6 protein-coding genes and 1 pseudogene (2 of these 7 cut by a window edge) are annotated in these 57,671 nt (G+C 56.5%); 5 read left to right on the forward strand and 2 right to left on the reverse strand.

The genetic code is table 11. The features are described 5' to 3' along the window. The 4 genes from EL628_RS23240 to EL628_RS23255 form a co-directional block, all read left to right on the forward strand. Positions 1-11,107, forward strand: partial view of a non-ribosomal peptide synthetase gene (locus tag EL628_RS23240; RefSeq protein ID WP_126582400.1) — the 3' portion only. 1,283 nt of this gene lie to the left of the window's left edge; the window shows 11,107 of its 12,390 coding nt (coding positions 1,284-12,390); its start codon lies off the left edge, out of view; it ends in the stop codon at positions 11,105-11,107. A gap of 13 nt (positions 11,108-11,120) precedes the next feature. Continuing rightward, complete coding sequence (locus EL628_RS23245; protein ID WP_161975703.1) at positions 11,121-43,844, forward strand: non-ribosomal peptide synthase/polyketide synthase; 32,724 nt, start codon at positions 11,121-11,123, stop codon at positions 43,842-43,844. Positions 43,845-43,856: 12 nt separating this feature from the next. Then, the gene (locus EL628_RS23250; RefSeq protein ID WP_126582402.1) at positions 43,857-45,065 is read left to right on the forward strand and encodes a macrolide family glycosyltransferase; all 1,209 of its coding nucleotides are present in this window, start codon (positions 43,857-43,859) and stop codon (positions 45,063-45,065) included. Positions 45,066-45,271: 206 nt separating this feature from the next. Continuing rightward, complete coding sequence (locus EL628_RS23255) at positions 45,272-46,474, forward strand: macrolide family glycosyltransferase (RefSeq protein ID WP_126582403.1); 1,203 nt, start codon at positions 45,272-45,274, stop codon at positions 46,472-46,474. Between the two features lie 737 nt (positions 46,475-47,211). Here EL628_RS23255 and EL628_RS23260 read toward each other — a convergent pair. Together EL628_RS23260 and EL628_RS23265 are read right to left on the reverse strand one after the other, a co-directional pair. Further along, positions 47,212-48,642: an ABC transporter permease gene (locus EL628_RS23260; protein WP_126582404.1), complete on the reverse strand. Its 1,431-nt coding sequence runs from the start codon at positions 48,640-48,642 to the stop codon at positions 47,212-47,214. Positions 48,643-48,662: 20 nt separating this feature from the next. Beyond that, on the reverse strand, positions 48,663-49,598 hold the full coding sequence (locus EL628_RS23265) for an ABC transporter ATP-binding protein (RefSeq protein WP_126582405.1): 936 nt from the start codon (positions 49,596-49,598) through the stop codon (positions 48,663-48,665). A gap of 384 nt (positions 49,599-49,982) precedes the next feature. Between EL628_RS23265 and EL628_RS30870 the strand changes: the two are divergent. Further along, positions 49,983-57,671, forward strand: a pseudogene (locus EL628_RS30870) (non-ribosomal peptide synthase/polyketide synthase); its annotated part runs 30,861 nt beyond the window's last position; the annotation flags it as partial.

Below are 57,671 nucleotides of genomic sequence, written 5' to 3' on the forward strand. Positions count from 1 at the left end.
AAAGAGGCTGGTGGACCTTCCTCTCTTTAATGAGCAGGAGCAGCAGTGGCTCCTCCGAGAATGCAATGCAACGGCGACGGAGTATCCACGCGAGGCGCTGGTGAACCTACTCTTTGAAGCGCAGGTTGCCCGAACGCCCGATGCCATTGCGCTGGTCTCTGCGGAGCAACAGTTCAGCTATGAGGAACTGGACCAGCGTGCCAATGGTCTGGCTCATCTGCTCTCCGCTCATGGCATTGGCCCCGAGGTCGCGGTGGGCGTAGAGACCGAGCGCTCTCCGGAGCTGGTGCTGGCGCTGCTTGCCATTCTCAAAGTCGGGGGCTACTATGTCCCTCTGGATGCGCATCTGCCTCTGGATCGCCTGCGCTTCCACTGCCAGACGGCTCGGGTTCAGCTTGTGCTGCTGGCCGGTTCCCATGGTTCCCAGGCGACCTCCCTGACCGAGCTTTCGTTGCCCCATCTGAATCTGGTCCACCTGATGGCCCTGCTAGTTCCGGTCGCGGCTGCCCCCGCGCTCCCCTGGAGCAATGCGCAGCAACTGGCCTATCTCATGTATACCTCGGGCTCCACAGGTGAGCCCAAAGCCGTGGCGGTCCCTCATCAGGCCATTGTCCGGCTGGTCTGTCAGAACCGGTTTGCGCAACTGGATCAGGAACAGATCTTCTTACAGCTGGCTCCGCTGGCCTTTGACGCCTCCACGCTGGAACTGTGGGGGAGCCTGCTGCATGGGGCCCGGCTCGTCCTGGCACCGGCTCAGCCGCCCAGTCTGGAGCTGCTGGCGCCGCTGCTGCAAGAAGAAGCGGTGAGCCTGCTGTGGTTGACGGCAGGACTCTTTCAGCAGATCGTGCAGCAAGAGCCAGCGGTCCTGGCCGGCGTGCGCCAGGTGCTGGCAGGAGGAGATGTGCTGGCTCCTGAGGCGGTGCGAACCCTGCTGCTGCGGCATCCGGGACAGCGGGTGATCAATGGCTATGGTCCAACCGAAAATACGACCTTTACCTGTTGCTACCCGATGGACGATGCCGAGCAGGTGGAGAGTGCGATCCCGATTGGCTCGCCCATCAATAACAGCACCGTCTATGTGCTGGATGCGCATCGGCAGCCGGTGCCACGTGGGGTGGTGGGAGAGCTGTATACGGGAGGCGATGGGCTGGCGCGGGGGTATCTGGGCCGACCGGATCTGACAGCGGAGCGCTTTGTGCCCGATCCATTCAGTGGGCAGGCGGGAGCGCGGCTCTATCGGACGGGGGATCTGGTCTGGTATCGGCCCGATGGACAGCTGGCGTTTGTGGGACGAGGGGATCAGCAGGTGAAGGTGCGAGGGTATCGGATCGAACTGGGAGAGATAGAAGCGGTGCTGGGTCAGCAGGAGGAGATTCGGGAGGCGGTGGTGCTGGCGCGGGAGGATCAGCCAGGCGTGAAGCGATTGGTGGCGTATATTGTGCCTCGGGTTGTGCCTCGGGTCCCCGAAGGATTTGTCTGGGAGCGTGTGAGGAGCAGTCTGAAGGAGCAGTTGCCCGACTACATGGTGCCGGCGCTGCATGTCGTGCTGGAGTCCTTGCCATTGACGATTAATGGGAAGACGGATCGACGAGCCCTGCCCGCGCCGGACTATGAGCATCTGGGAGAGGCGGAGCAGTATCAGGCTCCGGACAATGAGAGCGAGCGGCGGCTGGTGGAGATCTGGCAGCAGGTGCTGGGAGTGGAGCGCGTGGGCGTGCAGGATAACTTCTTTGCGCTGGGTGGCGACTCCATCTTAAGCATTCAGATCGTCTCCAACGCTCGCCAGGCTGGTATTGCGCTGACACCTCGTCAACTCTTTCAGCATCCCACCATTGCAGATCTTGTGATAGCCCTCGCACAAGAGACAGCACAGCCCCATATCGAAGCGGAACAAGGAATGGTAAGCGGCGAGATTCCACTTACCCCTATTCAGCACTGGTTCTTTGAGCAAGAGCAACCGGAACCGCAGCACTGGAATCAAGCAGTATCGCTGGCAACTCCGCCTGAGTGCTCGTCGGAATATCTTCGTCAGACCATCGCTCATCTACTTATGCATCATGATGCCTTGCGGCTCCGCTTCACACAGACTGCTGAAGTATGGCGTCAGGTCAATGCCGCAGTCGATGCCTCTGTACCATTTGAAACCATCGATCTCTCCACACAATCAGTCTCTGAACAGAAAGCAACGATTGAGGTCTTGACAGCAGAGAGACATGCAAGCTTGAGTCTAGAACATGGCCCGCTTCTGCGTGCGATCTACTTCGACCTCGGACGTGACCATGAAGGGCAATTGCTCATCATTATTCATCATCTGGCCGTGGACGGGGTCTCCTGGCGTATCTTACTGGAGGACCTGCGACGTGTGTATAGCCAGTTGAGCCGGGGCGAGATGGTACAACTGCCTGCCAAGACCAGCTCCTGGCGGCAGTGGGCTCATCATCTCTCGCAGTATGCGCAAGAAGAAGAGATTATTCGGCAGTTAGACTACTGGCGAGAACATGTGCAGAGACCAGTTAACCCTCTTCCAGTTGATCATGAAGAGGGAGAGAATACCATCGCTTCTGAGCAGCACGTGCGCGTCTCTTTAACTCAATCAGAGACCCGAGCTCTGCTGCAAGAGGTCCCATCCGTGTATCATACCCAGATCACTGACGTACTGCTTACAGCTCTCATGCAAACACTACAGCGTTGGACAGGTCAGGAGAACCAGCTGATCGCACTGGAAGGGCATGGCCGTGAAGATCTGTTTGAGGATAGCGATCTTTCCCGGACAGTTGGCTGGTTTACCAGTTTATATCCAGTTGTATTGCAGATAGATATGGGTAGCGATGAGGGAACAGCCCTCAAAAACATAAAAGAGCAACTACGCCAGATCCCCCAGCATGGAATCGGATATGGTCTCTTACGCTACCTGTGCCAGGATGATGAACTGCTGGAAGAACTTGAGGAGTGGCCTCAGCCCCATATCAGTTTTAACTATCTGGGCCAATTTGAGCAGAGCTCGATCGGGAACGAACTATTCAGGATGGTGCAAGAAGCGGGAGGACCTGCGCGAAGTTTGCAGGGAAAGCGCGAACATCTGCTAGAAATCAACGGAATCGTGAGCGATGGACAACTTCACCTCACATGGCTCTACAGTGCCAACCGCCACCATCCCGAAACGATCCAGAACCTGGCCCAATTCTACATCGCCGCCTTACGCACCCTCATTGAGCACTGCCAATCGACAGTAGCAGGTGGATACACACCATCAGATTTCTCACTCATACAACTGAGCCAGGAGCAACTTGACCTGATCATCGGTGGGAGACGTGACATCGAGGCCATCTATCCCCTCTCCCCCTTACAGCAAGGCCTCCTCTTTCAGTGCCTGTACGCACCCGAAGAAGGGAACTATATCACTCAGGCGCAATTCACCTTCCAGGGCTTGCTCAACACAGATTATTTTCGCATAGCCTGGGAAAAAGTAGTAGAGCGTTATAGCATTCTGCGCACAGCCTTTCTTCATCATGAGGTGGAAGTGCCTCTACAGAGAGTACAATCGCATGTCAGGCTACCATTCGATGATCATGACTGGCGCATCTATCCTGCGGATGAGCAGGAAAGGCGTCTGAACGCATATTTCCAGCGAGATCGCCAGCAGGGCTTCGCGCTGGATCACGCCCCCTTAATGCGCCTGACGCTGATCCAGATGGAGGACGACCGCTACGAGCTGCTCTGGACGCATCACCACCTCTTGCTGGATGGCTGGAGCCTGCCGCTGGTCCTGCAAGCCGTCGGTCAGGCCTATGAGGCGATCCTGGCAGATCGTCCGCTGCGCTGGCCCGCAGTGCGACCTTATCAGGACTATATCGCCTGGCTGGCCCGCCAGGATCAGCAGGCAGCTGAGCGTTTCTGGCGTCAGTCCCTGAGCTCACTGGAACCTGCGACCCCTTTGATGTTGGGAGAGCACCATCAGCAGGATGAGACCACACCAGATCAAGCCGAACATAGTCTACAGCTCAGCAGTGAACTGACCCACCTCTTGCAGCAGCAAGCTCGTCAGCAGCAACTCACCCTCAACACGCTCTTACTGGGAAGTTGGGGCTGGCTCCTGGCAACCCTGAGTGGGCAGGAGCAGATCGTGTTGGGAACCACGCTGGCCGGTCGCCCGCCCGAGATTGCAGGGATTGAAGAGATGGTAGGACTCTTCATCAACACCTTGCCCCTGCCTCTGCACATCGATGGCAAGCTCACCTTGAGTGCATGGTTGCAACAGGTACAACAGCAGCAGAGCGCCATGCGCCAATACGAGTTCACCCCATTGCAGCAGGTTCAGAACTGGAGCCCATTCCCCGGCGGACAGGCCCTCTTTGAGACACTGTTCGTCTTTGAAAACTACCCCTTGCCCGTCGATGCCGCCTCTCCATCAGCAATGTATATCAGCGCAGCGCGTACACAGGAGCAAACCCCCTATCCTCTCACCTGTATTGTCATGCCGGGCGAGCAGGTACAGGTACGGCTGCTTGCCGATCAGACGCGCTTCTCGCCCGAGACCATCGAGCTCCTGCTCAGCCGCTATCACCGCCTGCTTGAAAGCCTGCCCGATGCATTGGAACGGCCCATCGCCAGCCTGTCGGCCCTCCTGGATGCGGAGCGAACCATTGTGTTGGAGCAATGGAGCCAGCAGAACACGCCAGCCCCTCGCGAGAGCACCGTACCACAGCTCTTTACCGAGCAGGCTGCGCAGCGACCCGATGCCATCGCGCTGGTCTGTGAGCAAGATCAGATCAGCTATGGCGAACTGGAACGGCAAGCCAATCAGCTGGCTCATCGCTTGCAGGCATTGGGAGTCGCGGCTGAAGTGGGCGTTGGACTGCATGTGCCGCGTGGGCTCTCCCAACTGATCGCCCTGCTCGCCATCCTGAAAGCAGGCGGCCATTATGTCCCGCTGGACCCTCAGGCTCCGCTCGAGCGGCTGCGTTTCCAGCTTGGTCAGGCCGCAGTGAACCTGCTACTGACCGATCCTGGTCTCCCCCAACTCGAGGGAGCGTGGCGCAGTTTGGACCTGAGCCAGCTTCTGCACGAGAGCACGCACCTGCCTGAGCAGCCACCTCAGCAACAGGCGCAGGCGCAGACGCTGGCCTATATCCTCTTTACCTCTGGCTCGACGGGCGAGCCCAAAGGCGTGGCGGTGCCGCATCAAGCCATCATCCGACTGATCAGCCAGAACTGGTTTGCGCAACTGGACCATGAGCAGATCGGGCTGCAACTGGCTCCGCTGGCCTTTGATGCCTCCACCTTAGAACTGTGGGGGAGCCTGTTGCATGGAGCCCGGCTCGTCCTCTTAACGGAGCAGCTTCCGGCGCTTGAACGGTTGGCACAGGTGGTGCAGGAGCAGGGGGTGAGCTGGCTCTGGCTGACGGCTGGGCTCTTCCAGCAGGTGGTGGAGTATCAGCCGGAGGCGCTGGCGAGTGTGCGTCAGGTGCTGGCCGGCGGGGATGTGCTGGGTCCAGAGCCGGTGCGAGCGCTTCTACGAGCCCATCCGGGACAGCAAGTGATCAATGGTTATGGCCCGACCGAGAATACGACCTTCACCTGCTGCTATCCCATGCATGATCCTGAGCAGGTGGAGGCACCCATTCCGATTGGGCGGCCCATTCGCTACAGCAGCGTCTATGTGCTGGATCGGTATCGGCAGCCGGTTCCGATGGGAGTGATTGGCGAGCTCTACACGGGCGGTCATGGACTGGCGCGGGGCTATGTGGGCCGGTCGGAACTGACGGCAGAGCGCTTTGTGCCTCATCCGTTCAGTGCGACGGGAGGAGAGCGGCTCTACCGAACGGGGGATCTGGTGCGCTGGCGAGCGGATGGGGTGCTGGAGTATGTGGGACGAGCGGATCAGCAAGTGAAGGTGCGGGGCTATCGCATTGAGCTGGGCGAGATCGAGCAGGCCTTGAGACAGCAGGAGGCTGTTCGGGATGCCATTGTGCTGGCACGTGAAGATGCGCCGGGGATCAAACGGCTGGTTGCTTATCTGGTCCTGGAGGAGCACGCAACGATTGATTGGGACACGATCCAGGTGAGTTTGCAGGAGCGCCTGCCCGAGTATATGGTGCCGGCGCTACATGTCGTGATAGATGCCTTCCCGTTGACGCCCAATGGCAAAGTGGATCGCCGCGCCCTGCCTGCACCGGAGTATGCACATCTGGCGGATGCACAGAGCTATGTCGCACCAGGCGATCAACGAGAGCAGGTACTGGTCGCGATCTGGCAGCAGGTCTTAGGGGTGGAGCAGATTGGCATCCATGACAACTTCTTCTCCCTGGGGGGCGACTCGATTTTGAGCCTGCAAGTGGCGGCCCGCGCACGCCAACAGGGCTTTATCCTGACGCCTCGCCAGCTCTTCCAATCTCCAACCATTGCCGAATTATCGGCCAAACTCTCTGAGCAGGGGATACAGAAAGTGTTGGAGGCCGAGCAAGGTCTGGTGCAGGGCGAAGTGCCATTGACCCCAATTCAGCACTGGTTCTTTGAGCAGAATCAGCCTGACCCTCAGCACTGGAATCAGGCCATGCTCTTGCGGGTCACACAAGAGCTCGATCGAGAAACCCTTCAACGAGCACTGGCTCTAGTGGTGCATCAGCATGACGCCCTGCGCTTAAGCTTTACACAGAGCCCTGAGGGATGGCAGCAACGCCATCATAAGGAGCTTCCTCATCTAGCCATTCCTCTCATAGACCTGTCGAGCGTAGCAGTGCAGTACCGCCCGGCGGTATTAGAGGAGATTGCCAGTCAGATACAAGCGAGCTTAGACCTGACCGAAGGACCACTCCTGCGGGTTGCGCACTTCAATCTAGGCGACGAGCAGGGCCAGAGAATTCTGATAGTCATTCACCACCTGATAGTCGATGCCGTCTCGTGGCGTATTTATTTAGAAGATCTTCAGCATGCCTATCTGCAATTGAGCCAGGGCAAGATCGTACAATTGCCTGCGAAAACAACGTCGTGGCAGCAGTGGGCACAACGCCTGCAAGACTATGCACAAACAGAGGAGATCGGTCATCAACTAGCGTACTGGCAGCAGCAGATGGCGGAGGCTCCTCTTCCTCTGGATTATAGCGATGGAGAGAATACCGTAGCATCGGCGCAGCACGTGCTGGTCTCTTTAAGTCAACACGAGACGCGAGCACTGCTTCAGGAGGTTCCACCTGTATACAATACCCAGATTAACGATGTTCTTCTCACCGCTCTGGCCCAGACGCTACAGAACTGGACAGCACAAGAGCGTCATCTAATCGATGTAGAGGGCCATGGACGTGAAGAGCTCTTTGACGAAGTAGATCTCTCGCGCACAATTGGCTGGTTTACCAGTTTATATCCAGTGGTATTGCACCTGGAAGCCGGAGCAGATCCTGGCCAGGCCCTGAAAACCATTAAGGAGCAATTGCGCCAGGTGCCGCAGCATGGGATCGGCTATGGTATATTGCGCTATCTCCGTCGGAATAACGCAGAGGGAGAGACGCTCAAAAATGCGGCCCAATCGCAGATAAGCTTTAATTATCTTGGACAATTTGACCAGCTTCTCGCCACACATAACCTTTTTGCCTCTGCACCGGAGTCGAGCGGTCTGGCTGTAAGCCCGCGTGGACGACGTGAGCACCTCATCGACATCAATGGGAATGTCAGTGGAGGTCAATTGCAGCTCGTATGGACATATAGTGCAAATAGACATAAAGAAGAGACCATTCGTGCACTTGCTCAGGCATATCTAATAGCCTTACGCACCCTGATCGCCCACTGTCAGCTATCCGACGCAGGTGGCTATACTCCATCAGACTTCCCGCTGGCGAAGCTGAATCAGCCAACATTGGATGCTGTGATAGGAAACAGACGTGCTATCGAAGCGCTCTATCCCCTCTCGCCCTTGCAGCAGGGACTCCTGTTCCAGAGCCTCTATGCACCTGGAGAAGGAGATTATATTACACAGATCAGGTACACACTGCAAGGTCATCTCAATAGTGAAGCTCTCAGGCAAGCATGGCAACACCTTGTGGATCGCTATAGCATCTTGCGTACCGCCTTCGTCTGGGAAGGGCTTGAAGAACCGTTACAAATAGTGCAGCGACAGGTAACGCTACCATTTCAGATGGAAGATTGGCGAGCTTATACCAGGGATGAGCAACAGAGCCGTCTTAGCGCCCTTCTCCAGGATGACCGCAACAAGCAAGGTTTTGTATTGACGCAGGCCCCCCTGATGCGCATGACACTCATTCATCTGGAACAGGACCACTATGAGTTGCTCTGGACCCATCACCATCTCTTGCTCGATGGCTGGAGCTTGCCAATCATTCTACAGAAAGTATTTACCGACTATGAAGCACTGGTGAAGGGCCAATCGCTCCGAAGTGAGCCAGCGCTTCCTTATCAAAACTATATTCGCTGGTTGCAGCAGCAGGATGCGGGGGCAGCAGAGGCCTTCTGGCGGCGCTGGCTTGCTGGCTTCCAGACGCCTACCCAATTACAGTTGGGCCGTTCAGTGGCGGAAGAATCCTCTTCCCAGAAGCGACGTTTTGCACAGGTGCAGTATGAGCTATCTGCCGAGACGACACAGATCCTGCATACCTTCGCTCGTACTCATCAGCTCACCCTTAACACGCTCTTACTGGGTGCCTGGTCGATCGTGCTGGCCCGCTACAGTGGGCAGGATGATCTGGTCTTTGGCACCACACTGTCAGGGCGTCCTCAGTCGCTGGCCGGTGTTGAGCAGATGGTTGGACTTTTCATCAATACACTACCCATGCGTGTCCGTTTAACCATGGATCGTTCTCTCTTACACTGGCTGCAAGAGCTGCAAGAACAGCAAAGCGAGATGCGTCAGTACGAATATAGTTCACTCGTCCAGGTCAATGCCTGGAGCCAGCTCCCTCGAGGTAGCGCCTTATTTGATAGCCTGTTTGTCTTTGAAAATTACCCATGGGGAAGCCACGAGCAAGAGGAACGCACAATTACTATCAGTTCTGTGCAGGCAAACGAGCAGATTCATTATCCATTGAGCTTAATGGTTCTGCCTCAGGAACATCTCTCTCTCAAACTGCTGTATGAGCAATCACGGTTTACCGCAGCAGAAATGGAGCGGCTTTTACAGCATCTGTACGTTCTCCTCCAACATATGGTGGAGAGGCCCGATCAGGTACCTGCATGTCTGGATCTGCTCACCCAGCCTGAGCGGCATCAGTTGCTAGAGACCTGGAACGCGACCTCGGCAGACTATCCAGCGGAGGCATGCCTGCATGATCTGTTCCAGGAGCAGGTGCAGCGGCAGCCCGATGCCATTGCCCTGATCTTTGAGGAGCAGCAGCTCAGCTATGCCGATCTGGATCAACACGCCACACAACTGGCTCACCTGCTTCAACAGCGCGGTGTGGGTCCTGAAGTTCTGGTAGGTCTGTGTCTGCCCCGATCATTGGAGATGCTTGTGGCAGTGCTTGCCGTCCTGAAGGCCGGTGGGGCCTATGTCCCGCTCGATCCTGCCTATCCAGGTGAACGTCTGGCCTTCCAACTTGCAGATGCCCGGGTTCATCTGGTGCTGATCCTGGAGTCGCTGCCCGTGGCCTGGCCTGAGGAGGCTGTGATCTCGCTCACCCAGGTCTGGTCACAGCTCTGTCAACAGTCAGTGATCCCGCCAGTGCGTGCGGTCCAGGCGGATCAGACCGCCTATGTAATCTATACCTCAGGCTCGACGGGACGCCCCAAAGGCGTGGCGATCACGCATCGCAGTGCCGTCAATCTGCTCACCTGGGCCCAGCAGACCTTTGCTGCGGAGGCGCTGGCGCGGGTGCTGGCCTCGACCTCGCTCTGCTTTGACCTCTCGATCTATGAGCTCTTTGTGCCCCTGGCCTCGGGAGGGACCATCATCCTGGTAGATAATGCCCTGACCTATCCCACGCAGGCCGGGCATCAGCAGGTGACCCTGATCAATACGGTACCCTCAGCCATTGCAGAACTGCTGCGAGGAGGGCAGATTCCGGACTCGGTACACACGATCAATCTGGCCGGAGAGGCGCTCTCTGCCAGTCTGGTTGAGCAGCTCTACGCGCAGACGACGGTGAAGCAGATCTACAATCTGTATGGTCCCACCGAAGACACGACCTACTCAACCTGGGCGCACCTGGAGCGGGAGCAGCGCGGAGCGGTCTCGATTGGGCGTCCGCGCTCCAACACGCAGGCGTATGTGCTGGATGGGCACTTGCAACTGGTGCCACTGGGAGTCGTGGGTGAGCTGTATCTGGCGGGGGCCGGGCAGGCGCGTGGGTATCTGGGCCGGCCCGAGCTGACGGCGGAGCGGTTTGTGGCGCATCCGCTGAGTGCTGAGCCGGGAGCGCGACTGTATCGGACGGGGGATCTGGTGCGCTGGCGAGGGGATGGGGAGCTGGAGTATGTGGGGAGAGCGGACCAGCAGGTGAAGGTGCGGGGCTATCGCATCGAGTTGGGAGAGATCGAAGGAGCGCTGAATCATGTGCCACAGGTGCGCGAGGCAGTGGTGCTGGCGCGAGAAGATCAGCCAGGGGTGAAGCGTCTGGTGGCGTATGTGGTGCCAGTGGAGGCCGCCTCGTTCGTCTGGGAAGAGGTGCGTGCAGGGCTACGAGCAAGCCTGCCCGACTATATGGTTCCGGCGCTACATGTGGTCCTGGAAGCCTTCCCCTTAACGCCCAATGGCAAGATTGACCGACGCGCCCTCCCAGCATTTGATGTCAATGCATCAGCTGTGCAGGCCACATATAGTGCGCCCCAGACCGAAGTTGAACAACAGCTCACAAAGATCTGGGAGCGGGTGCTCAGGATCGAACGTGTGGGCATTCATGATAATTTCTTTGCCTTAGGAGGACACTCCCTGCTGGCAACACAGGTTGTCTCCCATATCATCACAGTCTTTGACCTGCATATTCCGCTGGTTCAGATTTTTGAGCGCTCAACTATTGCTGAACTGGCCAAATATATAGAGGAAGAAAAAAAATCCCAGCCGAAGGCCAGCCTTCCAACGTTGGGAACAAATGCTCGCGAGCGCTATCGAAAAAAGGTAGCGAATGTCTCCAAAGTGCCCGGTAATCATAAAAGTGGACAGTAAAGGGAAGATAGAGATGTCTAAGTTATTTGATGATAATTCGACTACCACCAATAACACTGTGAATAACACTTTCGATGGTGCAGATGAAGAGATATTTGCTTTTCCCACCTCTTTTGCACAACAGAGAATGTGGTTTCTGGATCAATTGGAGCCTGATACTGCTTCTTACACGATTGCGAGCGCTGTGCGCTTGAGGGGGCCATTACAGGTTATCGCCCTGGCCCTCAGTATTCGCGAAATTGTGCGGCGCCATGAAGCTTTACGAACCACTTTTACGATGCTTGACGAGCAGCCTGTTCAGGTTATTTATCCTCCTGAACAGGCTGTTGCTGCTCTTCCTCTGATAGATATGACTGCGTTAACTCTTAGCGATCGAAGCCATGAGGTAACTCGCCTCTCGCATCAAGAGGTTCAATCCCCTTTTCAGTTGGAGCGCGGTCCATTGTTGCGCACCAGCCTGCTTCGTCTGGAGTCACAGGAGCATGTGCTTCTACTGACAATGCACCATATTATTTCTGACGGCTGGTCTATGAGCGTCTTTGCTGACGAACTGGTGACCCTCTATCAGGCCATCGCCGCCGGGCTACCATCGCCATTGCCAGACCTGGAGCTACAGTACGCTGATTTCGCCATCTGGCAGCGCGAGCTCCTCCAGGACGAATTTTTACATAATCAGTTGGAATACTGGCGCACCCGGCTAAAAGATGCTCCCCCTCATCTGGATCTACCAGTGGATCATCCGCGTCCAGCCATGCAGACCTTCCATGGGGCGCATCAAGAGATAACACTGCCCATTGAACTGGTTGAGCAACTCAAGATCATTAGCCAGCAAGAAGAAGCCACGCTGTTCATGGTGCTGCTCGCAGCTTTTCAGATGTTATTAGCGCGTTACAGTGGCCAGACAGATATCGTTATTGGCACTCCGATTGCCAACCGTACGCGCCAGGAGCTGGAGAGCTTAATCGGTTTTTTTGCCAATACCCTGGTCCTCCGTACAAAACTGGTGGGCTCTGAAAGTTTCCGCTCTCTGATCAGACAGGTAAGAAGAACAGCGCTCGATGCCTATGCGCATCAGGATGTACCCTTTGAGCAGGTCGTAGAGATGCTACGCCCTGTTCGCGATCTTAGCCGTACGCCACTTTTTCAAGTAATGTTTGCCTTGCAGAATGCTCCATCCGTCAGTCAGACATTTGCTGATCTGGTATTAGACCCCCTGCCACTCGAAACGGGAACAGCGAAGTTTGATCTCTTTCTCTCATTGACGGAGACCGAACAGGGCATGGTAGGCTCGTTGGAATATAATACCGATCTCTTCGATACCAGCACTATCGTACGTATGCTGACCCATTTCTCTGTGCTGCTTGAAGATCTGGTTGCGGCTCCCGAGCAACCTATCGCAACGAGTTCGCTACTGACTGCGAACGAGCGCCAGCAGATTGTTTATGAATGGAACGCGACCTCGGCGGACTATCCAGCGGAGGCATGCCTGCATGATCTGTTCCAGGAGCAGGTGCAGCGGCAGCCCGATGCCATCGCACTGATCTTTGAGGAGCAGCAGCTCTGCTACGGCGATCTGGATCAACGCGCCACACAGCTGGCTCATCTGCTTCAGCAGCGCGGTGTGGGTCCTGAAGTGCTGGTGGGTCTATGTCTGCCCCGATCATTGGAGATGCTTGTGGCAGTGCTTGCCGTCCTGAAGGCTGGAGGGGCCTATGTCCCGCTCGATCCCAACTATCCAGGCGAGCGTCTGGCCTTCCAGCTTGCGGATGCCCGGGTTCATCTGGTGCTGATCCTGGAGTCGTTGCCAGTGGCCTGGCCGGAGGAGGCTGTGATCTCGCTCACCCAGGTCTGGTCACAGCTCTGTCAACAGTCAGTGACCCCGCCAGCGCGTGCGGTCCAGGCGGATCAGACCGCCTATGTGATCTATACCTCAGGCTCGACGGGACGCCCCAAAGGCGTGGCGATCACGCATCGAAGTGCCGTCAATCTGCTCACCTGGGCCCAGCAGACCTTTGCGGCGGAGGCGCTGGCGCGGGTGCTGGCCTCGACCTCGCTCTGCTTTGACCTCTCGATCTATGAGCTCTTTGTGCCCCTGGCCTCGGGAGGGACTATCATCCTGGTAGATACCGCCCTGACCTATCCCGCGCAGGCCGGGCATCAGCAGGTGACGCTGATCAATACGGTGCCCTCAGCCATTGCAGAACTGCTGCGAGGAGGGCAGATTCCGGACTCGGTACACACGATCAATCTGGCCGGAGAGGCGCTCTCTGCCAGTCTGGTTGAGCAGCTCTACGCGCAGACGACGGTGAAGCAGATCTACAATCTCTATGGTCCTACCGAAGATACGACCTACTCAACCTGGGCGCACCTGGAGCGGGAGCAGCGTGGAGCAGTCTCGATTGGACGTCCGCGCTCCAATACGCAGGCGTATGTGCTGGATGGGCACCTGCAACTGGTGCCACCGGGCGTGGTGGGTGAGCTGTATCTGGCGGGGGCCGGGCAGGCGCGTGGGTATCTGGGCCGGCCCGAGCTGACGGCGGAGCGGTTTGTGGCTCATCCGCTGAGTGCTGAGCCGGGAGCGCGACTGTATCGGACGGGGGATCTGGTGCGCTGGCGAGGAGATGGGGAGCTGGAGTATGTGGGACGAGCGGACCAACAGGTGAAGGTGCGGGGCTATCGCATCGAGTTGGGAGAGATCGAAGGAGCGCTGAATCATGTGCCACAGGTGCGCGAGGCAGTGGTGCTGGCGCGAGAAGATCAGCCGGGGGTGAAGCGGCTGGTGGCGTATGTGGTGCCAGCGGAGGCCGCCTCGTTCGTCTGGGAAGAGGTGCGTTCAGAGCTACGAGCGAGCCTGCCCGACTATATGGTTCCGGCGCTGCATGTGGTCCTGGAAGCCTTCCCCTTAACGCCCAATGGCAAGATTGACCGACGCGCTCTACCAGCGCCCGAATATACCCATCTGGCCAATGACCAGACCTACATTGCTCCTCGCAATGCGATTGAACAGACGCTGGTCGAGATCTGGCAGCAAGTGCTTGGAAATGAGTCGATTGGCATCTATGACAATTTCTTCACGTTAGGTGGCGACTCCATTTTAAGCATCCAACTCGTCTCACGTACGCGACAGCAAGGGCTCAATCTTACACCGAAACAGATCTTCCAATATCAGAATGTGGCAGAACTGGCAGCGGCCCTATCCCGTACGGCCACGCTACCACAAGTGGTCGCTGACCAGGGATTGGTGAGTGGAGAGGTGCCACTGACTCCAATTCAACACTGGTTCTTTGAGCAGGAACAACCCGATGTGCACCATTGGAATCAGGCAGTCTTGCTAAGCACACGTCAGCCACTCGATCTATCTACATTACGTGAGGCAGTAGGGTACCTTCTTCGTCAGCATGATGCGCTGCGCTTACGCTTTACTCAAACGGCAACCGGCTGGCAACAAAGCCACGTACCAGCAAACGAAGAGGCCACACCTGTTCTCTGGCTCAATCTCTCTCAGGTTCACCCACAACATCGTAGCCGGGTGATCGATGCTATTAATGATCAGGTGCAGGCAAGTCTGAACCTGGAGCATGGCCCACTCCTGCGTGTGCTCTATATTCACCTGGGCGATTCAGAGCCTGGACGTCTGCTTATTGTAAGCCATCATTTAGTGATTGACGGAGTCTCCTGGCGTATTTTGCTGGAAGATCTTCAGTATACCTATACCCAGTTGAGCAAGAGGCAAGCCATTCATCTCCCCACCAAGACAAGTTCCTGGCAACAATGGGCACGTCATTTACAAACCTATGCCCGGAGCGAGGAGGTGCAACAAGAACTACCGTACTGGCAGAGACAGGCAGCACAGCCGATTGCATCTTATCCATTGGATGAACCCGATGGAGAGAACACGGTTGCCTCTGCCCAGACCGTACAGGTCTCGCTCAGCCAGCAAGAGACGCAGGCGCTACTGCACGAAGTTCCCCAGGCCTATAAAACGCAGATCAATGATGTCCTGCTTACGGCCCTGGCCCAGACATTACAGCAGTGGAATGGTGCAGACCTGCACCTGATTCATCTGGAAGGGCATGGGCGCGAAGAGCTCTTTGCCGATCTCGATCTCTCGCGCACTGTTGGCTGGTTCACCAGCCTCTATCCGGTTCTGCTTCGGCTAGAGCAAGGGTCTGGAACAGCCCTCAAAGCCATCAAAGAACAGCTACGAGCAATCCCCAGGCGTGGGATTGGCTACGGTATCTTACGCTATCTCCAGGAGAATAGCGATCAGATAGAGGTACTCAAGCAGGGTTCTCATCCCCAGATCAGCTTTAACTACCTGGGACAGTTTGGTCAGATAGCGGGAGAGAGCGACCTGTTTGGTCCTGCTACAGAGTCGAGCGGCCTGGCCTTGAGCCCCTCCGGGCATCGCGAACATCTTATCGATATTAACAGTAATATTAGTGGCGGACAATTACACCTGGCCTGGACATATAGCAGTAATCATCATCGTGAACAGACCATTCGCTCACTTGCTGAAGTATACATTCAGGCCCTACAGCAATTGATCGCTCATTGCCAGTCGCCCGAAGCCGGAGGGTATACCCCCTCAGATTTTCCGTTGCTTCATGTGAGCCAGGGACAGTTGGATACGATTGTTGCGCAGAGACGTGCTATCGAAGCGATCTATCCGCTCTCCCCCTTGCAGCAGGGGCTGCTGTTCCAGAGCCTGTATGCTCCACGAGCAGGCGATTATATTATTCAAGCCCGCTTTACATTCCAGGGCGTTCTGGAGAGAGAGGCATTGATCAATGCCTGGCGGCAGGTGGTTCAGCGACATGCCATCCTGCGAACTGAATTTGTCTGGGCCGAAGTTGCCGATCCATTGCAGATCGTGCAGCAGCAGATCGAGCTTCCCTTTGTGTATGAAGATTGGAGCAGCTATCCAACGGTTGAGCAAGAACAGCGCTTGCAGAACTATCTCGCTACCGACCGTCTCCAGGGCTTTATACTCCAGCAGGCTCCTTTGATGCGCCTGACCTTGATACGCAGGGGTGAAGATCAGCACGAGTTTATCTGGACCCATCATCATCTCTTATTAGATGGTTGGAGTCTCCCGCTCGTTCTGAGAGATGTCTTCCTGGCCTACGAGGCCGCTACTGCTGGAAAAACACTTAACTGGGAACCTGTCCGCCCTTACCAAGACTATATTACCTGGTTGTATCAACAAGAGAGAGCAGAGGCGGAACATTTCTGGCGACAATACCTGCAAGGTTTCACTGTGCCTACAACTCTGTCTACAACACTTTTAGAGCTGGAAGGGCCTCGGTATCGCTCTCATCTCTTATCTCTGTCAGCCACTACGACCCAATCACTGAACACGCTTGCGCGTCAACAGCAACTGACCCTCAATACGCTGGTGATGGGAGCCTGGGCCCTGGTGCTCGCTCACTACAGCGGACAGGAGGATGTCGTCTTCGGCACCACCGTCTCGGGACGCTCAATGGATCTGGCTGAGGTAGAGCAGATGGTGGGGCTCTTCATCAACACCTTGCCGATGCGTGTGCGGCTCTCTCCCCAGACGTCCCTGCTCGACTGGCTCAAAGCGCTTCAGGAGCGACAGACTGAGATGCGCCAGTATGAATACAGCCCACTGGCCCAGATCCAGAGTTGGAGTGCGCTCCCGCGAGGCACCGCTCTGTTTGATAGCCTGTTTGTCTTTGAGAATTATCCCCTCGGAACCCCTCAAGTGAGCGACGCAGGCGAGAGCCCCCTCACCATGAGCTCGTCGCAGGTGCATGAGCAGACCCATTATCCACTCACCTGTGTGGCTCTGCCCGGCAAACAGCTGGCCATCAAGCTCCTGTATGATGGCACCCGTTTTTCCGCCGCCACCAGCGCACGCTTGATCGAGCAGCTCGAGGTTGTGCTCGGAGCACTGCTGCGTCAGCCAACGCAGCCACTGGCCCGGGTCTCGCTGCTCACCACAAAGGAGCTGCAGCTGCTCCTGCACGAGTGGAATGCTACCCGTGTCGACGTTACGATGGACCATCTGGTCCATCAGCGGATCGAGATCCAGGCTGCGTCCGCTCCTGATGCAATCGCGCTTGTCAGCCAGGATCAGCAGATGAGCTATAGGGAGCTCAATCGGCGTGCCAATCAGTTGGCTCATGCGTTGCAGCGCCAGGGGGTCGAACCAGAGGCCGTCGTTGGCGTCTGCCTGCCTCGCTCCGTGGAACTGATCGTCTGCCTGCTGGCGATCCTGAAAGCAGGTGGGGCGTATGTGCCGCTGGACCCCGCGTATCCCACCGAGCGAGTGCAGTTTCTGCTCCAGGATGCCGGAATGCGGCTGCTGGTGACGCAGCAAGCGCTCCGAGAGCAGCATGATCCGCAGGGGGTGCCCGTGCTCTGTCTGGACACCGCCTGGACGAGCCTCGAGCGGGAGTCGGAGGCGAATCTGGACAGCGTCCTGTTCGCGGACCATCTGGCCTATCTCATCTACACCTCAGGTTCGACAGGACTGCCCAAAGGGGTCCAGATCAGCCAGGGGAGCCTGCTCAATCTGGTCACCTGGCATCAGCGCCGCTATGAGCTCAGCGCCAGCGATCGCAGCACGCAGCTGGCCAGTCTGGCCTTTGATGCCAGCGTCTGGGAGATCTGGCCCACGCTGACGGCTGGAGCCTGTCTGACGCTGCCGACGGAAGAGACGCGGCTCTCGCCCTGGCTGCTGATGCAGTACTTCCACGAGCAGCAGATCACGAGCAGTTTTGTGCCAACGCCGATCACGGATCGCCTGTTGGAACTGGACTGGCCTGAGTCGATCGCGTTGCGGTCGCTGTTAACCGGCGGCGACACGCTGCATCAACGTCCTCCAGCGGGAGCACACTGGACGCTGATCAATCATTATGGTCCCACCGAAGCGACCGTGGTGGCCAGTGCAGGCGTGGTGCCCGCAGAGGAGACCGGAGCTCGTCCGTCCATCGGAACCCCGATCGCCAATACGCAGGTCTATATCTTGAATGCCTCACTGCAACTGGTGCCGATGGGAGGCGTTGGAGAACTGTGGCTGGCAGGAACGGGACTGGCGCGTGGGTATGTGGGCCGACCGGAACTGACGGCAGAGCGGTTTATACCTCATCCCTATAGCGAAGAGCCCGGGGCGCGGCTGTATCGAACGGGGGATCTGGTGCGTTGGGGAGCGGATGGGGAGCTGGAGTATGTGGGTCGAGCGGATCAGCAGGTGAAGGTGCGGGGCTATCGGATCGAACTGGGCGAGATCGAGATGGCGCTGGGTCAGCAGGAGGAGATTCGCGAGGCGGTCGTGCTGGCGCGAGAGGATGTGCCAGGGGTGAAGCGGCTGGTGGCGTATGTGGTGCCCCGAGAGCCAGAGGGGTTCCGGTGGGAGGTGATGCAGGCTCGCTTGCAGGAGCGCTTGCCCGAGTATATGGTGCCGGCGCTGGCCGTGGTTCTGGAAGCCTTCCCGTTGACGACCAATGGGAAGATTGATCGACGCGCCCTGCCTGAGCCGGAGTATGGACATCTGGTGGGGACGGAGAGCTATGTGGCCCCCCGTACGGAGCAGGAGCAGCAACTGGCAGCGATCTGGCAGCAGGTCTTAGGAGTAGAGCAGATTGGCGTGCATGACAACTTCTTTACCCTGGGTGGCGATTCCATCTTAAGCATCCAGATCGTGTCACGTGCACAACAACAGGGCCTCCCTCTGACCCTTCAACAGATCTTCCAGCATCAGACAATCGCAACGTTAGCAGTCGAGCTTGTCCAGGTCAACAGAGAGCACGCAAGCGAACAGGGCAGCAGTGAGGCTCTACCGATCCCATCATCCGCAGATGGCTCTCTCTCGGCGAAATTTCCATTAGCCAACTTAAATCAAGCACAATTGGATCTGATTGTTAGTGGGCGACAGGATATCGAAGCGATCTATCCGCTCTCGCCCTTGCAGCAGGGCCTGCTCTTCCAGAGCCTGTACGCTCCTGGCGAGGGAGATTACATCACCCAGGCACAATTCACCTTCCATGGAGAGCTCAACCACAGAGCCTTTCAGCGCGCCTGGGGACAGGTCATGGACCGCTATAGTATTCTGCGAACGGCCTTTGTGTTCGATCTGGTTGATACTCCTCAACAACTGGTCCTTGCAGATGTGGCGCTTCCCTTTAAGCTGGAAGATTGGCGTAATGTTCCTGTGGATGAGCAGAAGAGGCGTCTGAACACCTATCTCCAGCGAGATCGCCAGCAGGGCTTCGCGTTGGATCACGCCCCCTTAATGCGCCTGACGCTGATCCAGATGGAGGACGACCGCTATGAACTGATCTGGACGCATCATCACCTCTTGCTGGATGGCTGGAGCCTGCCACTGGTCCTGCAAGCCGTTGGTCAGGCCTATGAAGCTCTCTTAACTGACCGTCCGCTGCGTTGGCCCGCAGTGCGACCCTATCAGGACTATATTGCCTGGCTGGCGCGTCAGGATCAGCAGGCAGCTGAGCGGTTCTGGCGTCACTTGCTGGCCTCGCTGGAACCTGCGGCTCCTCTCATGCTGGGAGTGCTTCCTCAGCAGGATGAAGCGGTCGAGCGCTGGGCTGAACAGCATTTGCAGCTCAGCAGAGAGCTCAGCCAGACCTTGCAGCAGCAAGCTCGTCAGCAGCAACTCACCCTCAACACGCTCTTACTGGGGGCATGGGGCTGGCTCCTGGCAACCCTGAGTGGGCAGGAGCAGATTGTATTGGGAACCACGCTGGCCGGTCGCCCGCCCGAGATTGCAGGGATTGAAGAGATGGTGGGACTCTTCATCAACACCTTGCCCCTGCCTCTGCACATGAATGGCGAGCTGACCTTGAGCGCATGGTTGCAACAGGTGCAGCAGCAGCAGAGCGCCATGCGCCAATACGAGTTCACTCCATTACAGCAGATCCAGAGTTGGAGTCCATTCCCCGGTGGACATGCCCTCTTCGAGACGCTGTTCGTCTTTGAAAACTACCCTCTATCAACGACAACGAGCTCGTCAGATACCTCTCCATCGTCGGTTCGTATCAGCGCAGCTCACACGCAGGGCCAGACGCCATATCCGCTTACCTGTATGGTTGAACCAGGCGAGCAGATACAGGTGCAACTCCTTGCCGATCAGACGCGCTTCTCGCCCGAGACCATCGAGCTGCTTCTCAGCCGCTATCACCACCTGCTCACAAACCTGGCAGACATGTTGGGGCGGCCCATAGCCAGCCTGTCAGTTCTCTTAGACTCCGAGCGAGCTGTAGTGTTGGAGCAATGGAGCCAGCAGAGCACGCCAGCCCCTCGCGAGAGCACCGTGTCAGCCCTCTTTACCGAGCAGGCTGCACAGCGACCCGACGCTATCGCCCTGGTCTGTGAGCAGGAGCAGATCAGCTATGGCGAACTGGAGCGACACTCCAATCAGCTGGCTCATCGTTTGCAGGCACTGGGGGTTGCGGCTGAAGTGGGCGTTGGACTGCATGTGCCGCGTGGGCTCCCCCAACTGATCGCCCTGCTTGCCATTCTGAAAGCAGGCGGCCATTATGTCCCGCTCGATCCTCAGGCTCCGCTCGAGCGGCTGCGTTTCCAGCTTGGTCAGGCCGGAGTGAGCCTGCTGCTGACCGATCCCGGTCAGCCCCTGCTCGAGGGAGCGTGGCGCAGCCTGGACCTGAACCAGCTCCTGCGCGAGAGCACCCGCCTGTCCAGCGAGCCACCTCAGCAACAGGCGCAGGCGCAGACACTGGCCTATATTCTCTTTACCTCTGGCTCAACCGGCGAGCCCAAAGGCGTAGCCGTCCCGCATCAAGCCATCCTGCGCCTGGTCAGCCAGAACTGGTTTGCGCAACTGGACCACGAGCAGATTGGGCTGCAACTGGCTCCGCTGGCCTTTGACGCCTCCACCTTAGAACTGTGGGGGAGCCTGTTGCATGGAGCCCGGCTCGTGCTCTTAACGGAGCAGCTCCCAGCGCTTGAACGCTTGGCGCAGGTGGTGCAGGAGCAGGGGGTGAGCTGGCTCTGGCTGACGGCTGGATTGTTCCAGCAGGTGGTGGAGTATCAGCCGGAAGCGCTGGCGGGTGTGCGTCAGGTGCTGGCAGGCGGGGATGTACTGGGTCCAGAGCCAGTGCGAGCCCTTCTGCGAGCGCATCCGGGACAGCAGGTGATCAATGGCTATGGTCCAACCGAGAATACGACCTTCACCTGCTGCTATCCGATGAACAATCCCGAGCAGGTGGAGAGTCCCATTCCGATTGGGCGACCCATTCGCTACAGCAGCGTCTATGTGCTGGATCAGCATTGGCAGCCGGTGCCGATGGGGGTGATTGGCGAGCTGTATACGGGTGGTCATGGACTGGCGCGGGGCTATATGGGCCGGTCGGAACTGACGGCGGAGCGCTTTGTGCCCCATCCATTCAGTACGACGGGAGGAGAGCGGCTCTACCGAACGGGGGATCTGGTGCGCTGGCGAGCGGATGGAGTGCTGGAGTATGTGGGACGAGCAGATCAGCAGGTGAAGATCCGAGGCTATCGTATTGAGCTCGCTGAGATTGAGCAGGCCTTGAGACAGCAGGAGGCCCTTCGGGATGCTCTCGTGATCGTTCGAGAGGATCTTCCAGGAGTCAAGCGCTTAGTTGCCTATGTAATCATTCAGGATCAAGCGCTCTTCAACTGGGAAACGATTCAGGCGAGCTTGCAGGAGCGTCTGCCTGAGTACATGGTGCCTGCGCTGCATGTACTGGTAGAGGCCTTCCCGTTAACGCCCAACGGGAAGATCGATCGCCGCGCCCTGCCCGCACCGGAGTATGCACATCTGGCGGATGCGCAGAGCTACGTCGCACCAGGAAATGAGCGCGAGCAACATCTGGTCGAGATCTGGCAACAGGTCTTAGGTGCTGAACAGATTGGCGTGCATGACAACTTCTTCTCACTGGGAGGCGACTCGATTTTGAGTCTACAAGTCGTCGCGCGTGCACGACGATTGGGACTCGTGCTGACGCCTCGCCAGCTTTTCCAATCTCCAACCATTGCCGAACTGGCAGCAGGTCTGATACCGGTCAGCGAGCAGTCGGTTATTGAAGCCGAGCAGGGAGTCGTGACTGGTTCTGTATCGTTGACGCCGATCCAGCACTGGTTCTTTGAGCAGAATCAGCCTGATCCTCAGCACTGGAACCAGGCCATGCTCCTGCAGACCCCTGCGGAGCTCACCTGGTCGGTGCTTGAACCAGCATTGCAGGCCCTCCAGCATCAGCACGATGTCCTCCGGCTCCGCTTTATCCCAACACCTGATGGCTGGCAAGCGACCCATGCAGCAGAGCCCTCTCATATCTCTGCCAGCACTATCGATCTAACCGCCATTGCCGGGGAACAGCAGACCCGGGTTATAGAAGCATGTGCCAATCAGATTCAGGCCAGCCTGGATCTGACCCATGGCCCCATCTGGCGTGCCGTCCATTTTAAGCTGGGACCCCAGCAGAGTGGCCGATTGCTCCTGGTGATCCACCATCTGGCCGTCGATGGCGTCTCCTGGCGCATCCTGCTGGAAGATCTCCAGACGGCATACGAGCAGGGGCAGCGTGGAGCATCGATCCAGCTACCCGCCAAGACAACCTCCTGGCAACAATGGGTGCGCCACCTGGAGAGCTATGCCCAGAGCGAGGTCGTGAGCGACCAACTGACCTACTGGCAGCAGCAAGCAACCATTCCAGTGGCCACGCTTCCGGTGGATCATCCAGAAGGCGAGAATCTGGTCGCCTCAGCTCAGAGCGTGCTGATCTCGTTGAGCCAGGCTGAGACACAGGCCCTGCTGCAAGAGGTGCCAGCAGCCTACCGAACCCAGATCAACGACGTCTTACTCACTGCACTGGCACAGGCCTTGCAGCAGTGGACGGGAGAGCGCACCCATCGCATCAACCTGGAAGGGCATGGACGCGAGGATCTCTTTGCTGATGTCGATCTCTCGCGGACCGTCGGCTGGTTCACGAGCATCTATCCGGTCGTGCTTCAGGGGAAGGGGAGTGATGCGGGGACGGCGCTCAAAACGATCAAAGAGCAATTGCGAGCCATCCCGTTGAATGGCATTGGCTATGGTCTGGCCCGCTATCTGCGTTCGGATAATGAGGGGTTGCAGCAGGCCATCGCGCCGCAGATCAGCTTCAACTACCTGGGCCAGTTTGACCAGACATTTTCCTCAGAGAGAGCCGTCCAGTTTGCACCGGCATCTGAACCCATTGGTTCTTTTGTCAGCCCGCGCGGGTATCGTGAGCATCTCATTGATATCAGTGGCAGTATTAATGGAGGGCAGCTGCATCTCATGTGGATGTATAGCCAGCAGGTGTATGAGGAAGAGACGATCACTGCTCTGGCGCAGAACTATCTGGCAGCCTTACGTATGCTCATCACTCATTGCCAATTGCCTGCAGCAGGCGGTTATACTCCCTCAGACTTCCCGCTCGCAAAGCTAAATCAGTCCCAACTGGATCTGATCGTTAGTGGCAAGAGCGCTATTGAGGCCATCTATCCGCTCTCTCCCTTGCAGCAGGGTCTCCTCTTCCAGAGCCTGTATGCTCCTGAGGCAGGCGATTATATTACCCATATCCGCCTTACCTTCCAGGGAGAGCTTGATCAGGCCGCGTTTATTGCAGCCTGGCAACAGGTAGCGGATCACTATCCCATTCTGCGAACAGCCTTTATCTACGAGAATGTGGACTCTCCACTCCAAATTGTATATCAACGAGTCACTACCCCCTTTGATTCTCAGGATTGGCAGTTACTCACTCTCACCGAACAAGAGGAACGGCTTCAGGCCTATCTGCACAGCGATCGCCAACGCGGCTTTGCCCTGGATCAGGCCCCTCTCCAGCGCTTCTTACTGGTGCAAACGGCAGCCGATCGCTATGACTGCATCTGGACGCACCATCATCTCCTGCTGGATGGTTGGAGCCTGCCGATCGTATTTAGAGCGGTAACCACCTGCTATGAGGCGCTGGTGCAGCGGAAAGCTCCTCAATGGGATAGAACCCCGGCCTATCAGCAGTATATTGCCTGGTTGCAAGATCAGGAACCTGGTCAAGCTGAAGCCTTCTGGCGTCGATGGCTGGCCGATTTTGCAACGCCCACCTCTCTGGGAATGGATCGACCACAGATTGAGCAAGCAAGTGGAAACAGACAATACGGTGAGCGGCTGATTGAAGTCTCAGCAGAGCAAACAGACGTCTTACAACAGTTTGCGCGCCAGCAGCATCTGACCCTGAATACACTCATACAGGGCGCCTGGGCTCTGGCGCTGGCCCGCTACAGTGGACAGCAGGATATTGTCTTTGGCACCACCGTTTCGGGACGGCCCCAGGAGGTAGAAGGTGTTGAGCAAATGGTCGGGCTCTTCATCAATACCTTGCCGATACGGGTCCGCGTGCCAGAACAGGAGAGCCTGCTGAACTGGCTGCGTCAGATGCAAGAGCAACAGAGTGATCTGCGTCAGTACGAGCATACTCCTCTGGCGCAGATCCAGGGTTGGAGCCAACTGGGAGCAGGTGTCAGTCTCTTTGAAAGCCTGTTTGTCTTTGAGAATTATCCGCTGGCCCCCCAGCCGCAGGCACCATCTGCTCATACGCTCTCTTTGCAGGCGGTTCATTCCGTCGAACAGCTACATTATCCCTTGACATTGATGGTCTTGCCACAGTCTCGCCTGGGTCTGAAAGTGCTCTTTGATCAGAGCCGCTTCACCTCTGTGGCCCTGGATCGACTGCTTCATCATCTTCAGGCTCTGCTAGAGCAGATGGTAGCCAGGCCTCAGCAGCCTATCAGCCATTTGCAGCTTCTGGATCAGCAGGAGCGGCAAGAGGTGCTTGCATTGGGGCAGGGGCGGTCCGAGGGCTATCCACGAGACCTTAGCCTCCATGACCTGCTAAGCAGACAGGCTCAGCGCAGCCCGGATGCCATCGCCCTGGTCTCTGAGGAGCAGCAGCTCAGCTATGGGGAACTGGATCGGCGCTCCACGCATCTGGCCTCACTGCTTCAACGCAAAGGTGTCAGATCAGAAGAGCTCATCGGGGTCTGTCTGACGCGCTCGCTCGACATGGTTGTGGCCGTGATGGGCGTGCTTAAAGCCGGTGGGGCGTATGTCCCACTCGATCCAGCCTATCCAGCCGAGCGACTGGCCTTCCAGCTCACTGATGCGAAGATCCGTCTGTTGCTCACTCAGGAGAGCCTGCTGGAACAGCTCCCGCATAAGGGTATCGAGGTCATCACCCTTTCCGGCGACTGGATCGGAGCCAGCGAACCGGAGCCATCGCCGTCTCTGGTTAACGTCCGACCGGAGCACCTGGCGTATGTGATCTATACCTCGGGCTCGACGGGACGACCCAAAGGCGTGGCCATCACGCATCAGAGCGCCGTGAACCTGCTCTACTGGGCACAGGAGACCTTTGCCGCGGAGGCATTGCAGCGGGTGCTGGCCTCGACCTCACTCTGCTTTGACCTCTCGATCTATGAGCTCTTTGTGCCGCTCGCTTTCGGAGGGACTGTTGTCCTGGTAGAGAATGCGTTGACCTTCCCCACGCAGGCCGGGCATCAGCAGGTGACGCTGATCAACACGGTGCCCTCGGCGATTGCAGAACTACTGCGGGGAGGACAGATTCCAGGCTCGGTGCACACGATCAATCTGGCCGGAGAGGCGCTCTCTGCCAGTCTGGTTGCACAGCTCTATGCGCAGACGACGGTGGAGCAGATCTACAATCTCTATGGCCCAACTGAAGACACAACCTACTCAACCTGGGCCCTTCTGTCGCCGGAGGTAGCTGGCAGCGCACCGATCGGACGGGGACGGACGAATACGCAAGTCTATGTCCTGGATGCGCACTCCCATCTGGTGCCGGTGGGCGTGATTGGGGAACTGTACCTGGCGGGTGCAGGACTGGCGCGTGGGTATGTAGGCCGACCGGAGCTGACGGCGGAGCGGTTTGTGCCCCACCCATTCAGCGAGCAGCCGGGAGCGCGGCTGTATCGAACAGGAGATCTGGTGCGCTGGCGAGAGGATGGGCAGCTGGAATATGTGGGGAGAGCGGATCAGCAGGTGAAGGTGCGGGGCTACCGGATCGAACTGGGGGAGATCGAGACGGCGCTGGATCAGCAGGAGGCGATTCGCGAGGCGGTCGTGCTGGCGCGGGAGGATGTGCCAGGCGTGAAGCGGCTGGTCGCGTATGTGGTGCCTAACCATCCAGAGCGCTTCAATTGGGAGCAGGTTCGTGCGGGACTTCAGGAGCGGCTGCCGGACTACATGGTGCCAGCTCTCTATAAAGTGCTGGAGTCATTCCCGCTGACCCCCAACGGCAAGATCGATCGGCGTGCCTTGCCAGCTCCTGAGTATACATATCAATATACGCATCTGGCCGGTGCTCAGAGCTATGTGGCTCCGGATAATGAGCTCGAACAACAACTGGCTGAGATCTGGCAGCAGGTCTTAGGAGTGGAACAGATTGGCGTCCATGACAACTTCTTTGGATTGGGAGGCGACTCTATTCTCAGTATCCAGATCGTTTCTCGCGCTCGACAGGCTGGTCTCTCTCTGACACCGCGTCTGCTCTTCCAACATCCTACGATTGCTAATCTTGTTACCGCCCTTTCAAGTGTAACGGCCCAACCGCAGACTGAAGCCGAGCAAGGTCTGATCCAGGGCGAGGTCCCATTGACGCCGATTCAGCGCTGGTTCTTTGAGCAGCAGCAGCCTCAACCACAGCACTGGAATCAGGCACTGCTCCTACAGACCTCCATTGGGCTCGATCCGGACCATTTGCAGGCAGCCCTTACAGCAGTGCTGCGCCAGCACGATGCATGGCGTTTACGCTTCTTCAGAACGATCAATGGCTGGCGGCAGAGCTATGCCAACATCGAACCAGAGGCCTCCCTGCTGTGGTTTGATCTCTCATCACTTTCGACCTCAGAGCAGCAGTCCACAATACAGACTCTGGCCAATCAGATTCAGGCCAACCTGGATCTGGATCAGGGCTTACTGATACGCTTTGCTTATTTTGAGCTCTCCAAAACAGAGCTCTCCAGAGAACATACAGGACGTCTCTTATTGGTTGCCCATCATCTCGTAGTCGATGGCGTCTCCTGGCGTATCCTGCTCGAAGATCTCCAGACGGCATACGAGCAGGCGCGTTTTGGCGAACCGATTCACCTGCCAGCGAAGACCACCTCGTGGCAACAGTGGGCACGCCACTTAGAGACCTATGCGCATAGCGAAACACTGCTAGAGCAGCACGCTTACTGGCAGCAGCAGATCAACCTTCCAGTAGCTGAGCTTCCAGTTGATCATTCAGATGGAGACAATACCATCGCTTCCGTACAGAGTGTGTTGATCTCGCTGAGCCAGCCTGAGACGCAGGCCCTGTTACAAGAGGTGCCAGCAGCCTATCGAACCCAGATCAACGACGTCCTGCTGACTGCTCTGGCACAGTCTTTACAGCAGTGGACCGGACACAGCAACCATCTGATCCACCTGGAAGGTCATGGACGTGAAGATCTCTTTGCCGATGTTGATCTCTCGCGGACCGTTGGCTGGTTTACCAGTCTCTATCCGCTCGTTCTCGCTTTGCCGCATGATCCACAGGACCCGGCGATCGCTCTGAAAGCGATCAAAGAACAGGTGCGAGCTATCCCCTCGAATGGTATTGGCTATGGTCTGGCTCGCTATCTACGCGCGGATGCTAACGCGAGCGACTTGCGATATATCACTGCGCCACAGATCAGTTTCAACTACCTGGGTCAGTTCGATCAAGCCCTGACTGAAACAAGCATCTTCCGACCCGCGGCAGAGTCCAGTGGCCTGGCAAGCAGCGAGCTCAATCGTCGCACTCATCTCATCGAGATCAACGGGAGCATCAGTAGTGGACAATTGCATCTGGTCTGGACCTATAGCCAGCAGATGTATGATCAGGCTACCATCGATATGCTTGCTCGCCATTATGTGCAGGCGTTGCAGGCTATTATTACTCATTGTCAATTGCCAACCTCTGGTGGCTATACACCGTCAGATTTCCCGCTGGCACTATTGAATCAGACCCAATTGGATCTGATCAACGGCACCAGACGGCAGATCGAGGCGATCTATCCGCTCTCGCCCTTGCAGCAGGGCCTGCTCTTCCAGAGCCTGTACGCTCCTGGCGAGGGAGATTACATCACCCAGGCACAATTTACCTTCCATGGAGAGCTCAACCACAGAGCCTTTCAGCGCGCCTGGGAACAGGTCATGGACCGCTATAGTATTCTGCGAACGGCCTTTGTATTCGATCTGGTTGATACTCCCCAACAACTGGTCCTTGCCGATGTGGCGCTACCCTTTAAGCTGGAAGATTGGCGTAATGTTCCTGCGGATGAGCAGAAGAGGCGTCTGAATGCGTATCTCCAGCGAGATCGCCAGCAGGGCTTCGCGCTGGATCACGCCCCCTTAATGCGCCTGACGCTGATCCAGATGGAGGACGATCGCTCTGAACTGATCTGGACGCATCACCACCTCTTGCTAGACGGCTGGAGCCTGCCACTGGTCTTGCAAGCCGTTGGTCAGGCCTATGAAGCTCTCTTAACTGACCGTCCGCTGCGCTGGCCCGCAGTGCGACCCTATCAGGACTATATCGCCTGGCTGTCCCGTCAGGATCAGCAGGCAGCTGAGCGGTTCTGGCGTCACGTGCTGGCCTCGCTAGAACCTGCGGCTCCCCTGATGTTGGGAGCGCTTCCTCAGCAGGATGAAGCGGTCAAGCGCTGGACTGAACAGCATTTGCAGCTCAGCAGAGAGCTCAGCCAGACCTTGCAGCAGCAAGCTCGTCAACGACAGCTCACCCTCAACACGCTCTTACTGGGGGCATGGGGCTGGCTCCTGGCAACCCTGAGTGGGCAGGAGCAGATCGTATTGGGAACCACCCTGGCCGGTCGCCCGCCCGAGATTGCAGGGATTGAGGAGATGGTGGGACTCTTCATCAACACCTTGCCTCTGCCTCTGCACATAGATGGCAAGCTTACCTTGAGTGCATGGTTGCAACAGGTGCAGCAGCAGCAGAGCGCCATGCGGCAGTATGAATTCACGCCACTGCAACAAGTGCAGAGCTGGAGCCCCTTACCAGGCGGACATGCTCTCTTTGAGACGCTCTTTGTCTTTGAAAGCTATCCATTGCCTGTAACGGATTCCGCTTCAACTGCCGATCCAACCTCGTTGCACATTAGTGCAGCCCATACGCAGGAACAGACACCGTATCCTCTCACCTGTATCGTCATGCCGGGCGAGCAGGTACAGGTGCGTCTACTCTCCGATCAGACGCGCTTCTCACCGGAGACCATCGAGCTCCTGCTCAGTCGCTATCATCGTCTGCTTGCAAGCCTGCCCGATGCATTGGAACGGCCCATCGCCAGCCTCTCGGCCCTCCTGGATGCGGAGCGAACCGTCGTGTTGGAGCACTGGAGCCAGCAGAACACGCCAGCCCCTCGCGAGAGCACCGTACCACAGCTCTTTACCGAGCAGGCTGCCCAGCGACCCGACGCCATCGCCCTGGTCTGTGAGCAGGAGCAGATCAGCTATGGCGAACTGGAGCGACACGCCAACCAGCTGGCTCATCGCTTGCAGGCATTGGGCGTCGCGGCTGAAGTGGGCGTCGGACTGCACGTGCCGCGTGGGCTCTCCCAACTGATCGCCCTGCTCGCCATCTTGAAAGCAGGCGGCCATTATGTCCCCCTGGACCCTCAGGCTCCGCTCGAGCGCTTGCGTTTCCAGCTTGGTCAGGCTGGAGTGAGCCTGCTGCTGACCGATCCCGGTCTGCCCCAGCTCGAGGGAGCGTGGCATAGCCTGGACCTGAGCCAGCTCCTGCTCGAGAGCGAGCACCTGCCCAGCGAGCTGCCTCAGCAACAGGCTCAGGCGCAGACGCTGGCCTATATCCTCTTTACCTCTGGCTCGACCGGCGAGCCCAAAGGCGTGGCCGTCCCGCATCAAGCCATCATCCGCCTGATCAGCCAGAACTGGTTTGCCCAACTGGACCACGAGCAGATTGGACTGCAACTGGCTCCGCTGGCCTTTGACGCCTCCACCTTAGAACTGTGGGGGAGCCTGTTGCATGGAGCCCGGCTCGTGCTCTTAACGGAGCAGCTTCCGGCGCTTGAACGCTTGGCGCAGGTGGTGCAGGAGCAGGGGGTGAGCTGGCTCTGGCTGACCGCTGGACTGTTCCAGCAGGTGGTGGAGTATCAGCCCGAAGCGCTGGCGGGAGTACGCCAGGTGCTGGCCGGTGGGGATGTGCTGGGTCCAGAGCCGGTACGAGCCCTTCTGCAAGCCCATCCGGGACAGCAGGTGATCAATGGCTATGGTCCGACCGAGAATACGACCTTCACCTGCTGCTATCCGATGAACAATCCCGAGCAGGTGGAGACGCCCATTCCGATTGGGCGGCCCATTCGCTACAGTAGCGTCTATGTGCTGGATCGGCATCGGCAGCCGGTACCAATGGGGGTGATTGGCGAGCTCTACACGGGTGGTCATGGACTGGCGCGGGGCTATATGGGACGGTCTGAACTGACGGCGGAGCGCTTTGTGCCCCATCCGTTCAGTACGACGGGAGGAGAGCGGCTCTACCGAACGGGGGATCTAGTGCGCTGGCGAGCGGATGGGGTGCTGGAGTATGTGGGACGAGCGGATCAGCAGGTGAAGATCCGAGGCTATCGTATTGAGCTCGGCGAGATTGAGCAGGCCTTGAGACAGCAGGAGGCCCTTCGCGATGCTCTCGTGATCGTTCGAGAGGATCTTCCAGGAGTCAAGCGCTTAGTTGCCTATGTAATCATTCAGGATCAAGCACTCTTCAACTGGGAAACGATTCAGGCGAGCTTGCAGGAGCGTCTGCCTGAGTACATGGTGCCTGCGCTGCATGTAATGGTAGAGTCCTTCCCGCTGACGCCCAATGGCAAAGTGGATCGCCGCGCCCTGCCCGCACCGGAGTATGCGCATCTGGCGGATGCGCAGAGCTACGTCGCACCAGGAAATGAGCGCGAACAGCGGCTGGTCGAGATCTGGCAACAGGTCTTAGGAGTGGAACAGATTGGCGTCCATGACGATTTCTTTGCGCTGGGTGGTGACTCGATTTTGAGCCTGCAAGTGGCGGCCCGCGCACGCCAACAGGGATTTGTCCTGACCCCTCGCCAGCTCTTCCAATCTCCAACCATCGCTGAGCTGTCGGCCAGTCTGGTTGAGCAGGGAAGATACGAACTACCAGAGGCCGAGCAAGGTCTGGTGCAGGGCGAGGTGCCACTGACGCCGATTCAGCACTGGTTCTTTGAGCAGAATCAGCCTGACCCTCAGCACTGGAACCAGGCCATGCTCCTGCAGACCCCTGCGGAGCTCTCCTGGTCTGTGCTTGAACCAGCATTGCAGGCCCTCCAGCGTCAGCACGATGTCCTCCGACTCCGCTTTGCTCAAACAGCAGATAGCTGGCAAGCGACCCATACAACAGATCTTTCAATTCTACCAGCCAGTCGTATTGATCTCATAGCCATTCCTGAAGAGCAGCAGATTCGCGTCATGGAAGCCCTTGCCAATCAGATTCAGGCCAGCCTGGATCTGACCCATGGCCCCATCTGGCGTGCCGTCCATTTTCATCTCGGACCTGAGCAGGGTGGCCGATTGCTCCTGGTGATCCACCATCTGGCCGTCGATGGCGTCTCCTGGCGCATCCTGCTCGAAGATCTCCAGACAGCATACGAGCAGGGACAGCGTGGAGCATCGATCCAGCTGCCCGCCAAGACAACCTCCTGGCAACAATGGGTGCGTCACCTGGAGAGCTATGCCCAGAGCGAGGTCGTGAGCGACCAGCTGACCTACTGGCAGCAGCAAGCAACCATCCCGGTGGCCACGCTTCCGGTGGATCATCCAGAGGGCGAGAATCTGGTTGCCTCAGCTCAGAGCGTGCTGATCTCGTTGAGCCAGGCTGAGACACAGGCCCTGCTCCAGGAGGTGCCAGCAGCCTACCGAACCCAGATTAACGACGTCTTACTCACCGCACTGGCACAGGCCTTGCAACAGTGGACGGGAGAGCGCACCCATCGCATCAACCTGGAAGGGCATGGACGCGAAGATCTCTTTGCCGATGTTGATCTCTCGCGGACCGTCGGCTGGTTCACGAGCATCTATCCGGTCGTACTTCAGGGGAAGGGCAGTGATGCAGGGACGGCGCTCAAAACCATCAAAGAGCAATTGCGAGCCATCCCGTTGAATGGCATTGGCTATGGTCTGGCCTGCTATCTGCGTTCGGACAATGAGGGGTTGCGGCAGGCCACCACACCGCAGATCAGCTTCAACTACCTGGGCCAGTTTGACCAGACGTTTGCTCAGGCCACACTCTTTGCTCCGGCTTCAGAAGCATCTGGAACGCCGGTAAGTCCACGTGGACAGCGTGAGCATCTCATCGAGATTAATGGGAATATCAGTGGCGGGCAATTACATCTGGTGTGGACCTATAGCCAGCATATTCATGAGCGAGAGACGATCGATACGCTCGCACAGAGTTATCTAACAGCCTTGCGTCTGCTGATCGAGCATTGTCAATTGCCCACTGCTGGTGGCTATACCCCTTCAGATTTCCCACTGGCAAAGTTGAGCCAGGAACAACTGGATCTGATTGTTGGTAGTCAGCGTAATCTCGAAGCGATCTATCCGCTCTCGCCCTTGCAGCAGGGTCTGCTCTTCCAGAGCTTCTATGCTCCTGGAGAAGGTGATTACATTACGCAGGTTCAATTTACCTTCCAGGGAGAGCTTGATCAGGCAGCATTTATGGGGGCCTGGCAACAGGTTGTAGACCACTATGCGATTCTGCGAACGGCTTTCATGTATGAGGGTGTAGATACTCCTCTACAGGTTGTGTATCAGCAGGTGGCCATTCCTTTTGAAGCTCAGGATTGGCGGCTACTTTCTCCCACCGAACAAGAGGAACGGCTTCAGGCCTATCTGCACAGCGATCGCCAGCGCGGCTTTGCCCTGGATCAGGCCCCTCTCCAGCGCTTCTTACTGGTTCAAACGGCAGCCGAGCGGTACGAACTGCTCTGGACCCATCATCATCTCCTGCTGGATGGCTGGAGTCTGCCGATTGTCTTCCGATCTGTCTCAAGCTGTTACGAAGCGTTAGTGCGGGGGAGTGTTCATCAGTGGGATAGAAACCCGGCCTATCAACACTATATCGCCTGGCTACAGAGTCAGGAGGCTGATCGCGCTGAAGCCTTCTGGCGTGACTGGTTGGCCGATTTTGAGACCCCAACCTCTTTAGGCATAGAGCGGCCACAGGTCGATCAAGTCAGCGCGTATCCTCAGTATGGTGAACAGCAGGCTGAGCTCTCTCTTGAGCGAACAGAGGCATTGCAGTTGTTTGCGCGTCAGCAGCATCTGACCCTCAATACGCTGGTAATGGGAGCCTGGGCCCTGGTGCTCGCTCACTACAGCGGACAGGAGGATGTCGTCTTCGGCACCACCGTCTCGGGACGTCCACAGGAGGTAGAGGGCATTGAGCAGATGGTGGGGCTCTTCATCAACACCTTGCCGATGCGTGTGCGGCTCTCTCCCCAGACGTCCCTGCTCGACTGGCTCAAAGCGCTTCAGGAGCGACAGGCTGAGATGCGCCAATATGAATACAGCCCACTGGCCCAGATCCAGAGCTGGAGTGAGCTCCCTCGAGGCACCGCTCTGTTTGACAGCCTGTTTGTCTTTGAGAATTATCCTCTCGGAACCCCTCAAGTGACCGATGCAGGTAAGAGCCCCCTCACCATGAGCTCGTCACAGATTCATGAGCAGACCCATTATCCACTCACCTGTGTGGCTTTGCCCGGCAAACAGCTCGGCATCAAGCTCCTGTATGATGGCACCCGTTTTTCCGCTGCCACCAGCGCACGCTTGATCGAGCAGCTCGAGGTCGTACTGGCCGAACTGCTGCGTCAGCCGACGCAGCCATTGGCCCGGGTCTCGCTGCTTACCGCGCAGGAGCAGCAGTTGCTCCTGCACGAGTGGAATGCCACCCGCATCGACGTTACGACGGACCGTCTGGTCCATCAGCGGATCGAGATCCAGGCTGCATCCGCTCCTGATGCAATCGCGCTCGTCAGCCAGGATCAGCAGATGAGCTATGGGGAGCTCAATCGGCGTGCCAATCAGCTGGCTCATGTGTTGCAGCGTCAGGGGGTCGGACCAGAGGCCGTCGTTGGCGTCTGCCTGCCTCGCTCTGTGGAACTGATCGTCTGCCTGCTGGCGATCCTGAAAGCAGGCGGGGCGTATGTGCCGCTGGACCCCGCGTATCCCACCGAGCGGGTGCGGTTTCTGCTCCAGGATGCCGGAATGCGGCTGCTGGTGACGCAGCAAGCGCTCCGAGACCAGCATGATCCGCAGGGAGTGCCCGTGCTCTGCCTGGACACCGCCTGGACGAGCCTTGAGCGGGAGTCGGAGGCGAATCTGGACAGCGTCCTGTTCGCGGACCATCTGGCCTATCTCATCTACACCTCAGGTTCGACGGGCCTGCCCAAAGGGGTCCAGATCAGCCAGGGGAGCCTGCTCAATCTGGTCACCTGGCATCAGCGCCGCTATGAGCTCAGCGCCAGCGATCGCAGCACGCAGCTGGCCAGTCTGGCCTTTGATGCCAGCGTCTGGGAGATCTGGCCCACGCTGACGGCTGGAGCCTGTCTGACGCTGCCGACGGAAGAGACGCGGCTCTCGCCCTGGCTGCTGATGCAGTACTTCCATGAGCAGCAGATCACGAGCAGTTTTGTGCCGACGCCGATCACGGATCGCCTGTTGGAACTGGACTGGCCTGAGTCGATCGCGTTGCGGTCGCTGTTAACCGGCGGCGACACGCTGCATCAACGTCCTCCAGCAGGAGCACGCTGGACACTGATCAATCATTATGGTCCCACCGAAGCGACCGTGGTGGCCAGTGCAGGCGTGGTGCCCGCAGAGGAGACCGGAGCTCGTCCGTCCATCGGAACCCCGATCGCCAATACGCAGGTCTATATCTTGAATGCATCGCTGCAACTGGTGCCGATGGGAGGCGTTGGGGAACTGTGGCTGGCAGGGGTGGGTCTGGCGCGTGGGTATGTGGGCCGACCGGAACTGACGGCAGAGCGGTTTATACCTCATCCCTATAGCGAAGAGCCCGGGGCGCGGCTGTATCGAACGGGGGATCTGGTGCGTTGGGGAGCGGATGGGGCGCTGGAGTATGTGGGTCGAGCAGATCAGCAGGTGAAGGTGCGAGGCTATCGGATCGAACTGGGGGAGATCGAGACGGCGCTGGGGCAGCAGGAGGAGATTCGGGAGGCGGTGGTGCTGGCGCGAGAGGATCAGCCAGGAGTGAAGCGGCTGGTGGCGTATGTGGTGCCCCGAGAGCCAGAGGGGTTCCGGTGGGAGGTGATGCAGGCTCGCTTGCAGGAGCGCTTGCCCGAGTATATGGTGCCAGCGCTGGCAGTGGTCCTGGAAGCCTTCCCGTTGACGACTAATGGGAAGATTGATCGACGGGCATTGCCCGCGCCGGAGTATGGACATCTGGTGGGGACGGAGAGCTATGTGGCCCCGCGTACTGAGCAGGAGCAGCAACTGGCAGCGATCTGGCAGCAGGTCTTAGGAGTAGAGCAGATTGGCGTGCATGACAACTTCTTTACCCTGGGTGGCGATTCCATCTTAAGCATCCAGATCGTCGTTCGTGCTCGTCAGCAGAACCTGCACCTGACTCCACGCCAGCTCTTCCAGCAGCCTACGATTGCTGCACTGGCAGCCGATCTAGCGCAGAGAGATGAGTCTGGTTCCGCTAGAAGCGAGCTGGATGCCATTCATGAGATAGTGCCGAACACCTTATTGTCCCTCGCTGACGGATATACACCAGCACATTTCCCGCTGGCTCGACTGAGTCAGGAGCAACTGGATCTGATCGTTGGCGGCAGACGCGATATCGAAGCGATCTACCCGCTCTCTCCCTTGCAGCAGGGTCTGGTCTTCCAGAGCCTGTACGCTCCTGGAGAGGGAGATTATATTACGCAGGTTCACCTGACATTGCATGGAGAGCTCGACAGCGAGGCCTTTGGAGCCGCCTGGCAGGCCGTGGTACAGCGTCACTCCATCCTGCGCACCTCTTTTGTGTGGGAAGAGGTTGAGGAGCCGGTTCAGATCGTGTATCAGCAGGTTACGCTGCCCTATGAGGTCTGGGATTGGCGCTCTATTCCAGAGCAGGACCGACAGGAGCGTCTGAGGGCCGCACGCCAGGATCAGCGCCTGCAAGCGCTTCCGCTCGAGCAGGCTCCTTTGATGCGGCTGCATCTGATCCGCATGGAGGAGGAACACTACGAACTGACCTGGACCCATCATCACCTCCTGCTGGATGGCTGGAGCCTGCCGATCGTGCTCAAGGAGGTCTTCGAGCAGTATCAAGCGCTGCTGGCCGGGGTTACCCTGGCGTGGGAACCGGCTCGCCCCTATCAGAGCTATATCGCCTGGATTCAGCGGCAGGATGCCCAGCAGGCAGAAACCTTCTGGCGGCGCACCCTGGCGGACTTTACCAGCCCGACGGTGTTGCAGCTCCCCAGTCCACAGGAGCCAGCCGATCCAGCGCAGCGCTATGGCGAGCTCCAGCAGCTCCTGTCGCAAGAAGAGACGCAGCGACTGAACGCCTTTGTGCGCCAGCAGCGATTGACACTCAATACGCTGCTGCTGGGAGCCTGGGCGGTCGTGCTGGCTCGCTTCAGTGGGCAAGACGATGTGCTCTTTGGAACCACCGTGGCCGGTCGACCGCTGGAGATCGCGGGGATAGAGCAGATGGTGGGGCTCTTCATCAATACGTTGCCGATGAGGATCAAGCTACCCGCGCAGATGGAGCTGCTGCCGTGGTTCACGGAGCTACAAGAGCAGCAGAGTGCGATGCGGCAGTACGAATATAGCTCGTTAGGTCAGATCCAGAGCTGGAGCGAACTGGCACCGGGAACGGCCCTGTTTGACAGCCTGTTTGTCTTCGAAAACTACCCACTGGGCCAGGCAGAGCGGCAGACAGGGAAGCAGCAGCTAAGCATGACAGCTCTCCAGGCAACTGGCCAGACTCACTATCCGCTCTCCTTAATGGTCATGCCGGGTCAGCAACTGGGCTTTGAGTTGCTCTATGATCAGGGCCGGTACACCTCGATCCAGATGCACCGGCTGCTGGGACATCTGCACGAGGTTCTGCAACAGATCCTGACCGCCACAACCACCCGTGTGGGGAGCCTCGCGCCGCTCACACAGACGGAACACCGACACCTGACGCAGGAGTGGAATGCCACACACGCGACCTATCCAACCGATTCCAGCCTGCATCAACTGGTAGAAGCCCAGGCGCAGCGCAGCCCGGATGCCATCGCCCTGGTCTCTGAGGAGCAGCAGCTCAGCTATGGGGAGCTGGATCGGCGGGCTACGCTGCTGGCTCATCGACTCCAGCAGCGTGGCATCGGACCCGAAGGACTGGTGGGTGTCTGTCTGACGCGCTCGCTCGACATGGTTGTGGCCGTGATGGGCGTGCTCAAAGCTGGTGGGGCGTATGTCCCGCTCGATCCCGCCTATCCAGCCGAGCGACTGGCCTTCCAGCTCACCGATGCACAGATCCGTCTGCTGCTCACTCAGGAGAGCCTGCTGGAACAGCTCCCGCATAAGGGTATCGAGGTCATCACCCTTTCCGGCGACTGGATCGGGTCCGACGAGCCTGCTCCATCGCACGTCGCAAGCGGCAGCCGACCGGAGCACCTGGCATATGTGATCTATACCTCGGGCTCGACGGGACGACCCAAAGGCGTGGCGATCACGCATCAGAGTGCGGTGAACCTGCTCTACTGGGCACAGGAGACCTTTGCTGCGGAGGCATTGCAGCGGGTCCTGGCCTCGACCTCGCTCTGCTTTGACCTCTCGATCTATGAGCTCTTTGTGCCGCTCGCTTTCGGAGGGACCGTCATCCTGGTGGAGAATGCGTTGACCTTCCCCACGCAGGCCGGGCATCAGCAGGTGACGCTGATCAACACGGTGCCCTCTGCCATTGCGGAGCTGCTGCGAGGAGGACAGATTCCAGGCTCGGTGCACACGATCAATCTGGCCGGAGAGGCGCTCTCTGCCAGTCTGGTTGCGCAGCTCTATGCGCAGACGACGGTGGAGCAGATCTACAATCTCTATGGTCCCACCGAAGACACAACCTACTCAACCTGGGCGCTTCTGTCAGCGGAGGCGTCTGGGAGCGCACCGATCGGACGGGGACGCGCTAATACGCAGGCCTATGTACTGGATGCGCACTCTCATCTGGTGCCAGTGGGAGTGATTGGGGAACTGTACCTGGCGGGTGCAGGACTGGCGCGTGGGTATATAGGCCGACCGGAGCTGACGGCAGAGCGGTTTGTGCCCCATCCATTCAGCGAGCAGCCGGGAGCACGACTGTATCGAACGGGAGATCTGGTGCGCTGGCGAGAGGATGGGCAGCTGGAGTATGTGGGGAGGGTGGATCAGCAGGTGAAGGTGCGGGGTTATCGCATCGAGCTGGGCGAGATCGAGACGGCGCTGGATCAGCAGGAGGCGATTCGTGAGGCGGTTGTGCTGGTGCGGGAGAGCGCGTCTGGCGTCAAGCAGCTGGTCGCGTATGTGGTGCCCAATCATCCAGAGCACTTCGATTGGGAGCAGATTCGTGCGGGACTTCAGGAGCGGCTGCCGGACTACATGGTGCCTGCAGTGCATGTGGTTCTGGAAGCCTTCCCATTGACCCCCAACGGCAAGATTGATCGACGTGCCTTGCCAGCTCCTGACTACATTCATCTGGCCGACGCTCAGAGCTATGTCGCATCCAGGAACGAACGCGAGCAGCGGCTGGTCGAGATCTGGCAGCAGGTCTTAGGGATTGAGCAGATAGGTATCCATGACAACTTCTTTGCGCTGGGTGGTGACTCGATCTTGAGCCTGCAAGTTATTGCACGAGCCAGGCAGCAGGGGCTGATCCTGACTCCACGCCTGCTCTTCCAATACTCCACCATTGCCGAACTGGCGGCTAATCTAACGGAGCAGGGAATACATGAGCGACTGGCTGCCGAGCAGGGTCTGGTTCAGGGTGAGGTGCCACTGACCCCGATCCAGCACTGGTTCTTTGAGCAGAACCAGCCTGATCCTCAGCACTGGAACCAGGCGATGCTCTTGCAGACAGCCGCTGATCCATCCCTTCTGGCCCTGGCACTGACTTCGCTCATTAGACAACATGACGCCTTGCGGCTCCGCTTCCAGCGAACCACTACTGGATGGATGCAAACGCATACAATCGAAGCCGACCGGATTCCTCTGCTAGCGATTGACCTGACAGCGATTGCAGAGGAAGAGCAGAAGAGCGTCCTCGAAGCGCTTGCCGATCAGATCCAGGCCAGCTTACACCTTACGAACGGACCTCTGTTGCGAGCCGTCTACTTTCATTTGGGCCAGCAGCAGGGCAGCAGGTTATTACTGGCGATCCATCATCTAGTGATTGATGGCGTCTCCTGGCGCGTCTTGCTCGAGGACCTGCAAACCGCTTACGAACAATTGCGTCGCAGTCAGCAGGTGCAACTGCCAGCAAAAACAACGTCATGGCAGCACTGGGCCAGCCATCTCCAGAGCTATGCACAGAGTGAGGCAATGGATCCGCATCTGAACTACTGGCAGCAGCAAGCAAGCATCCCAGTGGCAACCCTTCCAGTGGATCATCGAGAAGGCGAGAATCTGGTCACTTCAGCCCGAAGCGTCCTGATCTCCCTGAGCCAGACCGAGACCCAGGCCCTGTTGCAGGAGGTACCAGCCGCCTATCGGACCCAGATCAACGACGTCCTGCTTACCGCGCTGGCCCAGGCTTTACAGCAGTGGACCGGACAGAATAACCATTGTATCAACCTGGAGGGGCATGGGCGAGAGGATCTCTTTGCCGATGTCGATCTCTCGCGCACCGTAGGCTGGTTTACCAGCCTGTACCCTCTGGTCCTGTGCCTGCCCACCAGCAACCCGCAGCATCCTGCAACAGCGCTCAAAGCGATCAAAGAGCAGTTGCGTGCTATTCCAGCTCATGGCATTGGCTACGGATTGGCCCGCTACCTGCGTCTGGATGATGAAACGAGCGCGAGCTTGCAGCAGGCTACGCCATCCCAGATGAGTTTCAACTACCTGGGTCAATTTGATCAGACAATTGCCCAGACGGCCCTCTTTGGTCCGGCAGCAGAGTCGCCCGGGAGACTGTTTAGCCCCAATGGACATCGCGAGCATCTCATTGAGGTCAATGGAAGTATCAGCGGCGGGCAACTGCATCTGGTATGGATCTATAGTCAGCATATTCATGAGCAAGAGACCATCAATGCCCTGGCTCAAAGCTATCTAAAGGCATTACAGGCCATCATCGCCCATTGTCAGCAACCTACCGCAGGCGGCTATACTCCGTCCGACTTCCCGCTGGCAAAACTGAGCCAGCAGCAGTTGGATACTATCAGTGGCGGCCAGCGGGAGATCGAGGCCATCTATCCGCTCTCCCCTTTGCAACAGGGCTTACTCTTCCAGAACTTGTACGCGCCTGGTGAGGGTGATTATATTACCCAGATCCACGTGAGCTTGCAGGGGCCTCTGGATCTGGCAGCTTTTATGGCGTCCTGGCAGCATGTCATACAGCGGCATGCTATCTTGCGGACCGCTTTTATCTGGGAGGATGTTGATGAGCCACAACAAGTGGTCTATCAGCAGATCACCTCGCCATTCTTCTATCTAGATTGGCGGTCAGAGCCGAATTCAGAAGATCTGGCAGCGCGTCTGCAATCCCATCTACAGCAGGAGCGTTTGCAGGGATTCGCACTTCATCAGGCTCCATTGATGAAGCTTACATTGATCCAGGTAGCCGAGGAGCGCTACGAGTTCGCCTGGACCCATCACCATCTCTTACTGGATGGTTGGAGCCTACCCCTTGTTCTCAACGAAGTATTTGGCCACTATATCTCCTCGATCAGGGGCATATCCGTAGATCTGGAGCCAATCCAGCCCTATCAAAACTATATCGCCTGGCTCCAGCGGCAAGACCTGAGTCAGGCCGAAACATTCTGGCGGGAGAGCCTGCGTGACTTCTCATCACCAACATTGTTAAGTATAGATGCAGCAGCGAGTAACGCAGTCAGAGCTCCCAGAAAACGAGAAAACCAGGAACTGTCCCTCTCATTTGAGCAGACCCAGGCGCTCCAAAAATTTGCCCGAGAGCAGCACCTGACGCTCAACACATTGGTGCAAGGCGCATGGGCCTTGTTATTGGCAGGCTATAGCGGTCAGCGTGATATTGCCTTTGGCTCGGTTGTTGCAGGACGACCTCCAGAGGTCAGGGGCGTTGAAGGCATGATCGGTCTCTTTGTGAATACTCTGCCAATGCGCATACGTGTGCAGCCTGATGTGCAGATAGTGCCATGGTTGCAGGGCATACAAGAGCAGCAGAGCCAGATGCAGCAATTTGAGTATAGCCCCCTGGCGCAGGTACAGGGATGGAGCGCTATTCCACGTGGAGTGCCACTGTTCGAGAATCTGTTTGTCTTTGAAAATTATCCTATCGTGCGGCGTGAGCAGGGCGAACAGATCACTCTGGCTCTGGCAGATGTGAAAGTGGTTGAGCAGACGCACTATCCACTGGCCCTGTATGCGATACCAGGGCAGGAGTTTCATCTGAGAGTCGTGTATGATAATCAACGCTACTCAACGCAGGCGATGCACCGTCTCCTCCAGAATCTACGAACGGTATTGGAAGAGATTGTCAGGCAGCCAGCGCAGAACATAGCGACAGTCTCGCTGCTCCAGCCAGACGAACGTGCAACAATACTAGAAACGTGGAATGCGACCACCACGGACTATCCGCGAACTGCCACGCTTCAGCAGCTCTTTACCACACAGGCAGAGTTGACGCCTGACGCCATTGCGCTGGTTTATGAACAAACAGCTATAAGTTATGCAGAACTCAATCGCCGCACAAACCAGCTGGCTCGGTACTTACAGCGAGGTGGATTGCAGCCCGAGGGCCTCATCGGAGTCTGCATGCATCGCTCTATAGAGATGATTATCGGCATCCTGGGTATCCTCAAAGCAGGAGGGGCTTATGTTGCACTTGACCCACTCTATCCACGGGAGCGGCTTGATTTCCAGATTGCCGATGCTGGCATTCAATTGCTGTTAACCCAACAAGCATTGCTTGGACATGTGAGCATGGAACCGCAGCAGTGCCTCTGTCTGGATAGCGCATGGGCAGAGATAGAGCAGGAGGCAAGTGATGATCTAAACATCGTCGTAGATCCTCTCCAACTGGCTTATATTATCTATACCTCGGGCTCGACAGGGCTGCCAAAGGGCGTCTCTGCCACCCATCAGGCCACGTTGAACCGGCTCGCCTGGATGTGGCAGACCTACCCATTCACGCCTGGAGAGGTATGTTGTCAGAAAACGTCTCTCAACTTTGTCGATTCTATCTGGGAGATCTTCGGGCCACTGTTGAAAGGATGCACATTGGCCTTGATTGCCGACCAGCATGTCAAAGATCCCTGGCAATTTGTGCAACAACTGGCCGAACAGAGCGTTACCCGCCTGGTAGTCGTACCTTCCTTGCTTGCCACCCTGCTCGAAGCCATTCCAGATCTAGCAGACCAGGTTCCGCATCTAAAGTGGTGGACCACCAGTGGAGAAGCATTGCCAGCCTCGTTGTATCTTCGCTTCAGCACTCAGTTACCGGGTAGGACATTACTGAACCTGTACGGTTCATCAGAGATCTCGGCAGATGCAACCTCCTGGCTGGTAGATACAGAAGCCAGCTCTATACCGATAGGACGGCCAATCGCCAATATGCGCGTCTATGTCCTTGATCAGTCGTTGCAGCCGGCCTCGGTAGGCGTTGCAGGCGAGATATATGTAGCGGGCGATGGCCTGACCCGAGGGTATATCCATGCCCCTCATCTCACCGCAGAGCGTATTCTCCCCGACCTGTACAGTCCAATTCCTGGACAGAGAATGTATCGCACAGGAGACCTGGGAAGATTTTTAGCAGATGGCGTGCTGGAGTATCTGGGCCGGGCCGATCAGCAAGTGAAACTTCGTGGTTATCGTATCGAGTTGGGCGAAGTAGAGAATGTCCTCCTCTCGCATCCACAAGTGCGGGAGTGTGTTGTCATTGCACGCCAGGATGAGACTGGCGATAAACGCCTGCTCGCCTATGTCGTCGCTCATAGCAACGACATAGCTGCCAGCGACCTGCGTCATTATCTGGCAGAGCGATTGCCCGACTACATGCTCCCGGCAGCGTTTATTCACCTGGACTCCCTACCATTACTGCCCAACGGCAAAATCAACCGTCATGCCCTCCCTGATTCCACAGGTGAGATCGCCGCATCAAACCAGAGCTTTGATCCGCCACGCACCGTCGTTGAGAGCCTCATCGCTGGCTATTGGAGCGAGCTTTTGCATGTGGAGCGCGTTGGCAGAAATGATAACTTCTTCATTATTGGTGGTCATTCGCTCCTGGCTACACGTCTGCTCTCCTGGATACGGAAAGTCTTTATGGTTGCTCTCCCTCTACGCAGCCTGTTTGAAGCACCTACAGTTGCAGAGATAGCGCAATTATTGATCCAGTATGAGAAGAGTCCAGGCCAGATCGAGAAAATCGCCAGATTACGCCAAAAAATCGCACAGATGTCTGAGAACGAGGTACGAGCTCAATTAAAATCACCCAAAATGAGAAAAGGATAAGGAAAAAGCGTTATGACAAAGTTTCTCTATTGTGCACCTCCCAGGTATGGGCATGTTGTGCCTATGCTGGCTATCGTAAAAGAAATGATCGAGCAGGGAGCGGAGATCACCTACTTTTGTACCGAACAGTTTGCAGAAGCTATCCAGGAGACAGGAGCAACATTTAAACCCTACAAAACCACTCTCATCGAAGATGCTCATATGCAGAATATCGCCGAGCTTGACTTTGAATCTTCAGATCCAACCGTTAACGAGAGCTTCTACGTCCTGCCACAGCTTATCGAAGTCGCGCGGGCAGAGAAAGCCGACTGCCTGATCTACGACGATTTTTGTTTATGGGGAAGAATCCTGGCGCAAATCCTGCGATTGCCCGCCATCATCATGTTGAGCTCTTACGCTCGAAACGAGCAATTCAACCACTTTGATTATTTTCGAAAGCGCTTACAGATAGATATCCCAACCATTATCGCCACTGAAGACGTACGCCAGAGCCTCGTAAAATTATGCGAGACATATAAGATAGAGCCATTCCCTTTTGAAGATATCTTCTTTCATACGGAGCCGCTAAACCTGATCCGCATTCCACGGGAATTCCATCCAATGGGCGAGACCTTTGACGAGAAACGCTTTAAATTTGTTGGATCAACGATTCGCTCGCATGAAGACATTGGCGATTTTCCACTGGATCGGCTGAGCAAGGAGCCAGTTTTATTTGCCACATTGGGGACCGTATTTACCGAAGTTTCGGGGATGTTTGATCTCTTCCTGAGCGCCTTTGGTCATCAATCCCAACAACTGGTCATCGCCATAGGAAAAAACATTGATCCCAGTGTGTTTGGACCACTACCTGAAAATGTCATCCTTCATCCGCATGTGCCACAACTGACACTATTGCGGCATACGGACATCTTCATCAGCCATGGCGGATTGAATGGCGTCATGGAGGCCCTGGCCAACGGAGTACCAATGATCGCCATTCCACAGGTTGGAGATCAGGTTGCCACCGCCTTTCGTCTGCAAGAATTGAAATTGGGCATCATGCTTGATCCATCAATCGTCACTGTGCACACCTTGAGGACAGCTATCTCAATCTTAAAGAAAGATCCCGCATATCGTGCCAATGCTCAGCGCATGCAAAAGATCGTGCAGCAGCTAAACGGTGCCCGAGATGCTGCCAGGGAGATCCTCGATTATAGCCATTCACTCTTTGTTAACAAGTAAAACAGAATGAGCATTGGTACGAAGATTAGAGCCATTCACTCTTTGTTAACAAGTAAAACAGAATGAGCATTGGTACGAAGATTAGAGCCATTCACACCGGATCAACAAGTAAAACAGAATGAGCATTGGTACGAAGATTAGAGCCATTCACACCGGATCAACAAGTAAAACGGAACGAGCATCGGCATGAATAAACAGGAGTTGCCATGAAAAAGTATCTCTTTTGTGCGCCCCCACGCTATGGGCATGTGAATCCAACGCTTGCCATCATCAAAACACTGGTTGCTCAGGGAGCTGAAGTTGTCTATTTCTGTACAGAGATGTTTGCAGGGATCGTTCAATCCGCAGGAGCAACCTTCAGACCCTATCTTTCAACCAACCTCGAACTGGCTACAGACCCAACAGCCTCCCTGGAATCCTCAGACCCCATCATTAATGAGTGTTTTTACGTCTTCCCACAGATTGTGGAGCTAGCACGATTGGAGCATGCTGATTGTATTGTGTATGATGAGATCTGCCTGTGGGGAAGAATGTTAGCCGAGACATTACACCTTCCGGCCATCAAATACATGACAACCTACGCCAGAAATGAGCATTTTAGTTATCAAACGTACGCCAATAAATTCAGGAACATGTATTTCCCGGCCACCCTTGTTGCCTCAGATGTGCGCAAAGGACTGGAGCGTTTCTGTGCCACCTATAATATCACCCCATCAATTACCTATGAAAACATCTTCTTACATGCCGAGCCGCTCAACATCGTCTTCATGCCACGTGCATTCCATCCATTGGAAGAGACCTTCGATCAAGAGCGCTTCAAGTTTGTCGGACCGCCCATTCGTACCGAGGATAGCCCGACAAATTTCCCGGTGGATAAGCTGAGCAACCAACCAGTTATCTACGCCTCACGAGGAACAGTATATAACACCATTGCTGGAATTATTGATATCTTCTTAAACGCCTTTGGGCACAGAGAGCAACAACTGGTCGTAGCGCTCGGCCCCCACATCGACCCCCGTGTCTTTGGACCATTGCCAGAGAACGTGTTGTTGCATGCACAGATTCCACAATTGACAGTATTGCGCCACACAGACATTTTTATTACGCATGGCGGAATGAACAGCACCATGGAAGCACTGGCGAACGGAGTCCCAATGGTCGTCTTTCCCCATTCAGGAGAGGAAAGCGCCACCGCCTACCGAATCCAGGAATTGAAGCTCGGCATCGCAATTGATCATAACTCAATGACCGTACACACATTGAGAACCGCCGTCGAGACCATCCAGAACGACCCTGAGTATCGTCTCAATGCCCGGCGTATGCAGCACATCCTCCAACAAACAACCGCCGTACAGGATGCAGTTCAAGAGATAACAGCCTATGGCCAAAAAACTGTGGCGCATACATAATCTGTTCTGGCTGAACTTTTTTGATAAGTTCAGCCAGGCCTTGTTTATCTAAGTGAGATGTGGTGGGTAATAGTGAAGGAAGACCAATAGTTTGAGTAAATAAATGTATGAATGCGTCATCTGTTTGCCGCGTGTCAGATTGTCCTATAGTTAGGAATCTGCAAGTTGCTGCATCTAAATCCATGTGCGTTGTTGAAGATCCATTAGAAGAAAAATCTATCGTGTAATGTAATCCTCCGTAGCTGCTTGTCAAGCAGTTGCTCGTCCCTTTAGGGGGTGAAGGTAAGCTTAGTGCGGCATTGTAGAGAGTCTGCAGTTGTTTTTTATCGGTAATGATCCTTTGGAAAGCTGAAAGATGCAGCATTGGCGGTGCACTACGAGTTACACGTAACATGGTCGGCTGCACCGTTGTTGCTTGTGTTGATCCAATTGAACTACAGCTAACAAGCAAGATCAGATAAAGACAAGCCATGCATCTGATAATGTATTTCATTTGGTCTCCTTTCAATGTTGGCCCTTCAGGTTATCTCTGCGTGTAAATTCCAGATCCGCTGAATTTTGGGATTTACAGAAATCAGTCTCAGGAGACAGCTCCTCTCTCTTTCTAGCTCATAGCCTCTGCTGCTTCTGCGAGAAATGGAACGTCCTGTTGATAGAAAACAACATACCATACAAACACAGCCTCCGCACAAATTGTACGGAGGCTGTGTTTGTATGTAAAGAGTAGAGCTGTAAAATCAGCTGCGAGAGATTCTTGTTAATGCCTGTCTGATGGTTAGCTTTTGTCCATACATCAGAATACCAAAGCGATAAATTCGGGCAGCGATGATGGCACAGACAATATTAGAGACGATCATGAGCAGGATGCTGAGCACAATCTCCCACCAGAAGGCCGTCTGACTGGCGATACGAACCAGCATCACCGTTGGTGTCCAGAAAGGAATGTAGGAGATCACCTTGACCCAGGCTGCCTGTGGAGTACCGACGGCGAAAAAGCTCACAACATAGCCTGTCGTAAAGAGCCAGGTCAAAGGCGAGATGGCCGACTGCACCTCGTCCTGACGATTAACCAGTGCCCCCACTGCCGCAAAGAGGGTGGCAAAGAGAATGAAGCCCAGGACAAAGTAGATGAGCACAAACAAGAGCAGCGTCAGAGAAGAGCCCGTTAAGGTCAGATTGAAACTGGACGCTGCCGTTGCATTACCCAGTAAAGCGTTTTTAAGGGGTGTTTGCAATAATAAGACACCGATCGCAACGGCAACCAGACAGACCATCTGGGTGAGACCAGCCAGACCGATACCAATAATTTTGCCAATCATGAGCTGTAAAGGCGTGGCAGCATTGACGAGGATCTCAACAATGCGATTGCCCTTCTCTTCCGCCACGCCCTGTGCAACTCCAGCACCATACATGAATACAGACATGAAAATGAGTACAACACCTGCCATGCTCAGAATAAGAGCCGTTGTCGAATCGCTCTCGGAGAGATTGCTCTGATAGGTATTGATAATGCTCAGATCCGCTGGTGCGAACAGGTTCTGGGCCTGAGTACTGGTCAGGCCCAGGCGGGCGGATTTATCGAGCAGGTTCAATTGTTCGACGAGAGCCTGAACCTGTGCCTGGGCAGGATCGACGGTATTTGAGCTTGTGGTATTTGTTTTGTTATAAAGCGTAATATGAAGATCTTGATTTGCCGGGCGATCAAGCACCAGCAAAATGGGCAGACTACCATCCTTGACCTTTTTTTGCAGGTCGGAGCTTTCATTCGAGGCATGTGCAGTCACAACGAAATGGGATGTGCTGGTGGTATTTTGTGTTTTCCCACCATTCAGGCTGGTATTCATATAGTGAACCAGATCGTCGTTGGACATATTTGCCACTGAGCCAACGTTATTTACCAGCCCTATCTGCGTTTGTGAGTTGGAGGTGGCGAGAAAGTATTGAAGGAAGGTTGGTACACAGATACCAATCGCCATGAGGATCAGGATAATAATGGTCGTGATTCGATACGTTGGCGTGTTTACACGGCCCTTATATTCACGCTCAATAATCAGGCCGACATTGCGAGCCAGAGAATGCCTGGCTGCATTATCTGAACTTATGATGACGTTGCTTTGCTGTGATGGAGACTTCTCTTGTGCATCCGCAGGCGTGGATTGCTTTAACATGAAGCTTTTTTCCCTTTTGTTTAGGCTGAAACAGTAGAAACTGCATCAGGCAATGCGATTTTACCGACTGTCTCGATGAAAATGTCAGTCAACGATGGCGCGACAAGTTCAAAACGCACAATAATGCCGTTATGGCGTAGTGCAGCCTCAACAATGGCATTCGGATTGAGGTTAGCCTGGATATCCATCTCAATATAGTCCTGGCGTCTTTTCGTTACATGGACTCCGGCCAATGTATCCAGCCAGAGCGCCTCTGGATCGTTCTCAAGCTTTAAACGAACGATGTTACGCCCGTGTTGGCGTTTTACGTCCTGAACGCTCCCATGTGTGACAATTTCGCCTTTGTTGATGATGACAATGTCCTCGCACATCTCCTCAACTTGTTCCAACTGGTGAGTCGAAAAGATAATGGTTTTTCCTCGACGGTGCATTTCTAAGAAGGCTTCTTTCAGGACATTGGCGTTAACGGGATCAAGGCCGCTGAATGGCTCATCCATGATCAGGATATTGGGGTTGTGTAATACGGCAGCGAGAAACTGCACCTTTTGCTGATTGCCTTTGGACAGTTCTTCAACTCTTTTTTTTCGATTGGCATTGATCTGAAAGCGCTCCAGCCATTCATCCAATGTCGTTTTTGCCGCCTGTTTGGAGAGGCCGTTCAGGCGAGCCAGGAATAAGAGCTGCTCTTCAACGGTCATTTTGGGGTACAGTCCGCGTTCCTCGGGGAGGTAGCCCCATTCTCTGCGTGGCACTTCATGGACCGGGCGGCCATTCCAGGTGATCTGACCTGTATCTGGACGAAAAATATCGAGGATCATACGCATAGTCGTGGTTTTTCCCGCCCCATTTGCGCCCAAAAATCCGAAAATGGTGCCTTCTTTGACTTCCATTGAGAGATCTTTGATGGCTTGAAACTGGGCAAATGACTTGCTGATATGCTCAACTATAAGTCCCATATCTATTTCCTTTTGCTGGTATCACGTTATTTCATTCCCAATTCTAAACTATACCCTGGAGCACAGCCGTTTACAACCAATTGCTAGAGTAATTTGACAGGCTATTCTGCCCTTTTTTAGGTAGAACATAAGTTCTCTTTTGTCTGGCAAAAAAGGGGATGATATGATGTCCTCTTTGTGTTGTTTTGCGCATGTTGCTGCCCCTTCACTACTCCAAGAATGGTAGAAATACGCTGTAGAAATACTCTTCACTTTCGTTGTATGGGCCTATTTTCTCATGTATAGTTCCCTCAGAGCAATATCTTTTCCGGGGAGTGAAAAGAGAGATAACGCCCTCAACTGTTTTGTCCCATTGAAGTTGCATAAAAAGGGAAGAGGTTTGTAATGTCGTACGACGAATTAGCTTTCTCTCTGGAACAAGAAGCTCTGTTTTTACAGCTGCTCGAAGAAGAAGGCATGAAGGTTGAGCAGCAGACGATTCCCCTGAGAAAAAATACTGATCCCATCCCACTTTCTTTTACACAACAGCGTTTGTGGTTTCTTGATCAATTAGAGCCAGGTCTGGCCCTCTATAATATGCCTGTTGCCGTTCGCCTCAAAGGCTCGATCTCGGTCAGTGCTTTAGCGCAGGCATTGAATGAGATGAAGCGGCGTCATGATATTTTACGCACAACGTTTACATTGACTGAGCAGCAAGCTCTCCAGATAATTCATCCGTATGAGCCCGCCATCTTGCCTCTTATTGATCTACAAGGGCTGCTGGAGGGTGAGCGAGATATGCAGGCCAGCCGCTGTGCAACAGAAGAGTTTCAGCGGCCCTTCGATCTCACTCAGGGTCCACTTCTACGCTCTCTAGTGCTGCGCCTGGACCAGAACGAGCATGTATTATTGCTGACTATCCATCATATTATTTCAGATGCCTGGTCTCAAGGGATTCTGATGAGTGAATTGACGACACTCTACGCAGCCTTTGAGCAGGGTCAGCCCTCGCCACTTCCTGACCTACCGCTTCAATATGCGGATTATTCAGTCTGGCAACGTGGATGGTTACAAAAAGAGGTGATTGAGAAGGATCTGCTCTACTGGAAAGAACAGTTGCAGGGGCTATCCGATACGCTAGAATTGCCTCTTGATTATCCTCGTCCCCCGATCCAGACGTTTCGGGGTGGGTCAGAGCATGTTGAGATCTCCCTTTCCTTGCTTACTGGCCTTAAACAGCTTGGGCAACAGGAAGATGCAACACTCTTTATGCTCTTGCTGGCAGCTTTTCAGATCCTGCTGGCTCGCTATAGCCATCAGGACGATATCGCGGTGGGGGCGGCAATTGCTAATCGCACCGTCCCTGAATTAGAGAACTTGCTTGGCTTTTTTGCGAATACATTGGTGTTGCGAACCAGATTGTCGGATGTTCTAAGCTATCGTGATGCGATTAACCATACACGTAGAGTAGCGCTGGATGCATATGAGCATCAGGATGTCCCGTTTGAGCAGATAGTAGAGGCTCTTCAGCCCGAGCGAAGTTTGAGCCATAATCCCCTCTTTCAGGTGATGTTTACGCTCCAAAACGTGCCATTTGCGAACCTCGATCTCAGCGATCTTGTCTGGCAGCCACTGGCAATTGAGAATAATACCGCCAAATTTGATCTCACTCTGACCCTGGTCGAAACCGATCAAGGGGTGGTAGGGAATCTCGAGTATAATCGCGATCTCTTTAAAGCCTCTACTATTCACAGTATGCTTGAACATTTTAAATGGTTGCTTGAGCGTCTACTCGCAAATCCTGATGGAAATATTTGGAATCTTCCTCTTGTCTTGCCCGCTGAAGCCGAACAGATGCTGGTACAGTGGAATGAGACTGCACGCCCCTATCCACACGAGGCGACCGTACCACAGCTCTTTGCAGAGCAGGCTGCCCTGCGACCCGACGCCATCGCGCTGGTCTGTGGACAGGATCAGATCAGCTATGGGGAACTGGAGCGACGAGCTAATCAGCTGGCTCATTGCTTGCAGACATTAGGCGTAGGCACTGAAGTAGGCGTTGGACTCCATGTGCCGCGTGGGCTCTCTCAACTGATTGCCCTGCTTGCCATCATGAAAGCGGGCGGCCATTATGTCCCCCTGGACCCTCAGGCTCCGCTCGAGCGGCTACGTTTCCAGCTTGGTCAGGCCGGAGTGAACCTGCTACTGACCGATCCCGGTCTGCCCCAACTCGAGGGAGCGTGGCGCAGTCTGGACCTGAACCAGCTCCTGCACGAGAGCACCCACCTGTCCAGCGAGCCGCCTCAGCAGCAGGCGCAGGCGCAGACGCTGGCCTATATCCTCTTTACCTCTGGCTCGACTGGCGAGCCCAAAGGCGTGGCCGTCCCGCATCAAGCGATCATCCGCCTGATCAGCCAGAACTGGTTTGCGCAACTGGACCACGAGCAGATTGGACTGCAACTGGCTCCGCTGGCCTTTGACGCCTCCACCTTAGAACTGTGGGGCTCGCTGCTGCATGGGGCCCGGCTCGTCCTCTTAACGGAGCAGCTCCCGGCGCTTGAACGCCTGGCGCAGGTGGTGCAGGAGCAGGGGGTGAGCTGGCTCTGGCTGACGGCTGGACTGTTCCAGCAGGTGGTGGAGTATCAGCCCGAGGCGCTGGCCGGAGTGCGTCAGGTGTTGGCAGGCGGGGATGTGCTGGGTCCAGAGCCGGTGCGAGCGCTTCTACGAGCCCATCCGGGACAGCAAGTGATCAATGGCTATGGTCCGACGGAGAATACGACCTTCACCTGCTGCTATCCGCTGGACAATCCCGAGCAGGTGGAGGCGGCCATTCCGATTGGGCGACCCATCAATCAGAGCACAGTCTATGTGCTGGATCGGCATCGGCAGCCGGTACCGATAGGGGTGATTGGCGAGCTGTACACGGGTGGTCATGGACTGGCGCGAGGCTATGTGGGTCGGTCGGAGCTGACGGCAGAGCGTTTTGTGCCTCATCCGTTCAGTGCGACGGGAGGAGAGCGGCTCTACCGAACGGGGGATCTGGTACGCTGGCGAGCGGATGGGGTGCTGGAGTATGTGGGACGAGCGGATCAGCAGGTGAAGATCCGAGGTTATCGCATTGAGCTCGGCGAGATCGAGCAGGCCTTGAGACAGCAGGAGGCTCTTCGGGATGCCATTGTGCTGGCACGTGAAGATGCGCCAGGGATCAAACGGCTGGTTGCCTATCTGGTTGTAGAAGAGCACGCGACGATGGATTGGGACACGATCCAGGCGAGCTTGCAGGAGCGCCTGCCTGAGTACATGGTGCCGGCGCTGCATGTGGTATTGCAGGCCTTCCCTCTGACGCCCAATGGCAAAGTGGATCGCCGCGCCCTGCCCGCACCGGAGTATGCGCATCTGGCGGATGCACAGAGCTACGTTGCGCCAGGAAACGAGCAGGAGCAGCGGCTGGTTGCGATCTGGCAACAGGTCCTGGGGGTAGAGCAGATTGGGGTGCATGACAACTTCTTCTCCCTGGGTGGTGACTCGATTTTGAGCCTGCAAGTCGTGGCCCGTGCTCGCCAGCAGGGGCTTGTGCTGACGCCTCGCCAGCTCTTCCAGTCTCCCACGATTGCTGCACTGGCCGCGAGCCTGACACCGGACAGCGAGCAGTCGGTTATTGAAGCCGAGCAGGGAGTCGTGACTGGCTCTGTCACATTGACGCCGATCCAGCACTGGTTCTTTGAGCAGAATCAGCCTGATCCGCAGCACTGGAACCAGGCCATGCTCCTGCGCACTCCTGCGGAGCTCTCCTGGCCTCTACTCACAGAGACACTTCAGGCCCTGCAACGTCAGCATGATGTCCTCCGGCTCCGCTTTGCCCCGACCCCCGATGGCTGGCAAGCGACCCATGCCGAAGAGCTCTTAGAGGTCCCGGCCTGTCACGTTGATCTGACCACAATTCCTCAGGAATACCGTCTCCGGGTCATGGAAGCCTGTGCCGATCAGATTCAGGCCAGCTTAAATCTGGTTCATGGCCCCATCTGGCGCGCAGTCTCGTTTCATCTCGGACCCCAGCAGGAGGGGAGATTGCTCCTGGTGATCCACCATCTGGTCGTCGATGGCGTCTCCTGGCGCATCCTGCTGGAAGATCTCCAGACGGCATACGACCAGGGACAGCGTGGAGCATCGATCCAGTTGCCAGCCAAGACGACCTCCTGGCAACAGTGGGCAAGCCACCTGGAGAGCTATGCCCAGAGCGAGGTTGTAAGCGAACAACTGGCTTACTGGCAGCAGCAAGCAGCGCTTCCTGTGGCAACGCTCCCGATCGATCACCTTGAAGGGAAGAACACGGTCGCGTCAGCACAGAGCGTGCTGATTGCTCTCAGTCAGGCTGAGACACAGGCCCTGCTCCAGGAGGTGCCAGCAGCCTACCGAACGCAGATCAACGATGTCTTACTCACCGCACTGGCACAGGCCTTGCAGCAGTGGACGGGACAGAATAATCACCGCATCAACCTGGAAGGACATGGGCGTGAAGATCTGTTTGCCGATGTCGATCTCTCGCGGACCGTCGGCTGGTTCACAAGCATCTACCCGCTTGTTCTCTCTTTGCCTAATGATCCACAGGATTTGGCGACCGCTCTGAAAGCGATTAAAGAGCAGGTGCGAGCTATTCCTTCTAATGGTATTGGCTATGGACTGGCCCGCTATCTGCGTTCGGATAAGGATGGACTACGAGAGGAGATTGCGCCGCAGATCAGCTTTAACTATCTGGGCCAGTTTGACCAGACTCTTGCCCAGACGGCTCTCTTTGTTCCCGCCCAGGAGTCACCTGGCATGTTAGTCAGTCCATGGGGGCATCGCGAGCATCTGATCGAGATCACTGGCAGTATCAGTGGCGGACAATTGCGTCTGGTCTGGACCTATAGTCAGCAGGTGTATGAGCAGGAGACGATCGACAAGCTTGCTCAACATTACCTGAAGGCGTTGCAGTCGTTGATTGTGCATTGCCAATCCCCCTCCGCAGGTGGGTATACACCATCGGATTTTCCGCTGGCATCGTTGAAGCAGAGCCAGGTAGATCTGATCTATAGTACCTATAAGCAGATTGAGGCCATCTATCCACTCTCACCTTTGCAGCAGGGCCTGCTCTTCCAGAGCCTGTATGCTCCCGGCGAAGGAGACTACATCACCCAGGCGCAATTCTCTTTCCAGGGTTCACTCAACTGTGCAGCTTTTCAACGTGCCTGGGAACAGGTCGTCGATCGCTATAGTATTCTGCGCACTGCATTTCTCTCCGATCTGGTTGATGATCCCCAGCAATTGGTTCTCACTCACGTTTTAGTACCCTTTAAGCTGGAAGATTGGCGTGATGTCCCCACAGATGAGCAGGAAAGGCGTCTGAACGCGTATCTCCAGCGAGATCGCCAGCAGGGCTTCGTGCTGGATCATGCCCCCTTAATGCGCCTGACCCTGATCCAACTGGAGGACGAACGCTACGACCTGCTCTGGACGCATCATCACCTCTTGCTGGATGGCTGGAGCCTGCCGCTGGTCTTGCAAGCCGTCGGCCAGGCCTATGAAGCCCTCGTAACTGATCGTCCGTTGCGCTGGCCCGCAGTGCGACCCTATCAGGACTATATCGCGTGGCTGGCCCGCCAGGATCAGCAGGCGGCTGAGCGCTTCTGGCGTCAATCTCTGGCCACACTGGAACCTGCGGCCCCTCTCATACTGAGGGAACCACCTCATCCGGACGAGATCACATTGCGTCGAGCTGAACACAACTTGCTGCTTGGTTTTGAGCAGACACAGAGCCTCCAGCAGAGTGCTCGTCAGCAGCAACTCACCCTCAACACGCTCTTACTGGGAAGTTGGGGCTGGCTCCTGGCAACCCTGAGTGGGCAGGAGCAGATCGTACTGGGAACCACGCTGGCCGGTCGTCCACCAGAGATCTCTGGCAACGAAGAGATGGTGGGACTCTTTATCAATACCTTGCCCCTGCCTCTGCACATCGATGGCAAGCAGACCTTGAACACGTGGCTGCAACAGGTGCAGCAGCAGCAGAGCGCCATGCGCCAATACGAATTCACCCCGTTGCAACAGGTTCAGAACTGGAGCCCATTCCCCGGTGGTCAGGCTCTTTTTGAGACCCTGTTCGTCTTTGAAAACTATCCTTTACCCGTAACAGCAGCCTCTCCATCTTCAGTGCAGATCAACACTGCCCGTACACAGGAACAGACGCCGTACCCGCTGACCTGTGTTGTCATGCCCGGCGAGCAGGTACAGCTACGGTTACTCTATGATCAGACGCGCTTCTCGCCCGAGACTATCGAGCTTCTTCTCAGTCGCTACCATCAGCTGCTTACAAGCCTGCCAGATGTATTGGAACGGCCCATCGCCAACCTTACGGCTCTCCTGGACTCGGAGCGAACCGTATTATTGGAGCAATGGAGCCAGCAGAACACGCCAACCCCTCGCGAGAGCACCGTCCCACAGCTTTTTACTGAGCAGGCTGCGCAGAGGCCCGACGCCATCGCCCTGGTCTGCGAGCAAGATCAGATCAGTTATGGGGAACTGGAGCGACAAGCCAATCAGCTGGCTCATCGCTTACAGGCATTGGGTGTCGCGACTGAAGTGGGCGTTGGACTCCATGTGCCGCGTGGACTTTCCCAACTGATCGCTCTGCTCGCCATCTTGAAAGCAGGCGGCTATTATGTCCCGCTGGACCCTCAGGCTCCGCTCGAGCGGCTGCGCTTCCAGCTTGGTCAGGCTGGAGTGCGCCTGCTACTGACCGATCCCGATCTGCCCCAGCTCGAGGGAGCATGGCGCAGCCTGGACCTGAGCCAGCTCCTGCGCGAGAGCGAGCACCTGTCCAGCCAGCCGCCTCAGCAGCGGGCGCAGGCGCAGACGCTGGCCTATATCCTCTTCACTTCCGGCTCAACCGGTGAGCCCAAAGGCGTGGCGGTCCCGCATCACGCCATCATCCGACTGGTCAGCCAGAACTGGTTTGCGCAACTGGACCACGAGCAGATCGGGTTGCAACTGGCTCCGCTGGCCTTTGACGCCTCCACCTTAGAACTGTGGGGGAGCCTGCTGCAGGGAGCCCGGCTCGTGCTCTTAACGGAGCAGCTTCCCGCGCTTGAACGGCTGGCGCAGGTGGTACAGGAGCAGGGCGTGAGCTGGCTCTGGCTGACCGCAGGATTGTTCCAGCAGGTGGTGGAGTATCAGCCCGAGGCGCTGGCGGGAGTGCGCCAGGTGCTGGCCGGTGGGGATGTGCTGGGTCCAGAGCCGGTGCGAGCGCTCCTGCGAGCTCATCCGGGACAGCAGGTGATCAATGGCTATGGTCCGACCGAGAATACGACCTTCACCTGCTGTTATCCAATGGATGATCCCGAGCAGGTGGAGGCGGCCATTCCGATTGGGCGACCCATCAATCAGAGTACGGTCTATGTGCTGGATCGGCATCGGCAGCCGGTACCGATAGGGGTGATTGGCGAGCTGTACACGGGTGGTCACGGACTGGCGCGAGGCTATGTGGGCCGGTCGGAACTGACGGCAGAGCGCTTTGTACCGCATCCGTTTAGTGCGACGGGAGGAGAGCGGCTCTACCGAACGGGGGATCTGGTGCGCTGGCGAGCGGAGGGAGTGCTGGAGTATGTGGGACGAGCGGATCAGCAGGTGAAGATTCGCGGCTATCGCATTGAGCTCGGCGAGATCGAGCAGGCCTTGCGACAGCAGGAAGCGGTTCGGGATGCCATGGTGCTGGCCCGTGAAGATGCGCCAGGGATCAAGCGGCTCGTTGCCTATCTGATCCTGGACGAGCACGCAACGCTGGATTGGGACACGATCCAGGCGAGCTTGCAGGAGCGCCTGCCCGAATACATGGTGCCGGCACTGCATGTCGTGGTAGAAGCCTTCCCCCTGACGCCCAATGGGAAGATTGATCGCCGCGCCCTGCCTGCACCGGAGTATGCACATCTGGCGGACACGCAGAGCTATGTCGCACCAGGAAACGAGCAGGAGCAGCGGCTGGTCGCAATCTGGCAACAGGTTCTGGGGGTAGAGCAGATTGGGGTCCATGACAACTTCTTCTCCCTGGGAGGCGACTCGATA

Origin of the sequence: Tengunoibacter tsumagoiensis (assembly GCF_003967535.1) — a bacterium.
In the GTDB taxonomy this organism is placed as follows: domain Bacteria; phylum Chloroflexota; class Ktedonobacteria; order Ktedonobacterales; family Ktedonobacteraceae; genus Tengunoibacter; species Tengunoibacter tsumagoiensis.

What these genes read in the sequence shown, in the direction of transcription:
- EL628_RS23245 (WP_161975703.1), top strand. Translation starts at nt 11,121, where the DNA reads ATGTCTAAGTTATTTGATGATAATTCGACTACCACCAATAACACTGTG.
- EL628_RS23250 (WP_126582402.1), top strand. Translation starts at nt 43,857, where the DNA reads ATGACAAAGTTTCTCTATTGTGCACCTCCCAGGTATGGGCATGTTGTG.
- EL628_RS23265 (WP_126582405.1), bottom strand. Translation starts at nt 49,598, where the DNA reads ATGGGACTTATAGTTGAGCATATCAGCAAGTCATTTGCCCAGTTTCAA.
- EL628_RS23260 (WP_126582404.1), bottom strand. Translation starts at nt 48,642, where the DNA reads ATGTTAAAGCAATCCACGCCTGCGGATGCACAAGAGAAGTCTCCATCA.
- EL628_RS23255 (WP_126582403.1), top strand. Translation starts at nt 45,272, where the DNA reads ATGAAAAAGTATCTCTTTTGTGCGCCCCCACGCTATGGGCATGTGAAT.